56 protein-coding genes and 7 pseudogenes (1 of these 63 only partly in view) are annotated in these 54,468 nt (G+C 59.2%); 30 read left to right on the forward strand and 33 right to left on the reverse strand.

The genetic code is table 11. From position 1 onward, the window contains the following. Positions 1–276, forward strand: a pseudogene (locus A3C3_RS38665) (S-(hydroxymethyl)glutathione dehydrogenase); the annotation flags it as partial. Positions 277–368: 92 nt separating this feature from the next. On the opposite strand, the gene ampC reads toward A3C3_RS38665, so the two are convergent. From ampC to A3C3_RS0118240, 3 genes are all read right to left on the reverse strand, one after another. Next, the gene (gene ampC, locus A3C3_RS0118230; protein WP_022716017.1) at positions 369–1,568 is read right to left on the reverse strand and encodes a class C beta-lactamase; all 1,200 of its coding nucleotides are present in this window, start codon (positions 1,566–1,568) and stop codon (positions 369–371) included. 236 nt (positions 1,569–1,804) lie between these two features. Then, on the reverse strand, positions 1,805–2,209 hold the full coding sequence (locus tag A3C3_RS0118235) for a VOC family protein (RefSeq protein ID WP_022716018.1): 405 nt from the start codon (positions 2,207–2,209) through the stop codon (positions 1,805–1,807). A gap of 24 nt (positions 2,210–2,233) precedes the next feature. Beyond that, positions 2,234–2,569: a cupin domain-containing protein gene (locus tag A3C3_RS0118240; protein ID WP_022716019.1), complete on the reverse strand. Its 336-nt coding sequence runs from the start codon at positions 2,567–2,569 to the stop codon at positions 2,234–2,236. Between the two features lie 150 nt (positions 2,570–2,719). On the opposite strand from A3C3_RS0118240, the gene A3C3_RS0118245 reads away from it, so the two are divergent. Next, positions 2,720–3,277: a MarR family winged helix-turn-helix transcriptional regulator gene (locus tag A3C3_RS0118245; protein ID WP_022716020.1), complete on the forward strand. Its 558-nt coding sequence runs from the start codon at positions 2,720–2,722 to the stop codon at positions 3,275–3,277. Between the two features lie 187 nt (positions 3,278–3,464). On the opposite strand, the gene A3C3_RS0118255 is transcribed toward A3C3_RS0118245, so the two are convergent. Beyond that, entirely contained in the window at positions 3,465–4,475 is a 1,011-nt protein-coding gene (locus tag A3C3_RS0118255; protein WP_022716022.1) for a threonine ammonia-lyase, read from the reverse strand. Positions 4,476–4,574: 99 nt separating this feature from the next. Between A3C3_RS0118255 and A3C3_RS38670 the strand changes: the two genes are divergently transcribed. Continuing rightward, a complete protein-coding gene (locus tag A3C3_RS38670) occupies positions 4,575–5,180 on the forward strand; it encodes a helix-turn-helix domain-containing protein (RefSeq protein WP_022716023.1) in 606 nt (201 codons plus the stop codon). Positions 5,181–5,464: 284 nt separating this feature from the next. On the opposite strand, the gene A3C3_RS0118265 is transcribed toward A3C3_RS38670, so the two are convergent. The 3 genes from A3C3_RS0118265 to A3C3_RS38675 all read right to left on the reverse strand — a co-directional run bounded on the left by A3C3_RS0118265 (position 5,465) and on the right by A3C3_RS38675 (position 9,940). Further along, entirely contained in the window at positions 5,465–5,656 is a 192-nt protein-coding gene (locus A3C3_RS0118265) for a hypothetical protein (RefSeq protein ID WP_022716024.1), read from the reverse strand. Between the two features lie 78 nt (positions 5,657–5,734). Next, positions 5,735–9,442, reverse strand: a complete 3,708-nt coding sequence (gene putA / locus A3C3_RS0118270; RefSeq protein WP_022716025.1) for a trifunctional transcriptional regulator/proline dehydrogenase/L-glutamate gamma-semialdehyde dehydrogenase — start codon at positions 9,440–9,442, stop codon at positions 5,735–5,737. Between the two features lie 153 nt (positions 9,443–9,595). Next, entirely contained in the window at positions 9,596–9,940 is a 345-nt protein-coding gene (locus A3C3_RS38675) for a hypothetical protein (RefSeq protein WP_022716026.1), read from the reverse strand. Positions 9,941–10,129: 189 nt separating this feature from the next. Between A3C3_RS38675 and A3C3_RS0118280 the strand changes: the two genes are divergently transcribed. Both A3C3_RS0118280 and A3C3_RS0118290 read left to right on the forward strand, forming a co-directional pair. Next, positions 10,130–10,621 (forward strand): Lrp/AsnC family transcriptional regulator, encoded by a 492-nt coding sequence (locus tag A3C3_RS0118280; protein ID WP_022716027.1) that lies wholly within the window; start codon positions 10,130–10,132, stop codon positions 10,619–10,621. A 605-nt stretch (positions 10,622–11,226) separates the two neighbouring features. Then, the gene (locus A3C3_RS0118290; RefSeq protein ID WP_022716029.1) at positions 11,227–11,601 is read left to right on the forward strand and encodes a hypothetical protein; all 375 of its coding nucleotides are present in this window, start codon (positions 11,227–11,229) and stop codon (positions 11,599–11,601) included. Between the two features lie 39 nt (positions 11,602–11,640). On the opposite strand, the pseudogene A3C3_RS43775 reads toward A3C3_RS0118290, so the two are convergent. Further along, positions 11,641–11,781: pseudogene (locus A3C3_RS43775) on the reverse strand (dihydrofolate reductase family protein); the annotation flags it as partial. A gap of 268 nt (positions 11,782–12,049) precedes the next feature. Here A3C3_RS43775 and A3C3_RS0118300 point away from each other — a divergent pair. Then, positions 12,050–12,820 carry an SDR family NAD(P)-dependent oxidoreductase gene (locus tag A3C3_RS0118300; RefSeq protein WP_028739763.1) on the forward strand — a complete coding sequence of 257 codons (771 nt, stop codon included), beginning with the start codon at positions 12,050–12,052 and terminating at the stop codon, positions 12,818–12,820. A 200-nt stretch (positions 12,821–13,020) separates the two neighbouring features. Here the strand turns inward: A3C3_RS0118300 and A3C3_RS0118305 are convergent, their stop codons facing one another. Beyond that, on the reverse strand, positions 13,021–14,682 hold the full coding sequence (locus A3C3_RS0118305; protein ID WP_022716032.1) for an alpha-amylase family protein: 1,662 nt from the start codon (positions 14,680–14,682) through the stop codon (positions 13,021–13,023). A gap of 424 nt (positions 14,683–15,106) precedes the next feature. Continuing rightward, complete coding sequence (locus A3C3_RS0118310; protein ID WP_022716033.1) at positions 15,107–16,102, reverse strand: aldo/keto reductase; 996 nt, start codon at positions 16,100–16,102, stop codon at positions 15,107–15,109. Positions 16,103–16,197: 95 nt separating this feature from the next. On the opposite strand from A3C3_RS0118310, the gene A3C3_RS0118315 reads away from it, so the two are divergent. Beyond that, a complete protein-coding gene (locus tag A3C3_RS0118315; protein WP_022716034.1) occupies positions 16,198–17,088 on the forward strand; it encodes a LysR family transcriptional regulator in 891 nt (296 codons plus the stop codon). A 199-nt stretch (positions 17,089–17,287) separates the two neighbouring features. Here the strand turns inward: A3C3_RS0118315 and A3C3_RS0118325 are convergent, their stop codons facing one another. The 4 genes from A3C3_RS0118325 to A3C3_RS41635 form a co-directional block, all read right to left on the reverse strand. Then, on the reverse strand, positions 17,288–17,746 hold the full coding sequence (locus A3C3_RS0118325; protein ID WP_028739764.1) for a DUF6130 family protein: 459 nt from the start codon (positions 17,744–17,746) through the stop codon (positions 17,288–17,290). A gap of 96 nt (positions 17,747–17,842) precedes the next feature. Then, positions 17,843–18,250, reverse strand: a complete 408-nt coding sequence (locus A3C3_RS0118330) for an organic hydroperoxide resistance protein (protein ID WP_022716037.1) — start codon at positions 18,248–18,250, stop codon at positions 17,843–17,845. 22 nt (positions 18,251–18,272) lie between these two features. Then, positions 18,273–19,067: an SDR family NAD(P)-dependent oxidoreductase gene (locus A3C3_RS0118335; protein WP_022716038.1), complete on the reverse strand. Its 795-nt coding sequence runs from the start codon at positions 19,065–19,067 to the stop codon at positions 18,273–18,275. 239 nt (positions 19,068–19,306) lie between these two features. Continuing rightward, the gene (locus A3C3_RS41635; protein WP_051154487.1) at positions 19,307–19,999 is read right to left on the reverse strand and encodes an SDR family NAD(P)-dependent oxidoreductase; all 693 of its coding nucleotides are present in this window, start codon (positions 19,997–19,999) and stop codon (positions 19,307–19,309) included. Positions 20,000–20,207: 208 nt separating this feature from the next. Here A3C3_RS41635 and A3C3_RS0118345 point away from each other — a divergent pair, with 208 nt between their 5' ends. Continuing rightward, a complete protein-coding gene (locus tag A3C3_RS0118345) occupies positions 20,208–20,429 on the forward strand; it encodes a DUF2798 domain-containing protein (protein ID WP_022716039.1) in 222 nt (73 codons plus the stop codon). A 409-nt stretch (positions 20,430–20,838) separates the two neighbouring features. Here A3C3_RS0118345 and A3C3_RS0118350 read toward each other — a convergent pair whose 3' ends face one another. Continuing rightward, a complete protein-coding gene (locus A3C3_RS0118350) occupies positions 20,839–21,492 on the reverse strand; it encodes a hydrolase (protein WP_028739765.1) in 654 nt (217 codons plus the stop codon). Between the two features lie 152 nt (positions 21,493–21,644). Between A3C3_RS0118350 and A3C3_RS0118355 the strand changes: the two genes are divergently transcribed. Next, complete coding sequence (locus A3C3_RS0118355; RefSeq protein WP_022716041.1) at positions 21,645–22,538, forward strand: LysR family transcriptional regulator; 894 nt, start codon at positions 21,645–21,647, stop codon at positions 22,536–22,538. 610 nt (positions 22,539–23,148) lie between these two features. On the opposite strand, the gene A3C3_RS0118365 is transcribed toward A3C3_RS0118355, so the two are convergent. The 4 genes from A3C3_RS0118365 to A3C3_RS0118385 all read right to left on the reverse strand — a co-directional run bounded on the left by A3C3_RS0118365 (position 23,149) and on the right by A3C3_RS0118385 (position 28,064). After that, positions 23,149–24,066, reverse strand: coding sequence for a LysR family transcriptional regulator (locus A3C3_RS0118365; protein WP_022716043.1), 918 nt, complete (start codon positions 24,064–24,066; stop codon positions 23,149–23,151). A gap of 180 nt (positions 24,067–24,246) precedes the next feature. Further along, positions 24,247–25,290, reverse strand: coding sequence for a glutathione synthetase (locus A3C3_RS0118375; RefSeq protein WP_022716045.1), 1,044 nt, complete (start codon positions 25,288–25,290; stop codon positions 24,247–24,249). Next, on the reverse strand, positions 25,291–27,177 hold the full coding sequence (locus A3C3_RS0118380) for a flavohemoglobin expression-modulating QEGLA motif protein (RefSeq protein ID WP_022716046.1): 1,887 nt from the start codon (positions 27,175–27,177) through the stop codon (positions 25,291–25,293). Continuing rightward, entirely contained in the window at positions 27,174–28,064 is an 891-nt protein-coding gene (locus A3C3_RS0118385; RefSeq protein ID WP_425337561.1) for an N-formylglutamate amidohydrolase, read from the reverse strand. Before A3C3_RS0118385 ends, A3C3_RS0118380 begins: the two co-directional genes overlap by 4 nt. Positions 28,065–28,786: 722 nt before the next feature. On the opposite strand from A3C3_RS0118385, the gene A3C3_RS47110 reads away from it, so the two are divergent. Continuing rightward, positions 28,787–28,990: a VOC family protein gene (locus tag A3C3_RS47110; protein ID WP_233450558.1), complete on the forward strand. Its 204-nt coding sequence runs from the start codon at positions 28,787–28,789 to the stop codon at positions 28,988–28,990. Between the two features lie 299 nt (positions 28,991–29,289). On the opposite strand, the gene A3C3_RS0118400 is transcribed toward A3C3_RS47110, so the two are convergent. From A3C3_RS0118400 to A3C3_RS47120, 3 genes and pseudogenes are all read right to left on the reverse strand, one after another. Then, positions 29,290–30,546: an MFS transporter gene (locus A3C3_RS0118400; RefSeq protein WP_022716049.1), complete on the reverse strand. Its 1,257-nt coding sequence runs from the start codon at positions 30,544–30,546 to the stop codon at positions 29,290–29,292. A gap of 395 nt (positions 30,547–30,941) precedes the next feature. Then, a pseudogene (locus tag A3C3_RS47115) lies at positions 30,942–31,103 on the reverse strand (ABC transporter substrate-binding protein); the annotation flags it as partial. After that, a pseudogene (locus A3C3_RS47120) lies at positions 31,096–31,173 on the reverse strand (class I SAM-dependent methyltransferase); the annotation flags it as partial. The pseudogenes A3C3_RS47115 and A3C3_RS47120, both read right to left, overlap by 8 nt. Before the next feature lie 23 nt (positions 31,174–31,196). Here A3C3_RS47120 and A3C3_RS0118410 point away from each other — a divergent pair. Further along, positions 31,197–31,472: a hypothetical protein gene (locus tag A3C3_RS0118410; RefSeq protein ID WP_022716051.1), complete on the forward strand. Its 276-nt coding sequence runs from the start codon at positions 31,197–31,199 to the stop codon at positions 31,470–31,472. On the opposite strand, the gene A3C3_RS0118415 is transcribed toward A3C3_RS0118410, so the two are convergent. Continuing rightward, complete coding sequence (locus A3C3_RS0118415) at positions 31,473–31,715, reverse strand: DUF1127 domain-containing protein (RefSeq protein WP_022716052.1); 243 nt, start codon at positions 31,713–31,715, stop codon at positions 31,473–31,475. Positions 31,716–31,891: 176 nt separating this feature from the next. Between A3C3_RS0118415 and A3C3_RS0118420 the strand changes: the two genes are divergently transcribed. From A3C3_RS0118420 to A3C3_RS48610, 4 genes are all read left to right on the forward strand, one after another. Further along, positions 31,892–33,904, forward strand: coding sequence for a BTAD domain-containing putative transcriptional regulator (locus A3C3_RS0118420; protein WP_022716053.1), 2,013 nt, complete (start codon positions 31,892–31,894; stop codon positions 33,902–33,904). 339 nt (positions 33,905–34,243) lie between these two features. Continuing rightward, positions 34,244–35,158 (forward strand): DnaJ C-terminal domain-containing protein, encoded by a 915-nt coding sequence (locus A3C3_RS0118425; protein ID WP_022716054.1) that lies wholly within the window; start codon positions 34,244–34,246, stop codon positions 35,156–35,158. A gap of 2 nt (positions 35,159–35,160) precedes the next feature. Further along, the gene (locus A3C3_RS0118430; RefSeq protein ID WP_022716055.1) at positions 35,161–35,490 is read left to right on the forward strand and encodes a chaperone modulator CbpM; all 330 of its coding nucleotides are present in this window, start codon (positions 35,161–35,163) and stop codon (positions 35,488–35,490) included. A 23-nt stretch (positions 35,491–35,513) separates the two neighbouring features. Next, the gene (locus A3C3_RS48610; RefSeq protein ID WP_022716056.1) at positions 35,514–35,669 is read left to right on the forward strand and encodes a hypothetical protein; all 156 of its coding nucleotides are present in this window, start codon (positions 35,514–35,516) and stop codon (positions 35,667–35,669) included. A gap of 109 nt (positions 35,670–35,778) precedes the next feature. Here the strand turns inward: A3C3_RS48610 and A3C3_RS48970 are convergent, their stop codons facing one another. Further along, positions 35,779–36,210, reverse strand: a complete 432-nt coding sequence (locus A3C3_RS48970; RefSeq protein ID WP_022716057.1) for a GFA family protein — start codon at positions 36,208–36,210, stop codon at positions 35,779–35,781. A 240-nt stretch (positions 36,211–36,450) separates the two neighbouring features. Here A3C3_RS48970 and A3C3_RS45330 point away from each other — a divergent pair, with 240 nt between their 5' ends. The 4 genes and pseudogenes from A3C3_RS45330 to A3C3_RS38690 form a co-directional block, all read left to right on the forward strand. Next, positions 36,451–36,624, forward strand: coding sequence for a hypothetical protein (locus A3C3_RS45330; protein ID WP_022716059.1), 174 nt, complete (start codon positions 36,451–36,453; stop codon positions 36,622–36,624). Then, positions 36,617–36,790, forward strand: coding sequence for a hypothetical protein (locus A3C3_RS45335; protein ID WP_022716060.1), 174 nt, complete (start codon positions 36,617–36,619; stop codon positions 36,788–36,790). Before A3C3_RS45330 ends, A3C3_RS45335 begins: the two co-directional genes overlap by 8 nt. A gap of 45 nt (positions 36,791–36,835) precedes the next feature. Further along, positions 36,836–37,530: pseudogene (locus tag A3C3_RS0118460) on the forward strand (contractile injection system protein, VgrG/Pvc8 family); the annotation flags it as partial. Positions 37,531–37,860: 330 nt separating this feature from the next. Beyond that, positions 37,861–38,910, forward strand: a pseudogene (locus A3C3_RS38690) (alpha/beta hydrolase family protein); the annotation flags it as partial. A 91-nt stretch (positions 38,911–39,001) separates the two neighbouring features. On the opposite strand, the gene A3C3_RS43790 reads toward A3C3_RS38690, so the two are convergent. Beyond that, on the reverse strand, positions 39,002–39,241 hold the full coding sequence (locus A3C3_RS43790; protein WP_084796987.1) for a hypothetical protein: 240 nt from the start codon (positions 39,239–39,241) through the stop codon (positions 39,002–39,004). Between the two features lie 414 nt (positions 39,242–39,655). Here A3C3_RS43790 and A3C3_RS38695 point away from each other — a divergent pair. From A3C3_RS38695 to A3C3_RS46140, 5 genes and pseudogenes are all read left to right on the forward strand, one after another. Further along, a pseudogene (locus A3C3_RS38695) lies at positions 39,656–40,051 on the forward strand (ABC transporter permease subunit); the annotation flags it as partial. A 32-nt stretch (positions 40,052–40,083) separates the two neighbouring features. Continuing rightward, positions 40,084–40,815, forward strand: coding sequence for a glycerophosphodiester phosphodiesterase family protein (locus tag A3C3_RS0118480; protein WP_022716065.1), 732 nt, complete (start codon positions 40,084–40,086; stop codon positions 40,813–40,815). Between the two features lie 3 nt (positions 40,816–40,818). Further along, the gene (locus tag A3C3_RS38700; RefSeq protein WP_022716066.1) at positions 40,819–41,556 is read left to right on the forward strand and encodes an HAD family hydrolase; all 738 of its coding nucleotides are present in this window, start codon (positions 40,819–40,821) and stop codon (positions 41,554–41,556) included. A gap of 289 nt (positions 41,557–41,845) precedes the next feature. Beyond that, the gene (locus A3C3_RS0118490; protein ID WP_022716067.1) at positions 41,846–42,265 is read left to right on the forward strand and encodes an organic hydroperoxide resistance protein; all 420 of its coding nucleotides are present in this window, start codon (positions 41,846–41,848) and stop codon (positions 42,263–42,265) included. A 100-nt stretch (positions 42,266–42,365) separates the two neighbouring features. Then, a complete protein-coding gene (locus A3C3_RS46140; protein ID WP_022716068.1) occupies positions 42,366–42,515 on the forward strand; it encodes a hypothetical protein in 150 nt (49 codons plus the stop codon). A gap of 168 nt (positions 42,516–42,683) precedes the next feature. On the opposite strand, the gene A3C3_RS38710 is transcribed toward A3C3_RS46140, so the two are convergent. From A3C3_RS38710 to A3C3_RS0118525, 6 genes are read right to left on the reverse strand one after another with little or no spacing between them, the layout of a single operon-like run. Continuing rightward, positions 42,684–43,307, reverse strand: coding sequence for a hypothetical protein (locus tag A3C3_RS38710; RefSeq protein ID WP_022716069.1), 624 nt, complete (start codon positions 43,305–43,307; stop codon positions 42,684–42,686). Beyond that, the gene (locus A3C3_RS0118505; RefSeq protein WP_022716070.1) at positions 43,304–44,173 is read right to left on the reverse strand and encodes an ABC transporter permease; all 870 of its coding nucleotides are present in this window, start codon (positions 44,171–44,173) and stop codon (positions 43,304–43,306) included. Before A3C3_RS0118505 ends, A3C3_RS38710 begins: the two co-directional genes overlap by 4 nt. Continuing rightward, entirely contained in the window at positions 44,170–44,976 is an 807-nt protein-coding gene (locus A3C3_RS38715) for an ABC transporter ATP-binding protein (RefSeq protein ID WP_022716071.1), read from the reverse strand. Before A3C3_RS38715 ends, A3C3_RS0118505 begins: the two co-directional genes overlap by 4 nt. 55 nt (positions 44,977–45,031) lie before the next feature. Beyond that, positions 45,032–45,493 (reverse strand): cupredoxin domain-containing protein, encoded by a 462-nt coding sequence (locus A3C3_RS0118515; RefSeq protein WP_022716072.1) that lies wholly within the window; start codon positions 45,491–45,493, stop codon positions 45,032–45,034. 31 nt (positions 45,494–45,524) lie between these two features. Continuing rightward, positions 45,525–46,499 carry a YVTN family beta-propeller repeat protein gene (locus A3C3_RS0118520; protein WP_022716073.1) on the reverse strand — a complete coding sequence of 325 codons (975 nt, stop codon included), beginning with the start codon at positions 46,497–46,499 and terminating at the stop codon, positions 45,525–45,527. A gap of 20 nt (positions 46,500–46,519) precedes the next feature. Then, entirely contained in the window at positions 46,520–47,668 is a 1,149-nt protein-coding gene (locus A3C3_RS0118525; RefSeq protein ID WP_167521929.1) for an ABC transporter substrate-binding protein, read from the reverse strand. Positions 47,669–47,900: 232 nt separating this feature from the next. Between A3C3_RS0118525 and A3C3_RS0118530 the strand changes: the two genes are divergently transcribed. The 5 genes from A3C3_RS0118530 to A3C3_RS0118550 are packed head-to-tail and all read left to right on the forward strand — an operon-like array spanning position 47,901 to position 52,206. Further along, positions 47,901–49,073, forward strand: coding sequence for a (5-formylfuran-3-yl)methyl phosphate synthase (locus tag A3C3_RS0118530; protein WP_022716075.1), 1,173 nt, complete (start codon positions 47,901–47,903; stop codon positions 49,071–49,073). Further along, a complete protein-coding gene (locus A3C3_RS38720) occupies positions 49,070–49,708 on the forward strand; it encodes an amino acid kinase family protein (RefSeq protein ID WP_022716076.1) in 639 nt (212 codons plus the stop codon). The genes A3C3_RS0118530 and A3C3_RS38720 overlap by 4 nt, the downstream gene beginning before the upstream one ends. Further along, on the forward strand, positions 49,705–50,256 hold the full coding sequence (locus A3C3_RS0118540; protein ID WP_022716077.1) for a flavoprotein: 552 nt from the start codon (positions 49,705–49,707) through the stop codon (positions 50,254–50,256). Before A3C3_RS38720 ends, A3C3_RS0118540 begins: the two co-directional genes overlap by 4 nt. Then, on the forward strand, positions 50,249–51,646 hold the full coding sequence (locus tag A3C3_RS0118545) for a DUF6513 domain-containing protein (protein ID WP_022716078.1): 1,398 nt from the start codon (positions 50,249–50,251) through the stop codon (positions 51,644–51,646). The genes A3C3_RS0118540 and A3C3_RS0118545 overlap by 8 nt, the downstream gene beginning before the upstream one ends. Then, on the forward strand, positions 51,643–52,206 hold the full coding sequence (locus A3C3_RS0118550; RefSeq protein WP_022716079.1) for a DUF447 domain-containing protein: 564 nt from the start codon (positions 51,643–51,645) through the stop codon (positions 52,204–52,206). The genes A3C3_RS0118545 and A3C3_RS0118550 overlap by 4 nt, the downstream gene beginning before the upstream one ends. Before the next feature lie 35 nt (positions 52,207–52,241). On the opposite strand, the gene A3C3_RS0118555 is transcribed toward A3C3_RS0118550, so the two are convergent. Continuing rightward, entirely contained in the window at positions 52,242–53,288 is a 1,047-nt protein-coding gene (locus tag A3C3_RS0118555; protein WP_022716080.1) for a hydantoinase/oxoprolinase family protein, read from the reverse strand. Positions 53,289–53,331: 43 nt separating this feature from the next. On the opposite strand from A3C3_RS0118555, the gene A3C3_RS0118560 reads away from it, so the two are divergent. Continuing rightward, positions 53,332–54,033 carry a HisA/HisF-related TIM barrel protein gene (locus tag A3C3_RS0118560; RefSeq protein WP_022716081.1) on the forward strand — a complete coding sequence of 234 codons (702 nt, stop codon included), beginning with the start codon at positions 53,332–53,334 and terminating at the stop codon, positions 54,031–54,033. 177 nt (positions 54,034–54,210) lie between these two features. On the opposite strand, the gene fae is transcribed toward A3C3_RS0118560, so the two are convergent. Next, positions 54,211–54,468 carry the 3' portion of a formaldehyde-activating enzyme gene (gene fae / locus A3C3_RS0118565; protein ID WP_022716082.1) on the reverse strand. 249 nt of this gene lie beyond the right edge of the window, so only the last 258 of its 507 coding nucleotides appear in the window; its start codon lies beyond the right edge, outside the window; it ends in the stop codon at positions 54,211–54,213.

The following is a 54,468-nucleotide window of genomic DNA, read 5'->3' on the forward strand; positions in this document are numbered from 1 at the left end:
CGCGGCTGGGGCAAGTCGGTGGTCATCGGGGTGGCCGGTGCCGGCCAGGAAATCTCCACCCGCCCGTTCCAGCTGGTCACCGGCCGCAGCTGGATGGGCACCGCCTTTGGCGGCGCGCGTGGCCGCACCGACGTGCCGAAGATCGTCGACTGGTACATGGAAGGAAGGATCCAGATCGATCCGATGATCACCCATACGATGCCGCTCGAAGACATCAACAAGGGATTCGAACTCATGCATTCCGGTCAAAGCATCCGCGGCGTGGTTGTCTACTAATCCTGGCGAAGGGATGGCGCCCTAACACCGGCATTCGGTTCGAAGCAGGCGGCCGCCCGCCACTCATTTCTCTTCGCGAGGCATCGGTCAACTCACCGATGCCTCTCGTCCTGCGATACGGCTTCGAGCATCCCGAGGATCGAATAGGCGGCCTTAATCCGCTCAGGGATGGGATAGTTACGGTTGGCAAGCAGGACTACGCCGATCCGGCGCGTTGGCACGAACGCGGCATAGGTTCCAAAGCCACCGGTGGAACCCGTCTTATTGAAAAACACGTCCTGGGCTGGCTTTTGTGGCGGCACCAGCGGGGCCACCGCGTGAGGCTTCATCGCCATGTCGGAAGAGTTGCCAGCGAGGAGTGTATCCAGTGCTGCCGGCCAGGCATAGAGCTCCCACCCCAGGGACTGGAACATATCGCCTGTCCGATAATAGCCGGTCTGGGTTGCGCCAATCGCTTTCTGCAGCGAAGGTTCGAGCCCAGAGGGATCTATATTCGCCTCGACGAAGCGCAACAGGTCGGCCGCAGTCGTCTTGACCCCGTAGGCCTGTGCATCGAGCGCTCCTGGGCTTACTCGCACGGGGTTGTTCGCCTTGTTGTAGCCGAAGGCGTAATCTCCCATTTCCGCCTCTGGGACGCGGATATAGCTGTTGGTGAGACCAAGTGCAGGAAAGAGGGTGCCCTCCATGAGCTCGGGGAAGGGCTTTTTCAGGCTCGCAGCTGCGAGGAATCCGAAGAGACCAATGCTGGGATTGGAGTAGACGCGATACGTGCCGGGTTCATAGCCAGGGCGCCATCCGCGGAAATAGCGCGTGAGCGTGCTGTTGTTAATGACCTCATCGGGAAACTGCAGCGGCAGACCTCCCGCCGTATAGGTACCCAGTTCGAGCACGGTGATATGATCGAAGGCGCTGCCTGCCACCTCCCGCCAATGCTCGCTCGCAGCATCGGAGAAGGCGAGCGCTCCTTTGGCCTCAGCATAGGCGCCGAGCGTGGCGGTCAAGGTTTTGCTGACGGAGCCGATCTCGAACAGCGTGTCAGCGGTGACGGGCGTTGCCTTTTCCTTGTCGGCGAGACCGTAGTTGAAAATAAACCGGCGGCCATCAACAGAGATGCCCACCGCCATGCCGGCTACGTCGTTTGCGGTCATCAACGCCTTGACGGTCCGGTCGACCAGGGGCCTGATCCTGCCTTCAACGACGTCTGCCTCTGCACGGCAGGCAAGAAAGGTGCCGAAAAGGGAAAAACAGGCACCGGCGCAAACCGCATATGTCCTGCTGGATATTGTACTCATAGCTCCTGGTATCCTCGCTTCAATGGGTCGCCCGCATTCCCGGAAGCGGGCTTGCGCAGTGTGAAAGGCCTGCAGCTGCGGTCACACGCGTTATCGCCAAGGCACACGCGGCCGCCCGCGGGCGCGACAACGGTATAGGCCGTCGTCAGCGCCCTGAACAACGAGGAAATCTCGCCTTAGGCATAAGAAAATCTAGGTCTGCCGATGGCTGTTGAAGCTCAGGTAACCCTCCGATTTTAACCGACGCTGCCCATATCCATGTAAGCCGGTTCGAAATCGTGTCCGTCCGGATCAGCAAAGCTGCGCAGGTACATGAATCCCAAATCCTGCGGCTCGCGGACATCCGCCTGGCCGCCTGATCTCGCGGCAGCCTCCACCATGGCATCGACCTCCTCGCGGCTGTCGCGAGACAGAGCGATCAGCATGCCGCTCGTCGCATGCGCGTCAGCAGTCGGCTTTGTTGTGAACGTCTGATAATAGCCATGTTGCAGAAGCTGGAACGTGATCGTTTCTGACCACACCATCGAGCTCGCATTTTCATTGGAGAACTGCTCGTTCTTGACGCAGCCGATGGCCTCGTAGAAAGCCGTCGCGGTTGCCAGGTCCTTCACCGGCAGGTTCAGAAAGATCATTTTGGTCATTATCTTGCTCCTCTCAGAGATGGCTTAAACAAAGGTCTGCTCGAACGTCTGGCTCGGATGGATGCAGACGATCTCCAGCCGGCCAGTGCCGACATTTTCGAAACGATGAGGAACGTTGGCGGGGCCAACAAGGATGTCGCCGGCAGAGCCGCGCGTCTTATCATTGCCAACCGTGAACTCGGCCTCCCCCTTTCGAACCACCCAGGTCTCGGCATAAGGATGAACATGCAGCTCCGGGCCGCGGCCCGGATCCGCGTCCACGACAAAAAGCGATACCTCGCTGCCGAAGTGACGACCTTCGAAGCGGACAGTACGGCCCGTGCCTGGTTCGGGTTGCTGATAGCGATAAACCGAAAACATCCTGATCTCCTTCAACCGTTCGCAGTTATCTTCTCAAGAAGACATATTGGAAAACTATCTTCTCGGCAAGATAAATATCTTCCCGCAAAGATATCTTTGCGACTGAGGCCCCATGGTGTATGGAACAGCACGACGAAGCAAACGAGGATCATGCGGGTGGCGCCAGACAACAACCGCGGGTCAAAGGAGGGCACTGTCGAAGACCATGTCGACCGGCTCCGCGCACAATGGGCCTGCGAATTGCCGGACATCGAAACCGAGCCGATGGCGATTCTTGGACGCGCGAAACGGCTAACAAACCTGGTGGCCCTCTCCATTGAGGAGACCTTTGCCAAGTTCGGCCTCGATCGCGGCGAGTTCGACGTCATCGCGACCCTGCGCAGATCTGGACCACCCTACCAGCTGACGCCGACGGCAATGTATACGACGCTTATGCTGTCTTCCGGCGGACTGACGCACCGCCTCGATCGGCTGGAAAAGGCTGGTCTGATTGTACGCGAAAAATCCGCCCGCGACGGGCGAAGTGTTGTCGTTTGTCTGACCGCAACGGGCATCACGCTAGCCGAAAAGGCGTTTCGCGCGGATATGGCCAGTGAACTCGTGTTCCTGGAAGGTTTGGATGTCGAAGAGCGCGCGGCCCTGGCCGCCCTGCTGCGCAAGCTGGTCATGAGTATAGAGGCAGGCCCGAGTGATGAAGCAACCTCATGATCTCGATGTCGCGCCGGCATAAGAAACTCACGCTCAGCATGGCAGCCGCCGATGAAATTAAAACCGAGGCCTTCGCGTTGGAAGTGATCTAAGCTGTGGTGATTGCGCGTAATGTCGGTCCGGACACCGGCGGCGCTCGAGCCGATCGTCGCCGCGATCCTTCACTGGAAGCGGTTGCGCTTATACCCTAATCCTGTGTCCACACCGAAAACGCCTCGGGCAGTATGTTCGACCCGCAGATCACCGTGACCACCCGCTTGCCGCGGTATCGCGAGGGATCTTCCAGGATTGCTGCAACGCCAAGCGCGGCCGATGGCTCGACCACGAGGCCGGCGTGCCGATGGAGCAGGCGCATGCCCGCCTTGATGCTTGCCTCCTCAACCAGCGGCACGTGATTGGCGACGGCGAGCAGGTCCTGAAGGACTGCCGCGATTGGGAATCGGCCGGCGACACCGTCGGCGATTGTATCGGCGCGGTCGGTGGTGACGACTGATCGCGCCCGCCAGGACAGGGCCATGGCGGGCGCCCCGCTCGGCTGGATGCACACCACCTCCGTTGCCGGCGACAGGCACTTGAAAACGTGGCCAACGCCGGTGGCGAGCGCACCGCCGCCGAGCGCGAGCAGGATCGTGTCTATGCGGCCGAAGCCTTCGACAAGCTCCAGCCCGATGGTGCCCGCGCCTTCGCAGGTGTCGAGGTTCTCGCTGTCCTCCACGAGTAAAGCGTTGCCGCTGGCCGCGATCTCGCGAGCGCGCTTTCGCGCGTCCTCGATGTCGCCCTCGACAAGTTCGACGGCGGCTCCGAGCCGGCGAATGTGATCGATCTTCGCGGCATTGGCGCTTGTGGCGGCGACCACTGTCACGCCAATACCGCGTTCCCGCCCACTATATGCGAGCGCCTGCCCGAGATTGCCGGCGCTGGCGCAGACCGAAGCCTGAGGTTCAGCGCTTCTTGCGAGGCGGGACATTGCGACCTCGGTCCCACGTCCCTTGAAGCATCGGATCGGGTTTGCGGTCTCAAGTTTGATGACGAGTTCGCAGCCCAGAAGATCGCCAAGAGACGGACAGCCGAATTGGGGCGTGTCGCGAAACGTCCGTGAGATTTGTTCCCTCGCCTCAAAGATGCGCCTAAGGTCCAGCCTGGTGTCTGGTTGCCTGGCTTCCCGGGATGCTGCGGGTGTTTCACTGACAGGCTGCATGTGACATCCTCCGACGCTGTTGCTGCAGTTGCGCATTTGTGCGTTATAGCGCACGTTGGAAGTATACGCTATAACGTACAAATGCGAGGACAGTCACAAATGAGGTCCATCAGTCCCGTTGACACGGGCAAGCTACTGAAATCGATCAGGCACGACCTTGGATGGAGCCTCGACAAGACTGCAGAGCGTACTGGAGTGAGCAAGGCTATGCTGGGCCAGATCGAGCGCGGCGAATCCACGCCGACGGTCGCGACGCTTTGGAAGATCGCGACGGGCTTGCGGGTTCCGATGACCACCCTGCTTGAGCCGGATCGCGAAGTAGGCGATGTGTTGCTTTTGCGTGACGCCAGTCGTCTCCGGGTGCGCCCGTCGGAGGAAGGGATGCAACGCGCATTGTTGTTCCCTTATGAGACCCGGTTCGGCTTTGAACTCTATGAACTGACCTTCGCGCCCGACTTCGAGAGTATCTCAGAGCCGCATGACATCGGGGTTGTGGAGCATGTGACCGTCCTGCGCGGGGAGATCGAATTGCTCGTGGAGGAAGAGTGGAGACGGGTCGAGCAAGGGCAGTCGCTGAGGTTCCCTGCCGACCGCCGCCATGGCTACCGCAATCGGACGCAAAGTGAGACTGTTGTCATGGATTTAATCCACTATCGGTTCATTCCGCAGAATATCGCGGGACGCAAAACGCAAGCGGGTTCTTGATCGAGGCGTCGCGACCTGCATCTTCACTCAGATAGCGGGGCCAAACGCCTGTGACGTGAGCGATCCATCCCTGGACGCCCAGCTCGGGCCGAAGCCTCCACAAAATCGGCTTAGACGTCTTCCCAGGGAACGGTATCGAGCCGATCGGCTCCCGCCGCCGTGATCAAGCGCGCGACTGCGAACCGGACCGGTAGCACAAGGCAAGTCGCCGCTAATGGCGCCTTTCGGACCGCGCAGGTCAGCGCAATTTGAGCCATTGCCTGACGAAAGCCGCGGGAAGACCCTCAGCTCTCGAGATCGTGCGGCATGTGAAAGCCTTCGGGTAGGGCCCCGAATGTTTCAAGATCTTGAACTGCCGCCGGCTTCTTGTGCTCGCCTTTGACCGCGCATGCTGCCAATACCGCCCTCAGTGCGATAGGGCGGTAATGCTCCAGAAGTTCGTCAGAACCTTCTTCGGATTTCGGTTCCGTGGACATGGTCGTTCTCAACTCCAAAATTGCGGTGGCGGAAGCGGTCGCGCGGTCTGATCCGGACACGCGCGGCAGTTCCCCGTGTCAGCCAATCGTCATGAGGCTTGCATTGCCGCCGGCCGCAGCCGTGTTGATCGAAATCGAAACCTCTTCCAGCAGCCAATTAAGGCAATATGCCTCGTGATCTTTTGCGAGTTCATCGGTCGTGGCCGACTGAACGAGGACAAGAGGACCCTTCAAGGCCGCAATCCTTTTGTTGATCGAGCCAGTGCGTTCCACATCCCCTTCGACAAGGGCGCCCGAGAATGGTCCGTCGGATTCCCAATTCGAACTCCAGGAGACCCTAGCCAAAACGGACGCTGGAAGCGCGGTGAGGGCGATCTCAAGGTTCAACGCACGATCGATTACGATCTGGTTTCCGGTGGCCAATGCCGCCGCAAGCTGACGGAAAAGGCCCGTTGCCGTTGCCGGCGCAAGGAGGATCCGGCCCCTTGGATGAAGGGCATAGAGGTTTCGTTCGCCCACAGGTCCCGCCAGTTCCTTTTCGAGCCCGAGCGCGGAAATCGCGGCAAGCTCGCGCGCTGCTTCCGCTTCGGCGTTGTGGCCTTTCCGGCCCAGCCAGGATGCAAAATCGCGAAGCGCAGGGTCAGTATGGACCGAACTGTGTTGCGGCGGGACGGGCGCGCGCTGTACGAGACGGCCGATGTAGAGTGGCCCGCCCGCCTTGGGCCCCGTGCCGGACAAACCCCGTCCGCCGAAGGGCTGGACGCCGACCACCGCGCCGATGATGTTGCGGTTGACGTAGAGATTGCCCGCCTTCACCCGTCCCGTGACGTGCTCGATTGTCTCGTCCAGTCGCGTATGGAGCCCGAAAGTGAGGCCGTAACCGGAATTGTTGATATCGTCGATCAAGCGATCGAGATCTTCACGGCGATAGCGGATGACATGCAGTACAGGTCCGAACACTTCGCGCGTCAGGTCCGACATCTGCTTCAGTTCGATGATCGTCGGCGGAACGAAGGTGCCAAGAGCCGCAGTGTCGGGAAGCGGCAATTGCTCCACCTTGCAGCCGATTGAGCGCATCCGTTCGATGTGTTGGTCGATCTCGGCCTTTGCCTGCTCGGAAATCACCGGTCCGACGTCGATGTTGAGCCGGTCGGTGCGCCCGATCCTGAGCTCCTTCAACGCCCCCTTCAACATCGCGAGCGTCCTGTCGGCGACATCATCCTGGAGGCAAAGTACGCGCAAAGCCGAGCAACGCTGGCCGGCGCTGTCGAAGGCGGAGGCAATCACGTCGGCAACAACCTGCTCGGCGAGCGCCGAAGAATCCACGATCATCCCATTCTGTCCGCCCGTTTCCGCAATCAGTGGTATTGGTTTTCCGGCCGGCGAGAGGCGCTCACTGAGCTGGGCCTGGATTTGACGGGCGACCTCGGTCGAGCCGGTGAACATGACCCCTGCCGTTTCTGGGGCCGCCACCAGTGCAGCTCCGAGGCGGCCGCTGCCGGGCACGAACTGCAGCGCGCCGCGCGGTACGCCGGCTTCATGCATGATTTTCACGCTTTCATAGGCGATGATCGGCGTGACGCCGGCGGGTTTTGCCATCACCGAATTGCCGGCGACGAGAGCGGCCGCCACCTGGCCCGTGAAAATCGCCAGCGGGAAATTCCAGGGGCTGATGCAGACGATCGCGCCGAGCGGTGCATGCGCTGGACCAAGCGTCTTGCGCGCCTGGTCGGCATAATAGCGCAGGAAGTCGATCGCTTCACGGACCTCGCCGACCGCGTTGGCGGCTGACTTGCCTGCTTCTCGCATGGCGATGGCCATCAGTATCTCGATGCGGGCCTGCATTATGTCGGCGGCTCTATCAAGGCAGGCTGCTCGCTCACGAGGCGACAACGCAGCCCATTCCGCGACACCATCGGCAGCCATACGTGCAACTCTGGGCGCATCGTCAACCCTGAGCTCCGTAACCTGACCCACGACATCGGAGTGATCGGCCGGATTGGCGATCGGTCGTGTCTCACCGTCCTGCGAGCCGTCGGCGAGTAACGGCATGGCATGGAAGTTTCGGGAAAGGGTGGCGGCGAGATGAGCGGAAAGCGCCGCCAAGGCTGCTTCATTCGATAGGTCAATCCCCTTCGAATTGAGCCGGTCCTTTCCGAAAAGCGCAGCCGGAAGTGCGATCTGGTCATGCGGCATGCCGACGACGGGCATGGCTTCGACGACGTCCACAGGGTCTGCAACAAGCTCATCGACCGACACGTTTGGATCAGAGATGCGGTTTACGAACGATGAGTTTGCGCCGTTTTCGAGAAGGCGGCGGACGAGATAGGCGAGCAAGGTCTCATGCGTGCCGACTGGCGCATAGATGCGGCACGGACGATTAAGCTTGGCCTTGCCTACGACCTCGTCATAGAGCGGTTCGCCCATGCCGTGCAGGCATTGGAACTCGTATTTTCCAACCTGAAACTCCGGACCGGCCAGATGATATATCGTCGCAAGCGTTTGCGCGTTGTGGGTGGCAAACTGCGGGAAGACTAAATCGACGGCAGCGAGCAGCTTGCGCGCACAGGCAATGTAGGAAACGTCGGTATGAACCTTGCGGGTGAAGACGGGAAAGTCTTCAAGGCCGTCGAGCTGCGCGCGTTTGATTTCGGCATCCCAGTAGGCGCCCTTGACCAGCCGCACCATTATCCGGCGACCGGAACGGCGGGCAAGATCAATGATGTAGTCGAGGACGAACGGGCAGCGCTTGCCATAGGCCTGCACCACGAAACCCAGGCCGTTCCAGCCGCTGAGGTCCTGGTCGAGGCTCAATTCTTCGAGCAGGTCGAGAGAGAGTTCGAGCCTGTCGGCCTCCTCGGCGTCGATGTTGAGACCGATGTCGTACTTCTTTGCCAGGAGCGCGAGCTGCTTTACCCGCGGCAGCAATTCGCCCATCACGCGGGCCGCCTGAGCGCGGACGTAACGTGGATGAAGAGCCGAGAGTTTGATGGATATTCCTGGCCCTTCATATATGCCGCGGCCATTGGAGGCCTTGCCGATCGCATGGATCGCTGCCTCGTAGTCGCGAAAATAGCGTTCTGCATCCACAGCAGTTGTGGCGGCTTCCCCAAGCATGTCATAGGAGTAGCGGAAGCCGCGGGCTTCGAGCGGCCGGGCGCGCTTCAGCGCCTCGTCGATCGTCTCGCCGGTGACGAACTGTTCGCCCATCATGCGCATCGCCATGTCGACGCCACGGCGGATCACAGGCTCGCCGGCACGCGCGATGAGCCGCGTAAGCGCTGCAGCCAGGCTGCGGTCGTTGACGGTGGACGTCAGTTTGCCGGTGACCACCAGGCCCCAGGTCGCGGCATTCACAAACATCGACTTCGTGCCGCCCAGATGCGACTTCCAGTCTCCCTCGGCGATCTTGTCGCGGATCAGTGCGTCGCGGGTTTCAGCGTCGGGGATGCGCAGCAGGGCTTCGGCAAGGCACATGAGGGCGACGCCCTCCTGGCTTGAGAGAGAATATTCATGAACAAGCCCCTCGACCCCGGTACCCTTGTGCTTGGCACGCAGGGCTTCGATGAGCCTGCGCGCGGTCTTAGCCGCATCGGCCTTCGCAGAGGAAGGCGACCGTGCCGCTTCTACGAGGGGAGGAAGGCATTCGGGCTCGGGACGACGATACGCCGCGGTGATCGCCTGCCGCAGGGGCGTCTGTGCTCTGATTGGTGGTGCAAACAGTGAAAAAGGCACCGGGTTCGGCAAAGTGTTGTCCTTGAGGATTTTGTTGGATTGGCTCGACATTTTGGTGCCTTTCAGTTCCCTGTGTTGGATGCCGATTGCGTTGTGAGCGTCAGTGATACGGTTAAAGGGGTATGATACGCGCCCGTTCGCAAGTCCTTGATCTCCGGAGAGGCGTGCAGCGGGACCGTGCGGTCGTAAGCGCCGCGCATAACGTCAACGGTGCGAAAGCGGAGCTGAACGATCTCGCTGCCGCCCTTCGGGAAGTCGTCGCGGATGGGGGACCTTCTTGTCCGTCATATCTTCGAGTGCCTGCGTGGTTTGAAGATTGCGGCGTTCCCGGCTGCGACGCTTCATGAGACCGAATGGAATATGCATCACGTTCATTACTTGCTCAAAATACGACAAAATAACCCCACTTGCATTCACGAAAGGATCGGGGCGGATCAAAATCCGCCCGCCTAGTCGCTTGCCGAAACGAGCCGTACACGTCGAATTGTACGCCTGGATGCGTTCAGGCAAACCTTCGGGCAGGGGAAGGCAGGCGAGCGCGCGGTCCATGTAAGTGTCGACACTCTCCAGAAACGACAATCTCTGTGATTGCGGATCCTGGATTCTAACGGGGATGGTCAGGGTGGCGTTTCTCCTCAGCAAGTAGCCCACTCTAGCACGCGTAGTCTAGGCATTCAGACTTGATTTTCCTGGTTTATAGTCTGTATGGATTTATTGTTGCGCGCGGAGCTGTATGAAATGACTAAAGATGAGCATGAATTTAGTGAACTTGACCTGTTCGACAGGAAAATTCTCGAAGCGCTCTCCGGCGACGGACGAATGTCGATCACTGATCTTGCGGCACGCGTCGGGCTTTCTAAAACGCCCTGCCAGCTGCGCTTTAAACGGCTTATCGCTGACGGCTATATTGAAGGGTTCAAAGCCGTCATCAACCCCTCGAAACTGAATCTGGAGCATATTGCCTTTGCGGAGGTCAAACTCTCAAACACGCAGGAAGATGCGCTTCGCGCCTTCAATGCGGCAGTCAAGAAGATCAAGGAAGTCGAGGAATGTCACATGATTGCCGGACGCTTTGATTATTTGCTCAAGATCAGGACGCGTGACATACGCCGCTATAGACATGTACTTGGCGAACGGATTTCAAACTTGCCGTTTGTGGCGAGCACATCGACGAATGTCGCTATGCAAACGGTGAAAGAAAACTGGAGCGGGTCCAGCTACGGAAGTTAGCCCCGGCTAAGGCTTCCGCGTCTTCTTTTGGCGTTATGAGATTGGCTGGACATAATCGAATCTTGCACGATTTTGCGTGTGGCCGGTGCGTTCTATGTCGACGTTGGTACGGATACCGTTGCCGGATTGCGTCATCGTGGGCGCCATCAGCTTGCCTGGTCGTCCTCGGACTTTTCTGGATTGGACAAATCCTCGCGACAGTCGAGGACGGCCACACCTGTGGCGATCTCTCGTCAAGGTTCAGTCCGCAGGACGTGTGCCGCCGCGATTTTGTCAGGCAGAGGACCGCTTCCCACCCAGCCGACGTTGATGGCGGCACCTGATGCCTGACTGTGCCTGTTTCGGGTTGAAGGCGGCTTATGGTTCTGTGCACGTCAGTACCGCAATCAACCTGCGCCTCCGATCGCCGCCGATGCATCTTTTTGGGGCCTGAAGCGTTCCCCACGCACAGCAAGCAGACGCACCATGGCTAGGCGGGAATTCACCGGTACCGGTACGGGCAAGCGCTCCGTGCCAAGCAACAAAAACCTCCGCTCCCTCGCCGCTAGTCGCCGCAAAGCCAAGGGAGAGGACGACGATAGCGATAACGCACTGAGGCAAAGGCAATGACGAACATCCGTTTCAAGGGCTTTGACAGTCCAACCCAGCTTCGTGAACACCTTGCGGACGTGGAGGAAGGCGCCCCGGCCGACGATCTGGCCGAAGACATACCCGGCGAGGATGAGCTGCAATCGGCCTTGCGGGAAGTTGCCTGGCTCCGGAAGGACGTTGCCGACCTGCGTGAGCAGCTGGCCCTGTTCCCGGGTCAGCTCAAAACCGTGGCGGGGAGCCGTGTCGGCGCCTATCCGTGGCTTCGCATGGGAGTAGCGGTACTTGCCGCGATTGTGCTCGGACGATGGGTGCTTCATCTCCGCCAGGATGCGCCAGGCAATCCCGCGGTATCGATGATTCCGGCCCGCATTAATCGCGATCGTTGGTAGCAAGGTCCGCTGCCGTGGATTTCATCCAGGCTGTGCCAACATGCGGCGACCGTACGCGCAGCCGGTCAGGCCGCGCGCTTCCTCGATGAAGTGGCAGAAGAGTGCAGGGCCTGACGCAAACCCCATATTGTCGACGTAGCCGTCTAACGACTGCATCATTCCGAAGACGAGCTTGGCCATGCGTTCTTTCTCCTCCTAAGCGCCCGCGCCACCGCAATTCTAATTGCGTTATGCAGTCAGTTTTAAAATAGCTGGACTGGTTTTGTATCGCGATTGGTTTTTTAGACTGCGCGTGAACGCGCAACGCTCGGGCTGGCCGATCAATCTGACTCTGGAGACGCTGTGGGATCGCCCATCGGTCAAAGGGACGCTCCTCAGCATGCACAGAACATCTGGTATCCGCACGCCGACGCTGCCATAAATGAGCTTCATCGAGGGAGGCATCATCATGCAGAAGAATGCGCCGAGCTTCAGCCTTGAGGGCAAGGTCACTTTGGTGACGGGAGCGAGCCGTGGCATCGGTCGAGCTTGCGCACTTGCCTGTGCCGCAGCAGGCTCCGATATTGTTTTGGGGGTCCGCGATGTCGCAGCGTCGGCGGGCCTGGTTGCCGAACTCGAGGGCGCGGGACGAAAGGTTCTCCCTGTTAAACTCGACATTGCCAATAAGGCCCATATCGCACAAGCCGTCGACGCGGCGCTTACGACGTTCGGTCGGATCGACGTCCTCGTCAACAACGTCGGCGTGGCTCCGGGCAATCTCGCGGAGCTCGTTGAGGAGAAGGACCTTGACGAGATACTCGACGTCAACATCAAGGGCACCTTTCTGATGACGCAGGCAGTCGGCCGTCACATGATCAAGCGCAATGGGGGCCGGATCATCAACATCAGCTCACAGGCCGGTACCGTGGCACTGCGCGGCGAGGCAATCTATTGCATGAGCAAGGCGGCAATTAATCACCTCACGCGCTGCCTTGCAGCCGAATGGGCACGCTATGATGTCACGGTAAATACCGTATCGCCGACGTTCATCCACACGGATGGTACAGCACCTTTTCTAGCCGATGCCGGCAATCGCAAAGTGACGCTCGCTCACATTCCACTCGGCCGGATCGGTGAAACCGATGATGTTGTGGGTGCCGTAGTCTTCCTTGCGTCACCGGCTGCGAGCCTAATCACCGGCGCGAACCTGCTGGTGGACGGTGGATGGTCCGTCGCCTGAGGCGAGAGGCGCTCCTGCAGCGCAAGTCTTATGCAGACGAGAACAACGATTTCCCCGCCGTGGCGCTGAAGCTTAAGCGGATGCTGCCCGGGGTTCGGCGGGCCTAGGGCGGTTAAGCGGGAGGATGACTCTCAAGGCGTGATTGGACCGAAGGCCTTATGGATCTTGAGGCGTAAAACAGGAGGAGGTGGCAAAATGCATCATGTGTCGCTCCGCTTCAATAAGTAATCCAGGCCGCCGGCGCGGTACCAACGATAGCCATAAGGTTCGAGCACCATATGGTGCTTACCCTTCTCGTCGGCGCGACTGTCACTGTCGTCGGCTATGTCGATCAATAGGTGGCCGGCGTCACCGAGGCCGGCGTCGAAGGTAATCTCCACCGGCTTGGCATGGAAATTATGGACGATGACAACGGCATTGTTCCGCCACTCGTAGCGGATGGCGAGCACGCCGCGATTGTTGCAATCAAGAAAGCTGAACTCGCCCCAACCGATCTCGGGCGCCTCCTTGCGCATGCGGATCATCCGCTCGGTCCAGTTAAGCATGGATTCTGGATCACGGCGCTGGAAGGCGACATTTACATGGTCGAAACCGTAAGGCCCCTTCGAGATGACCGGCAGGACCGGCCTGTCGCTCTTGGTGAAGCCACCCTGCGGCTCGTCCGACCATTGCATCGGCGTGCGGGCACAGTTTCGCTCCGGCAGCGACAGGTCGTCTCCCATCCCGATTTCGTCACCATATCGCAGAACTGGTGTTCCGGGCAGCGAGTACATCACACTGTAGGCAAGCCTCAGGCGGCGCATATCACCGCCGAGCATGGGGGCGAGGCGTCGACGGATACCGCGTTGGTAGAGCTGCATCTCTTTATCCGGGCCAAAGGCTGTAAACACCTGCTGGCGCTGCTTGTCCGTCAGACGACCCAGATCCAATTCGTCGTGATTGCGCAGGAAAATGCCCCATTGACCGGTCTGCGGGCGTTCCTGTGTGTCATACATCGCCTTGGCGAGCGGTCGGGTGTCTGCGCTGGCAAGCGCATAAAAAAGCGCTTGGTTGACGTGGAAGTTGAACATCATCTGCATGCGGTCACCGTCGTCACCGAAATATTGCAGGTTCTCCTTCGGCACGACATTAGCCTCAGCCAAGATGATGCTGTCGCCCTTCCGCCACTGCAGGAATTCGCGGAAGGTTCGCAGCATGTCGAACTGTTCCCTCGGCGCTTTCACGTTGGTGCCCTTTTCTGCGATGACGAACGGCACGGCATCCATGCGGAAGCCGGAAACGCCAAGCTGGATCCAGAAGCCCATGATCTTCAGGATTTCCGCCTGAACATGCGGGTTCGCGGTATTGAGGTCCGGCTGGAACTTATAGAAACGGTGAAAGTAGTATTCGCCGGATTTCTCATCACGCGTCCATGTCGTCTTCTGGACACCTGGAAACACCATTCCTTCATCGGCATTGGCGGGTTTTGTCTTCGACCAGACATACCAGTCGCGATAGCGCGAGTTCTTGTCCGAGCAGGCGGCTTTAAACCATGGATGTTCATCCGATGTGTGATTGACGACGAGATCGATGAGCACGCGAATCCCACGTTGCTTGGCTCCGTGAGTGAATTCGACGAAATCGCCGAGCGTTCCGTAACGGGGATCGACATTGTAGTAATCAGAAACGTCGTAGCCATCGTCGTGACCCGGAGAGGCCTGGAACGGCATCAGCCAGATCGCGGTGACGCCAAGCCCGGCCAGATAATCCAGTCGGCGCTGAAGTCCTTGGAAATCGCCGATGCCATCGCCATTCGCATCCATGAAAGTCTCAACGGAAAGGCAGTAGACGACGGCGTTCTTGTACCAGAGGTCGTTGATCACAAACATGCTCCTTGGGAAGTGGTGGTCCGGGGAACGAAGCGTGCGAGCAGGGGAAAGGTTCCCCGGTTAAGGTCGGTATGTATTGCTCAGTTGATACCTTCGGGTTCCATCGCCCCAACCGGTTTCCGCTTTTTGGCGAGCTTCAGCAGGCTTTCCCCGGATCGGATCAGTCGCTATCGCCGGGGACGAGTGCTTCATTCGCGTTAATGAGTTTTGACGCATCCTTGGGACGGACCACATCTCCGACCCTCCCGAGGCTCGAAGACGACCGCGCGCGCTCGACGCCCGATGACCAACCTGGACGTGAGCGGGTGCGGCAAGAGAACCAGGTGTATTCGGGGATCCTCGGGCCAACGCAGGCGGGCCCGAGGATATCAAGACATAGTGGAAGGAACGCCTTGTCGGTCGCTGAGGCGTAAAAAGTCTACCCGTTCACAAGCGCAAGCTCCTGCTCGCGGTAACGGCTGCCGGTGACCTTTGCCGGAGCGAGCGCCTCGCCGATCTGTTTAAGCTCATTGTCCGACAAGGTGATGTCGGCTGCCGCAGCATTTTCTTCCAAATGCTTAAGCTTGCGCGCGCCGGGGATCGGCACGATGAAGTCGCCCTGATGCAGCACCCAGGCCAGTGCAAGTTGCGCCGCCGTTACCCCCTTTGCCTGCGCCAGGTCCTTCAACGTTGCGACAAGGGCAGCGTTCGCGGCCATGGCATCAGCTTGAAAGCGTGGCAGGTTCTTGCGCCAGTCATCGGCGCCAAGTTCATCGGGCTTATTGATTGCGCCGGTCAAGAGACCACGACCGAGCGGACTATAAGGGACAAAGCCGATGCCAAGCTCGCGGCAGACCGCCAAGACCTCCTGCTCCGGATCCCGGCTCCACAGCGAGTATTCGCTCTGCACCGCCGCAATTGGGTGCACATTATGAGCACGCCTTATCGTGGCAGCGCTTGCCTCCGAAAGGCCAAGCGCTTTCACTTTGCCTTCCTTGACGAGGTCCGCCATGGCTCCGACAGTTTCCTCAATCGGCACGTTGGGGTCGACGCGGTGCTGGTAGAAGAGGTCGATCTGCTCGATTCCGAGCCGTCTGAGAGAGGCTTCGGCTACTGCCTTGACATGTTCGGGACGGCTGTCGACGCCGACCATGCGCGACGGCCCTTTGCCCTCATCGGTGATCTTGAAGCCGAACTTGGTTGCGATCACGACGCGATCCCGGTGCAGCTTCAAAGCCTTGCCCACTAGAATTTCATTATCGAAAGGACCGTAGACCTCTGCGGTATCGAAGAAGGTTACGCCGATCTCGACAGCGCGGTGCAGCGTGCGAATGGCGTCTGCCTCATCCTGACCGCCATAGGCGAAAGTCATGCCCATGCATCCGAGGCCTACCGCCGAGACGTTGAGTTCGTTTCCGAGCTTCCGGTTTTTCATCACTGATCTCCTTCTGTGATGAATGGAAGATAGGACAAGGAAGGCTGTTCGTTAATTCGACTGGAAATTCACACGCTGTTCTATAGAATGGAACAATGGACAGAAGTCGCCTACCTCAACTTGCAATCTTCGCTACCGTGGCCGCATGCGGGGGATTTCGGGGGGCGGCCAAGGAGCTGGGGATAGCGCCTTCTGCTGTAAGCCACGCCGTCTCGAGCCTGGAGGCTGCTCTGGGAGTTAGGCTCTTTTCTCGCACGACCCGAAGCATCGCGGTAACAGAAGAGGGCGCACTGCTTCTCAAACGGCTGGGACCGGCGCTGGGCGAGATCGACCTGGCGCTTGATGCGGTAAAGGAAATCAACAATCGTGTAGCCGGCAATCTTCGCCTCAGCGTGCCGCCCTTTGCGGCGCATTGGCTGCTGGCGCCACGCCTTGCGGCTTTCAGCAGGGCTTACCCGGGCGTCGTTCTGGAAGTCCGGGTCGAGGAGCCGTTCAATGACATCGTCGCTGCGGGCCTTGATGGCGGCATGCGCCTCGGAGAGAGCCTGGAGCCGGACATGATCGCCGTCAGAATGAGCGCGCCCATACGGGCAAGCGTCGTTGCTTCACCCTCCTATTTCGAGCAAAAGACCGTGCCGGTCCATCCGCGTCAGCTGATGGATCACGTTTGCATTCGGCGGCGATTTGCCAGCGGACAAGTCTATAGATGGGAATTCGAAAAAGATGGCGAAGAGCTGGTCCTTGATGTCGATGGCCCGCTTATTCTTGGCGACGACCGGCTGGTGATCGAGGCCGCGCTGGACGGCGCCGGTATCGCGTTCCTGCTAGAAAACATGGCGAACGCCGCCATTGAAGAAGGGCGGCTGCGGCGGGTTCTTGCCGATTGGTGCGCGCCGTTTCCGGGTGTCTATCTTTATTACCCAAGCCGGCGTCAGATGCGCCCAGCACTGCGCGCGTTCATCGAGTTCTTCAAGCATGCAGGCTGACAGCTCATGCAAGGTGCAAATGCGCAAGTTGCCCTGGACTGTTTTGCCTGCAAACCGGAGGAGCCTCCCAGCCTTGCGGGATGACGTTGGAGGTGTGGACACCGACCCATGGGCGCGATCTGACCGGCAACATTGATGAGGCACTGTTCCACAGAGCGTTGCGCGTTCACCTGATCCGAACTCAGGAGCGATGGCCTTTCTAATGATGCTGGCCATGGATCGCCGGAACCCTGAACGAGACAGCCTGGCCGCCAATCACACGATGTTCAGGCGTGACAATTTCGATCAACACTTTATGTTTGCCAGCCGGCAGCCCCGTCAGAACAATAGCACCTGTGCCGCCTGCATCCGCCCAGCGCCACGGCAGATCGTCGACGTTGACGTGCAGGTGGCCCACCCGGGGCGATACGTCGCTTGCGCCGGAACCGAAAATCGGCAGGATGCGAAAATTCTCCGTCCGATACGGAATAATGGCCACCCCTCGCGTGGTGAGTGGTTCTGAAAGAGGCTGATCGACAAGAAGTTTCGGCTCGGGCTCATCCTTGACAGGTAGGAACTGAGTCTGGACACTGCCTGGCGTTTGGGCTTGGGCAGTCGCGGTCGCTACAATCAGAAAGGCGGTTGTAGCAAGGCCGAGGGCTCTAATGGTCGTGATCATGACAAATATCATCCTGTGATAGCCGTGCCGGTCGAGACCGGGAGATTTCCGATCGCCGGCGCGATGTCTGGTTGAAGGAACTAGCCGAGATGCGGATCAAGCCACGCTGAGCTCGACTTCGATGTTGCCGCGGGTGGCCTTCGAGTAAGGGCAAAGCTGGTGCGCCCGTTCGACGAGGGTGGTCGCAACTTCAGGCGCGATGCCCGGCAGGCTCACACTCAGCCGCGCGCGCAGCAAATAGCCATCATCACCCAAGGCAAGGTCGACCTCGGTATTTATTGAGGCATCGGCGGGCAGGCGGAGGTGGCGCTCGGCGGCGGCCTTTCCGACCGCGCCGAGGAAACATGCGGACCAACCCGCCGCAAAGAGCTGCTCGGGATTGGTGCCTGCGCCCGTCGATCCAGGTGGCGACAGCTTGATATCAAGTCGCCCGTCTAAGCTGCGCGAGGCGCCGTCGCGCCCGCCGGTGGTGTGGGTTTTACCCGTGTAGACGACTTTCGACATTTCATTTGCTCCTGATCGGATGTCAGCCGGCCCGATAGCGGGCTGCTGGATTGTTGGTAGACAGATTTCCCGCCATGGCCTGCCGGGCGCCCTCGAAGGCATCCCATTGGCCGGCATCGTGAAGGCTCGGGATGGTGACGAACTCCTTGCGCGAAAGCCCCAGTAGGGCAGCGTCGACCAAGGCTTGAGCCGGCATGACCATTTCTTGCGGCAAGTGCTGAACCGGAAGCCCTGCGACATCCCAGAAGTCAGTCGCGGTGGCACCTGGGAGAACGACCTGTACGTGGACGTTGCTGTCGACCAGTTCCTGGCGCAGGCTCTGGCTGAAGGCGAGAACAAAGGCCTTCGTGCCGCCGTAGACGCCGTTCAATCTTTCCGGCGCGACCGCCACGATCGAAGCAATGTTGATGATCGTACCCTCGTCCCGCTCGACAAACCCAGGGACGGCGGCATAAGTGAGCCGCATCAGCGCATCGACATTGAGCGCAATCATCGCGCTCATGGCGTTCACATCGGACTGGACGAGCGGCGCGGTCGCCCCGACACCGGCATTGTTGACCAGCATCGTGATCCGCGGGTCGTCAGTGATCAGAGTTGCGACCCGTGCTACATCGTCCGTTGTCGTGAGGTCGGCAGTGACGGTCTCGACGGTGCGGCCTGTCTGTTCGCGGATAGCGGCCGCCACTCGTTGCAGCCGGTCGCCGTTTCGTGCAACGAGCATCAAGTCATAGCCCTGTCGGGCAAGTCGATCTGCATAAAGGGCGCCGATGCCGCCCGATGCGCCGGTAATGACGGCGATTCCTAACTTTTCCGGCATGGCATTTCCTTTCGGGTTGTCGTGGACACAGCCAAGCGTCCGTTGCGACTTGGGGACTGCGATGGGTAAGAGTATGAGCTCGGTAAAGTTGGCCCGGTAGCGAGCAAAAATGAGAGCCAGCCTCTCGTTTGACCGACTTGATCAGCTTTGGCGCAGATACCGAGGTGCCGGCTCACTGTTCATGAGGTCGTCAAGTAGCGCCTTGCGCTCGTGCTCATAACTCGCCCAGCGGCCGGTCTTTACCAGCGAGGGATGGTGATGGCCTCGCGACGGTCGAAACCTACCATCGCGGCATTGACGAGATCGGCAGCCGTCATCATTCCCGGTATTGCTTCAGGCGCGCAGGCGGGGAACGGCCAGACATCGGTACGCACCGCGCCGGTCAGAACGAGCTGAACATAAACGTTTTGATGCGTCAGTTCGGCCTGCATCGTGCGCGTCAGGGCGACAAGGAAGGCTTTGCTCGCGCCGTAGACACCCGTCGCAACTTCTGGCGCGAAGGCGATCGCGGATGCTACGTTTATGATGGCACCCTGACGTCGCCGGGCCATGCTATGTGCGGCCACTGCTGCGAGGCGTGCATATGCCTTAACGTTCATTCCGATCAGGCGGTCGAGGTTGAGCGCCTGGTCTTCCAGAAGCGGTTTGCCGGCTGGCAAGTCGAGATTGTTGACGACAAGGTCAAAGCCCTTCTCCTCCACGAACCTAGCCTCCACGTCTTGGAGGCCTTGGTCCGTCGAAAGGTCGACAGCAACAACCTCGACCGCCACATCGGTCTCAGCTTGCAAAATGCGTGTAAGGGCAATTGGCCGGTCAGGGTTATTTGCGAGCAACACGAGATCATATCCGCGGCGTGCAAGGCGGTCGGCATATAGCAAGCCGATCGCGCAGGACGCGTAGGTGACGAGAGCCTTGGGGTGAGTTCGCGACATGACGTTTCGGTCCTTTCGCGACAGATGTAGTCCGTTACCCACCGTTTGGGACTTGCCGGATTCAAGAGGCAGCCTCTCGCATTCTTGCTCTACCGCCCCGGGTGGCCATGCTCGATTCTCGGCGCCGATCATCAACCAGATCGTGCCCACCCGGTTCGCTCAGTGCAAAGCGGTCATATCGAGGGTTTGAACCTTCATTGGAGAAAACATGAACACGCAATTGAAACGGAAGATCGCCTTCGCCCTGTCGATGGGCATCATCACAACCGGAATTATCTCCTTCGTCCTTCTTGCGCTCAACCTCGGCTTCTCAAAGGGATTTATCCTGACATGGCTGCGCTCGTGGAGCATCGGGTATCTGATCGTCATTCCCGCCATCCTGTTGATCGGACCGCGACTTCAGGTGCACGTCGATCGACTGGTCCGATGATCCGGTCGAGGGGACAGGATCACCGCAACCGGTGTTCTGCCCCCACGTTGTCCTGTCCGCCTTGATCTGTGATCTGCTTTCCATGGACGAGCGAAGGGAGTTTCTCCATGGAGACTACGTTGGAGGTATTCATGACCGGGAAGAACGGGCGTGAGGTTCATCGGCAGTGGCCGGATGAGGTCAAAGTGCAAAGCCGCGAAAGCCAAGCGTCTTTCCGTTGTTGCCAATGCGGCTTGCGCGCCCATGCCGATCACAATGCTGCAAACAACATCCTGCGTCGGAACACGGCGTCTATGATCGTGGAGGAAGGGCAGCTGCTCTCCGTTGAAGCGATGACTATCGGCGGAGCTTCGTGCCCCCTCGGAAATCCCCCGCTTGCAAGCAGGGGAAGATGTTAACCCCGCTCAAATCAGCCTGCGTTGCTCGGCACCGGCGTGTTGAGCAGCTGCTGCTCCCACAGATAGGCGATGCCGCTGCCGCCGGCGTGCTGCTTGAGAACTTCCGTCAACTCTCCGGCGTGCTCCGGTCTGGCCCAGTCACGTTGCCACTCCGAGGCCACCGCCAACCAAGTCATCATGTTCGCGCCCGCGCGGATCATGCGCTGGATCGCGACCTCGTGGGCCTCAACCGAAGTGCCGCCCGACGCATCCGTTACCACCGTCACATCCCAGCCCTCGCCCAGCGCCTGGATCGTCGGCATCGCGACACAGATCTCGGTCCACAGGCCGGCAATGATCAGCTGCTTGCGGCCCGTCGCCTTGACCGCATCGACGACCTTCCGGTCCTCCCAGGTGTTAATGAAGGTCCGGTCGATCACTTCCTGGCCGGGGAACACGTCAGTAATGTGCGGGAAGATCAGACCGCCTCGCGCCGCGATCACGCTGGTCAGGATGGTGGGGACGCCGAAGGCCTTGGCGGACTTCGCCAGTGCGGTCGTGTTGTTCACCACGGCCTGCGGGTCGTGACTGTTCAGATTGGCGAGCTGGTAGGGCTGATGGTCGATAAGAACGAGTACCGAATCTTCGGGACGAAGAAGCGAAGCAAGGCCATTACGAAAGGTCATTATTACATCCTTTGCTGCCGTTGTGAGCGGCATTGGTTTTGCGGGAGACATGCGCCAGTGGCGACGTTGCCTGAAACCAGTATTGCCGTTCCTATTCGAGATGCGGTAGCGTCCTTTTATGGCAAGCTGTGTCGCGGAAAGGGGAACGCTAAATGGACATCGAAGAGCTGCAGACCTTCGTAGAAGTGGCTGATGCTGGGGGAGTTTCGCCTGCTGCGCTCCGGCTCGGCGTCTCCAAGTCAATCGTCAGTCGACGGCTCTTCCGGCTTGAAGCCGAACTTGGTGTCCAGCTTCTTGCACGGACCACCCGGGGCGCCGCTCTCACGGAAGCAGGGGCCACCTTCCGAGATTATGCAGCTAGAGTCTGCGCCGAGATCGACGTGGCGAGGGAAACGATCCTACCCGCCGGTGACCTTCGCGGCCGCTTGCGAGTTGCCGTGCCGCTTTCTTTCGGCCCGACCCACTTCGCTCCCATCCTCGCGGAAATGGCGCGCCGCCACCCCCAGCTCCAAATCCACACGTGCTACAGTGATCGCTTCGTCGATCTCATCACAGAGGGCTATGATTGTGCGATACGGGTTGGCTATCTTCAGGACTCCAACTTGATCGCAAGACGCGTCGGACCAATCCATGGGAAGTTCGTCGCGAGCCCGGACTACATCAAGGCGCATGGGTCGCCCGAGACGCCGGAGGAACTCGTCGCTCATGAGGCTCTCATGCAGGGCACCGAAGCCTGGCAACTCATGGATGGCGACAAGATCATCACGGTTCGTCCGCAGGGGCGCTTCAAGGCCGACAACGGCACAGCTCTAGTCGCCGCCGCAACAGCAGGACTCGGGATCGCCTATCTCCCCGACGGCCTCACCGATGAATATGTAGCCTCCGGAGCGCTCGTGCCGGTCATGACAAATTATCCCCCACCTCCGGCGGGTGCATATGTCATCCGCCCGCCAGGCCAGCATCCCGCACGGAAGATACGAGTCCTCACCGAATTGCTGATTGAGTATTGCGAACCAGCTCCCCACCTCGCGGGTGTCGATCGCTAAAGCACGAACGGCGCGAAGCCCCGGCCGGTCTCACCGGTGCCAGGGTGCGAGGGTGACCACTTTTGGCGCACGGTTGCCATTTTGCTCGGCGGTCGATGGCATTTGATACCGAGGAGCGGAATTATCCGAGCAATGTGCGAGGAGCACATCGCTTACGGATCACCGACATGACAATGGTATCTTTGAGAAAACTCATTACGGGCGCTGCGGCTCTTCCATCGCGCCGGGATACGCTCAAGATCATCCCAAACAGGATCAGGGCGCGGATATCGGTTTCTTCGAAATCGAAAACGATATCACGCTGAGATGCTATATGTACGAGAGCCTTCAGAAGCTGAAGGTGAAGGGGTCTGCCGACCAGGCCCGTGCCCAGCTGAACAAAACTCGCGCGGATGTCCTGGAAAACGCCTTTCGGAGAGGACCGGTTAGGCAAGCTCAATTCGAGGTTTCCCGGGAGTTCAAACAAGACATGTCCCGCGGATGGTCTGGGGTGAGAAAAACCATTATATCAAGAAAGAAACGGGAATCGAGCTTGCCGAAAGGGTCTCGCTCCTTCCCGGCGTCGGGCACTACTCAAGACCCGGAGCGGACAATCGACGAGGTCCGCGCGTCATTGCGGTGAGTGCGCAATGCCACCATAGTTGGTGCACGTCGCGCGGAACCGTGGCAAAGCCCAGTCGATGAACGTGCGCACCTTCACGGCAAGAAGCCCTTGGCGCGAATAGACGATATGGATCGGCCTCGGTTCGCTGCCGTAGCCTTTCAGGATCGGCACAAGCGCGCCAGAGGATAATTCGTCGGGAACCTGGTAGTCGAAGAGGCGGGCGATCCCGACTCCGCTTAACGCCGCGGCAACACAGTTGGCCGCGGTGTTGACCTCGATGCGGCTTCGCGGCACCGCTTCGATTGGCTCGCCCTCGACTTCGAATCCCCAGAGGAATGATCGGTTGTTGAACATGATGCCCTCATGGTTCGGCAAATCGGTGGGATGTTGAGGAACGCCATGCCGCTCCAGATAGGCTGGGCTGGCACATGTCAGCAGGCGAAATTCGCCGGCCTTGACCGCATAGAGGGAACTGTCGGCGAGTTCGCCAAGCCGAATAGCAACGTCCACCTGCTCATTCACAAGATGAACTGAACGGTCGAGCGACAGGAGGTTCAACGTCACCTCCGGGTGCTCTTTCATGAAGTCCAGCGCAATAGGCAACACGTACCGACTTCCGAACTCCACTGGCATTGTGATCGTGAGCATTCCACGCGGCGTTTGATATTCGCCGGAGGCTCGGCGTTCAACCTCTTCGAGGTCTGCCATAATCTTACGTGCGGCTTCGACATAGTCGCGCCCGGCGTCGGTAAGCTGCAGATTGCGACTTGTTCGGATGATGAGACTTGCGCCGAGGTGCCGTTCAAGATCGGCGACCTTGCGGCTGACGCTGGGCAGGGGAGCATTCAGCTTTCGGCTGCCAGCCGACAAGCTGCCGGCGTCGACGACCGCAAGCAGTACCCGCATCGCATCAAATCGATCCATGGGCCCCAACGACTGGAATGACCGTTCAAAGGTAGCCGAAATCACGTCCGGTGCCTAGATGGCGGCCTCGGCGGCAATCGTTGCCGCGGCAATTGTACCGGACTGGCTCAGGCAGGTCATTTATACGCTCTGGGGCCGACCGGTCTTGGCGTGAAATTTGACATTCGCATGATTGGCCGATCACAATGTCGCCAGGACTGCGTTCGATAACCGACTGCCGTAATTCGCACGCGTGCTCACCTTCTTTTCCAGCGCTTCGATCACCACGGAGGAGAAATCCACGCCGTAGAGCCGGTCAATGTTTTGGAGTCCTCCCGGCGTGAACACGTTGATCTCCAAGATCTTAGAGCCAATGATATCGAGACCGACCAAGAACATGCCATCGGCGACGAGCTTCGGTCTTACGATTTCGGCCACCTCAAGGATTTCTGGCGTGATCTTGACTGCGGTCGCAGTTCCAGCCGCGCTGATGTTGGAGCGGACCTCGCCCTTTGCCGGGACCCTGCGAAATGCCGCATAAGAACCATCCTTTTCCAGCGGCCTGCCGTTCATGAGAAACAATCGAATATCGCCTTCGACGGCATCGGGAAGATAGCCCTGGGCGATCAGGTATCCCTCGCCGCTGACTGCTTCGAATATCTGATTAAGATTGGATTCCTTGCTTGATTTGATCTTGAACACGTGCCGGCCGCCCGATCCTTGAAGCGGCTTGAGGACGACGCCACGCTTCTGGCTGTCGATGAAGGCCCTGATCTCGTCCAGGCTCTTGGAAATAAGAGTAGTCGGCCGTATGACCTCGGGGAAGTCTTGAAAATAGAGCTTGTTCTGCGCCTTCGCCAAGGCGTCGGGATCATTGACGACGATCACGCCGCGCTCGACCGCAAGGCGTCCGAACATTGCCCCGACATGCGCTGCCCAAGGCCGTTCATCGGCGTCCAGGGATGGGTCGTTGCGCAAGAAGAGAACATCGACATCCACCACGTCAATCGTTTCGGTCGAGGTTTTCGCATTAAGGTCCGCGATGAATGCTTCGGCGTTCTTGGGTTTGCCAACACCCGGAATGATCGCCCGCATGGAGAGACTGTCATCCGGTCGAAGCACAAAACCATCGGGCGTGACGTAGCAGATATCATGGCCACGGGCCATTGCCGCAATCGCCAGAGAGGTCGTCGTATAGTACGGAGCCTCGCCCTCGATGGAGTTCACGAAGAACACAATGCGCATCTAGCTTTCCTTTGATTGGACCATGTCGATAGGCCGCATTCCCTGTCTGGCCCTGTCGAGCCTTTCGCGCCCTTCACCGGTGGCGAGAAACAGTGGATAGACAGACGGTTGCTTCAGCAACCCGCGTGCTGCAAGCTCCTCCATGACGCCAAAATGAGAAGAGGCGATCTTTCCCATCCAGAAGGGTTCAAGCGCACCGCCGCGCTTGAGGTGATCCAGGAGCTCAAGCAGTCCTCTCAGGTAGATCGCATCTTTGGCGAGACCGCCGCCTCGGTAAACTCGCAGCGCAAGATTGAACGCCCCGAAGTGGGTGAATTTGTAATCCTGGACCAGACGATAGAACGTATGTTCAAAGGGCACGCCCGCAAGCATGTCGGCGCATGCGACGACGCGGGCAGCAATCAACTTCAGCCGTTCCACGGTCATACCGCCCGAGAGGTATTCGGCGAAAACCGCAAGGCCTTCCTGCATCCCTTCATAGCCAGAAAGGCCAGAGCGAAAGAGCCGCAGGCCTTGCGACGATCCGTTGAAGTAAGTGAGCAGGTGGACGCCGATCTCATGGGAAAGAAGTGGCTCCACGCGCCGTCGATCCATATTGGTCGTCTTTGATATCAGGAGGCGATGATTGGTCACCATCAACCCTGATGGAAGATCATCGCGAAGCTCGATATCGACTTTGAAGTCCGGCCACGCCCGCCGATACACAGCGATCATCGCCTGCGCCCGTCGCGAAACATAGTTGGCGTCCGCATTCGGCGCCTCGGAAACCCGGTCGTCAAAATCAGCCGGGCCGCCGTTCGAAAGCGTGCCGAGAATGCTTTCGGCTTCGGCAAGGAGAGACGGTTCGACAGGCCCGTATAGCGCTCTTCCGAACTCAATGAAGCCGGCTGCCTGGCGCGACGCGATCAAGGAAAGCTGCAAATCCACTTCGCGCTGCTTTTCCCGATAGAGATCGTAGAGAACCGGGTCTTCCATATGATCAAAGGAAACCGAAAAGAGGTGCTGCTTTGCGCTTTCGACCTGGATGGTCAAAGGGCGGTACAGGAAGGAGGGTTCGCCTTTGAAACTGTTCGACTTGAACTGTTGAAACGCCTGCTGAGCGTTGATGGGGGTAACCGCAAGGAGCACGTCAAAGGCCGACGCAATTTCATCGATGCCCCGGTCAACACGGCTCACGGCATCAACAAAGGCGCGTCGACCCAAGGATCGATGCGATGTCAGTTTCAGGATGCCACGAGAGCTTATGAATGCGGCACATGCCCGTAGCCCGGCATCGAACAGGGTTGCGATCAGCTGATCTCGAAGCTCTGGGTATATCTCTGCCGACTCGGGGGCGCGGTAAATCGGAGCAAACTCGGCCGATAGGACGGCGCAATCGGGTAAAACAGAAATTTCCTCGTCGATCACCGATGGCGGAGCGCCTCGTTCCTCGACCCTTGGCGTGCGAAACCGAGCCTCGCTCGCCATGACCGCCTGCGAGAATGTCTCCTTGGCTACAACGGCATTCTCGGTTGACCAGACCGAAACCTCGAATGGCGGCAGATAGGGCGCGTCATCGGTAAGGAACTTGTCGCGTCCGAGCTCTCCGCTTCTGATGACCAGGAATGATCCGAACCGTTCGACCGCGATGGCGCTAAGAGCCTGGATGACAGGCATGACCTGCTTTGGGGTCGATGTGAGAAGATACGAAGCGTTTGACTGTGTTACAGACCGGGCAACCTCTTCGGTCTTGCGGGTCTCAACGTAAATGAAGAGGAAGGGCAGCAGTCGATCAATATGAAGTCGTCCGCCTTCCGGCAGATCCTTGCGGATCGGCTTATCATCACGCAGACACTGTGTGACCTCCTCCAGCCAACTCTCCTGAACTGCCGACGTCTGGCGCATCATCGAGGCTGCCCCACAATGCGTTCCAGAAGTGGAACCGCTGCCGTTACCGCGTCGCGAAGCTTGCCGAGGACGGCGTTGTCCGGCTGCCCTGTCCACTCATCCATGAATATCTTCTTGAACTCGATGGCGATGGCACATCCCGTCTTGGGGAACTGCTCGTGGATAAACCGGGTTTGCTCTCCCTTGCCCTGGAAGGCGATATTCTCGCTCACAGCCAGCGGCTTGTCTCCGATCTTGAAGGCTCGGAAATGCTCCATCAACGGATCAACGACATGCGCCCAGCGATCGCGGTCCATCGAGAAGGTACCGATGTTGATATCTGGGGCTTGCTCGGGATCGGTCCGGATGTCGGGACCGGCGCGGCGATGGTTATAGCTGTGGACATCGAGAAGGACGAACTCACCGTGGTTTCGCTCGATACCCTTTAGAAAGAAGCCAAGCATCTCATAATAGTCATCGTGAACCGCCAGGGAGGCCAAGTGTTCGGAGGCGGGAAGGCCATTTTTCCAGACGGTTAGCCCCCAAGCCTGCTCAGGACGGAAATAAACCGCCTGTTCGCGACTCCGGTTGAGATCGATCTCGAACCGAGAACGATGAAAGACCACCTGGTTCGGCACGCCACTGATCAGGGAGGCTGTGAAGGGGTCTTCCTCACGAAGACGCTCGGATTCGCTCAAAGCACAAAGCGGCAGCAAGTCCTGCCGCATAAGCCGACCGTCATGGATTGCCGTGGCGATGACCGGAGATTGGCCTCTCCTGACGCTCCATAAAGAACCGGTGTCGGAACACACGCTGTTTGGAACCTCGATCTGGTTTGTCAGTGATCGACCTTTCTGAACCAAGCCCTGCCTAAAGTTGTCGGGACTGCTTTTCCGCCAGCCGGACACGCCGGCGCTCCTTCGTTGCCTCTGCCTTTTCGCGATCTCAAAGAGAGTGGATCACAATCACGACCAACGATGGCGGGACGATCCTTCAATGGAGGGACGACCGGTCGATGGTTGCAGGAGATTTCCGGACGCATATTATCTACCGATTGCAGGGCTCTCGCCTCTTAGAGAAGAAGGTAGATCGGCGTTCACCTTGATCAAGGTGGAGGCATCGAGGCATTTGCAGGCCGGGCACGAACACTTCGACGGGCGGGCATTGATGTCGAGGTTACAAAGCCTGCCTGACCACCGACGGAATGATCATCCTGAAAACTTGAGTTTCGCCGCCTTGGCTGCGAAATTTATAAAACAGCCAAGCCCGGTCAGGTTTTGATGTGAGGAGATGCGTTTTGGGCCGGCTCAGGAGCTGGATGGACAGCGCATGTTGAGCGAGGGCGCATTGGCTATGCGCCCCGGCAGGTGGAATATGCTCGCTATCCCATCGTCGGTAGTTGCTCCGGCACGCGGGCACCGCATTCGGCCGTCACTGATCTTAGCGGTCATTTGGCGCTGGTGTCGGAAAAAGGAGGAAGAATGCTCAAGATAGGTTCGATTGTCTGGGGTGTAAGGGATGTCCCGCGTGCCATTGAATTCTGGTGCGCTGCTTTGGATTATAAGCCCGCGAGGGAGCCGTCGTCGGCGGATTGGCGATCCTCTTTCCGTCAGAGGGCGAGGGCCAACAGATGGCGATCACGATCGTCTCATCTGATCCTGAAACCCATCAGCGCCATCATCTCGATCTTTTCGTTTCCAATCAAAAAACCGAAGTCGAGCGGTTGTTGTCGATCGGCGCGCAACGCGTCAATTGGCGCGATCGCGAGGAAGCCGACGACATCGTCTTGGCCGATCCAGACGGCAACACATTCTGCGTCATTCAAAAGGAATGAGTTCTGCATGATCTCGATTTTCCCACCGAAGCCCTATGAAAGAGCTTGTGCGGGATAGTGAGCCCGAAGTTGAAGGGGCTTGGCGGTTTTCGGCGGCGAGCATGCGAACAAAAAGGCAATGCGGTGCCGGGGCGGCGTTGCATGGCCAGATCGCCAGATTCCGGACGGAATGCGCGTCTTGTTGGCCGACCAGGGCTCGAGTGAGAGTGCGCGCTAGCCAGAAGACCAGCATGTTTTTCCCGAGAAGAACGTCAAGGCTTAAGTGGACTGAGCAAGGTTTGATAGAAATCGGCCACTCCCTAGGAAACCATCTTGGAGGCACGCCAATCGACAAAAGCGGCCAAAAATGCTGCCAGCAATGCGAGTGATGCCGATATCAGCATCATACCGAACAGTACGTGGGTTGCACCTGACTTCACAAGGAACAAGCCGGCGATTGAGGCTATGAGTGCTCCGCCAGCGGTTGTCATTGCAGCGGCCAGCCCGGCCGCGGTACCGGCGAGATCGGCGCGCACCGACAGCACGCCTGTGTTGGCGGCGGGCATGGTCAGTCCATTGCCGATGCCGATGAACATGCAAGGCCCAAAGAACGCAACAACGTGGGATGTCGCCAACATCGATAGGATCAGGCCAACCAACAACCCCATGCACGTTATGAGCCGCCCGACAATGAGGATAGCGCCCAGCGCGTGCTTGGAGGCGTAGCGGCCAGCCAAATAGCTACCCAGGATGAAGCCCGCCGGGACCAACCCCATGTAGAAGCCCAGTTTCGCACTTGAGCCGCCGAGCGTCTGACCGATGGCCAATGGTGCTCCGCCCAGGAAGATGTAAAGCGTCCCTATGGACCAGGCCATACACAGGGTGTAGGCCCAGAACCGCGCCGAACTCAGGAGCTGTCCATAGGTGGCGAGATAGTTCCCATGAGGTCTCTGTGAGCGCGCGGGCGTTTCCCTTAAATCACAAAGGGCCAAAGCGAGCATAGCTGCACCAAGTACCGCAAAGACAACAAAGCTCGCCCGCCATCCGAACAACTCGTCCAACGTCCCGCCAAACATCGGACCGAGCATCGGCGCAAGTGCCCATCCCACGGCGGCGTAACCGATTTTGCTTGCGGCTTCGCGTTCGCCCGATGTCTCCTTAATCAGGACGAGGGCGACCGAAAAACACGCAGCAATGGACGCCTGCATTGCTCGAAACAGAAGGAAAAAGCCGATATTGGTCGCCAGTGCACAGCCAACGGACGCGACAATGAAGATGGAGACAGCCATTAGTACGACCGGCCTGCGCCCATATCGATCCGTCATCGCCCCTGCGATGACCGCTGTCAGCGCCGTTACGGTTGCATAGCCCGCAACCGAAAGATTGACGAGCGTGAAATCGGCTTGGAACGTGGCCGCAATGTTCGGAAGCGACGGTAAGATCATGTTCACCGGCAGCACCGCAAGCGCCGAAAGCAAGATGAGGGTCACTAGCCGGGGTGGGGCATTCGTCCGGGTGATGTCCATTTTGCCGGTCACTTGGGTGCACGACGTCTGAATGGGATTTTCGCTCGTCATGGTTTTGTCCGTCTTGTCAGTAGGGATTGCGGAAGTAGGCGCGGCCTAATCTCCAGGCATAAAAAAAGGCCCCGTCAGGAGCCTGCTTACCGCGCATGGGTGCTTTCGCCGGATGGCTATACCATCCTGCCCATGCGCCCTATCACCACGACGAGAACCATTGCGATCTTCATCAGGATACAGCTAGACAGGAATTTGCACGTCGTCAATGCATAACCCTTTCAGTGCAGGCAACGCGAAGGCCACGTCGGCGATGATCACTTGGGCCACGCGCTTACGCCCGCGATAGGGTCGGACCGCATAGAGGAACCAGAATTATGTGCTGATCTCGCCGAGCTCCCGCTCCCGGAAAAACAATTTACTGCCACCCCGCGCATCGCATCAAAGTGGATTGCAGTATCCTCTTTAGCGGCTAAAGCGATGTCGGGCTTAGCCTCCGACAAAAGCTCGAGATTGGGCTTGGCGCGCTGGCCGATCTGCTTCATACCCGCAGTCATGCCAAGAAGAAAGTCAGGTTCGCGGCCAGCTGTCGTGTGGGTGCTGGCAACGGACAAGATGTCGCCAGATTGGGGCGTGCCCATCCGCCATCCTGTCCTCGGCGTCAGGATGGACATACCAGGTGGCGATGGATTTAGGGGCCTTTTTGGCTCATGCTTGGTTTCTCCGATGGGATTCATCCGACGCCGTCTCATAAGATGGCGAGCATGATGTGGATAGGTCTTGAAATCGCAAAAACGGAACTTCGTGGATTGAGCCGCTCCGCTTCTGAGGCCCCGAGCAGCCATTTTTTGTCGCAGCGCAAGGTCGGCAATTCAGGCGACAAGCAGCCGCTTGAGCAGGAACGCGCATCAGCGCCGCACCGGTTGTTTGGGATCCTCTCATTGTTGATCAGCAGCTGGCGCTTCCGCGTGGTTGAATTTTGCTAACTACCGCATCGACATTAAGTTCGTGATCAGACCTGCTTTAATTACGAGCACGGGCCGATTGACCTCCGGATGACCTATGTCTCTCAGCTGATCGGGCGTCAAGTCTGCCAGCGCCGTCCGTCTAGCGATGGTCCGCCGCCACTGCTGCAAGGCAGCGATTATAGTTGCTGCGCACTTCAGCGTGGATCCAAACAACTGTGTTTTCGACGCGCTGCCGCCCGCGCGAGTGTCTGTATGAGCCATCTTCACTCTCCCATTTTTAGGTTTGCAGGTGGGAGCGTGCCACGCGGGTGTTTTCGAGCTGTTCGGTTGTCCGTGAAGAAAGAGCAAAAGTTCGACAAGCCGGCGCTAAATCGATGTTAAATCTATCTGCCGAAATGCTATTCTGCGGCACAGCGGTCAAAATCTGGAGACGATCGGTGCGCATCAGGTTGCTAGGTGGCCTTGAAGTTACTTCTCCGGAACACCGGCAAGTCCGCTTCACCACGCGCAAGACGTCGCTCCTTTTTGCTGCCTTGGTCCTCGGAGGCAGCCGCGGCTTTCGTCGAGAACAGCTTTCTGAAGCCTTTTGGCCGGGACGAAGCAATGGGCAGGCCCGCAATAGTTTGCGGCAGGCGCTGGTCGACATCAGGCGGTCGTTCCCGGCTGGCAAGGATGCCACCGTCTACATCGATGGGGACCAGGAGGCCGTCGCGCTGGTTACCGGACCGGATGACGCGGACATTTCGATCTTCGACCTGAAACTGGAAGGCGACCGGACCACTGATCTCGCGTTTGCTGCGGATCTCTACCGCGGTGAGGTGCTCGCTGGCGACACCATTCCGGACGGATTGGATGAATGGTTCAGACCTCATCAGAGTAAATATCAACGCAAGGCGCTACAGCTGGTGGAGCGGCTGAGCCTGGCGCTCTCTGGGCCGGGCTCAGCAGAAGAAACGGCCTGCGAAGGGCTCGCGGAGAGGCTGCTTGCTTCGGACCCGACTATGGAGGCAGCCCATCGAGCGTTGATGCGGATCCACGCTCTGAGGGGGCACGACAACGCGGTCTTGCGCCAGTTCGAGTCCTGTCGAGCTCTCTTGAAGAAGCATCTGCGCGCGGAGCCCGAGGCACAGACGGCCTTCCTGGCGGCTTCGCTGCAATCGCGGGAGGAAACCGAATATCAGCGGACCGCACCGGGCCTTGACGTCGTGTCGCAGCCGCAGGCCCTCTCAGTCCCAACGAAACATCACGATCGGGCATCGGTCGCGGTGTTGCCATTTCAGAATCTAAGCGGCGATACGGAGCAGGAATATTTTGCCGACGGCATAGTGGAGGACATCATCATCGCCCTGGCTCACTTCCGTCACCTGTACGTCATCGCGCGGAATTCGAGCTTTACCTACAAGGGTCAGGCCGTGGACATAAAGCAGGTCGGACGCGAATTGGACGTACGCTATGTGGTCGAGGGAAGCGTGCGCCGGACGGGCGACCGTCTGCGCATTGCCGGGCAGCTCATCGACACTTCGACGGGTGCCCATCTCTGGGCAGATCGCTTTGACGGAACTCTGGCGGATGTATTCGATCTTCAAGATCAGGTCGCCTCAAGCATCGTGGGCGCGATAACACCGAAAGTGGAGGAGGCGGAGATCGAGCGCGCCAAACGCAAGCCGACGGAGAGCCTCGACGCTTACGACTACTATCTCCGCGGGCTGGCGGTCTTTGACCGGACGATCACCGTTAGATCCACCATCGACGATGCCTTGGGGCTGTTCATGAAGGCGATCGACCGTGACCCGGAGTTTGCTATGGCCCATGCTCGGGCGGCGCGATGTTACGCGACCCGAAAGAGCAACGGTTGGATGATCGACCGTGCGCAAGAGATCGCCGAAGCTACCCGACTGGCCAGGAGAGCGGTCGAGCTTGGAAGGGACGATGCGATTGCGCTCTCCTACGGCGGATACGTCCTCGGCTACGTTGGTGGCGACCTCGATGACAGTGCGGCTTGCATCGATCGCGCGCTTGCTCTCAACCCGAATCTGGCCGCTGCTTTGGGCGTCAGCAGCTGGGTGAAAGCTTGCTTGGGCGAGCCGGACAAGGCCGTCGAACACGCCGCGCTTGCCATGCGCCTGAGCCCATTTGATCCGCGCCTGTTTGCTTGGCAGTTCAACACCGGGCTCGCTCATTTTTGTGCTGGCCGCTACGATGACGCCGTTACTTGGGCGGGAAAGTCGTTGCGCCACCAGCCGAACTACCCGAGTGCGATGCGTGTCGTGGCGGCCGGTCATGCCCTGGCGGGGCGGTTTGCGGAAGCTCAGGAAATGATCGCTCGCCTATGCGACTTCGACCCTGCGCTGCGCCTTTCAAATCTTGCCGATATACTCCCACCGTTCCGACGACTGGACGATCGTACTCGCTACATAGAGGCTCTTCGGAAAGCGGGACTGCCGGAGTAACGCCGATCTGCGTAAAGCCGGTCGGACGTAGAAGGCAAAAGCTAACAAGAAAGGGATTATCCACGTCGCTCTCCTCGATGGCGTCGCGGCGCTTTCGGGCACCATCTTTGAAGACGCGAGCGTCTGGCAGCCACGGTCGCAGTTGAGAACACAGCCGGCGTAAGGTCGGTGAAGGACCAGCTCGTCCGCATCGATCCTTATTATGGAGTCGTGCTGCAGCCCGTGAAACAACCACTCTTTAAGCTGAATGCTCCGCTCACCTCTCCTTTAGCAGACGGCGACAACCTATATCAGCGGTGAATTCACTTTGCAGTATTCGTGCCTCGATAGGAGACATGTATGAACCAGAACCCATATGAGCTTTTGGGCGTGAAGCCGGATGCGGACCAAAAGGAAATTCAAAGCGCTTTCCGCAAGCTCGCCAAGAAGTTCCATCCCGACCTCAATCCGGGTGACAAGAGAGCCGAGACGCGGTTCAAGGATATCTCCGCTGCCTATGAACTTCTGAGCGATGAGGAAAAGCGTGCTCGCTTCGATCGCGGCGAGATCGATATGACAGGCGCCGAGCAGGCGCCGCGCAACTATTATCGCGACTACGCCTCGGCGAGCGGTCCTGGCGGCCCCTATCATAATACCTCCGGTTTCGCCGATTTCGGCGACGCCGACGATCCTTTTGCCAGTTTCTTTTCGCGCCGCAGAGGTGGCGCGCAATTCCGCGCCAAGGGCATGGATCGGCAGTTCTCGATGGAGGTCGACTTCCTCGATGCGGTCAACGGCGCCAAAAAGCAGGTCAGATTGCCCGATGGCCCGCCCCTCGACGTGCAGATTCCGGCAGGCACCCGAGACGGACAGATGTTGCGACTGCGCGGCAAGGGCGAGCCGGGAATTGGCGGCGGACCGGCGGGCGATGCGCTGATCGATATCCGCGTTCGTCCGCATCGCTTTTTCACCCGCGATGGTGACGATATTCGCCTGGAACTGCCGGTGTCGCTTAGCGAGGCCGTGCTCGGCGGCAAGGTGCGCGTGCCGACACCCTCGGGTCCCGTCAATCTGACGCTGCCGCCGCATTCGAATACAGGCAAGGTGCTGCGCCTCAAGGGCAAAGGCGTTGTAAGGCGCGGCGGTGAACAGGGCGATGTCTATGTCACTCTCAAGATCGTCCTGCCCGACAAGCCGGATGACCGGTTGACCGCATTCGTCAAGGATTGGGCCGAAACAAGCGCGCAGGATCCAAGAAGGAGCATGGAGGTCTGAGCATGGATGATGTTGAATTCCGGCGGTTCCTGAGGATCGACGTCACCGAGTTGAATTTTTGGATCGAGGAGGGATGGCTCGTGCCTGATGCCGTGGAGGAACGGCTGCAGTTCCACGATAGCGACGTCGCCCGCGCGCAATTGATCCTCGATCTTAGCCGGAAGATGGGACTTAACGAGGCTGGCGTCGATGTCGTTATGGACCTGGTAGACCAGCTTCACGGGCTGCGCGGAACCATGGGCCGGCTATTGACCGCGATTAGTCAACAGGAGCAGGAGGTGCAGCAACGGCTGCTGAGCGCTCTTGCCGATCTCGAACGCTATCGCGACTAGGCCGCTGCCGGAACAGCAAGGTCATGTCGGCCTCCGTTAGTTCCACGCGGGCGCTCGAAGGCAGTTTCAGGCTCGCCGAAGAGATGGCAGCCGGTGGCATTGATCCCGGTGACGACAGGCATATTGGCGCGAACCCGGGCCTTCCAAGGGGTCTTTCGGAATTTGGTTTTACACTCTGAAAAAAGCGACGCTTCCTGAGAGACAACCCGTGGCCCGCAGTTCAGGCGTCCATTCGCAGATCGTTCGGTGCTGCTGCACCAGTGAAAAGTTTGGGCGTCGGTTAGGTCTTCAGAACCAGACGTCAGCGACCGTGCGTCCGTCAAGCGGCAGGTCGTGAAAGCTGTGGAGGCCGTCAAAGCGGCGCAGTGGAACTTCCGCCACCTGCTGCGGATCGGCAAGGCGAAGATTGACAGCGATTCTTGTTCGGCCGTCGTCGTTTGGCCTCAAGCTGCGCCAGCTGATAAGGTTGCCGCAGAGTTTGCAGAAATTGAATGAGATCCTGCGAGACCCGCAAATATACGCTGCCATAGCATTCCCTGGGTCTTCCACGGCGATTTCCTGACTATCGTATCCGTAGGTCCAGAGCACTCCATAGCGGCGGCAGACCGTGCAATTGCAGATCGTGGCATCGGGTATATCTCCTCGATACTCCCAACGCACAGCGCCGCAATGACAAGTGCCACGCGTTATCTTAGGTACAATTCGTACCGGCCGTCCCATGGCGCGTTTCCATTTGCATCCGTACCTATTCGCCCGCCAGCTGATCGTGGCGCTCGTCGCGGGAGAACCCCCTTAGCGCCTCTTGGAGTTCCAAGCTGAACAGCGCGCCCGAGTCTTTGCCCGGCTCGGCGAAACCCGAGGGCTTCATATCATTGCAACCCAGAGGAGCGCAAGCTTCGTGGCCCGCGCCGTCCATAGCACACAAGGCCATGGCCCAAATGCGGCCATATGCGGTGAAAGGTGGCCCGAACGGCGATCGCCACCGTTGGCACGCAAACCCTGCCGAGCGTGAAACTCAAATCGCACCAGGATATGGACCCGATTGCCGAAACCGTGCCGGCCGCCATTGCCGCCTATGCACGCGCGGCAAGCCCAAAGATCCGCGAATTGCTCATCGCCGAGATGGATGGATGAATTCCTGCGGCGCTATCACAACCAGGCAGAAGAAGAATTCGCCAAGCGCTATGGCGGAGATTTTACCCCCGACGAAAATGGCCAGTCCGTCGGCGAATTCTTTGCGATGGTCGAGACGATCCTCAAGAACCCCGAGCGCGCAGCCGATTTCGAAACCGTCGAATGACCCCGGCTGTGATCGTGAAATGAAGCAATAGGCGAGAAGTCAGGTATGAACGATCAACCGTGCGCTGCCGATTTCATTCAGGCAAGCAGGAACCTGCGGGTGAACTCTCCGCTCGGGCAGGACCAGCTTTTGCCAGAGCGGGTTTCGATCGAGGAGGGGGTATCTTCACTCTTCGAGATTCACCTCAGCCTTCGTGCCAAGCGCGAGGCCGTCAAGCCGGAGGAACTGATCGGCCGGCTGGTCGATGTGTCGATCGAAGTCGAGCAGGGGGAGGATGGCGACGGTGTCCGCCGCCCCTTCAACGGGCGGGTGACCGACATGAACGAGGGCTCGCCGATCACCCGGGGTTTGCGTTCCTACGCGCTGGTGCTGCGGCCGCAGATGTGGCTTCTTTCACGCCGCTCCGATTGCCGCATCCGGATGGACAAGACCTCACTGGAAATCGCCGAGACGCTGTTTTCCGAACACGGCATTCCGGCGCCCGATACGTCCGGCGTGACCACTCCACCTCCGCCGCAGCATTATTCGGTACAGTGGAACGAGCCGATCTCGAATTCCTGATCCGCCGCTTCGAGGAGGATGGTCTGTTTTACTGGTTCAGCCATGAGGAAGGCAGTCACCGGCTTCATATCGGCGACAGCGCAAGTTCCTGGGCCGGGCCGTGGCCGTCGGCGCAGGGCGAGGGCAGGGTGCGGGCCCAGGGCTCCTCCAGCGTTCTTCGCGTCGAGAGTGCCGCCCGTTTTTGGTGGCCTTCTCCCTAAGGAAGCCAGCGTGCCGCCGCGCAGGTATTAGGCGTCTCACCCGCCAGCGATTTCGCGCCTCTTGATCGTTTAGGTGCTGACGTCGCCGGCTGCGTTGCGGTTACAGCCGGAAAGCCTAGAACCCGAAGACGCTAAACCCACGGCAATCAGCAGGCCCACGCCGCTTGACGAGACGGGAATCCTTCGTGTGCTGGACGCTTTGAAAGGACCGCATCATGTTCGAGAAGGTCCTTGAACATGATTGAGGTCGAAAAGGCCGTCTCTTCCATCGAAGGTCAGTCATCCTTTCTCAAGCCGAACGAGGTTCTCATGCGACTGACCACAGCGTTTACAGCTTTTTTCTCTGTCTTCATTGCAACCGCATGCGTTTTCGCAAGTGAAGTCGGCCTGCAGGATATCCGCGTCTTCTCGATTGAACGCGGCAGCGCACTTGCGGTGACGATCTGGTATCCATCGAAGGGCGATGGCGAACCGGCACTGGTCGGCGAGAACAGGATTTTTGAAGGCACGCCTGCCTCAAAGAACGCCTCCATCAGAACGGGCCGTTTTCCGTTGGTGATGCTTTCGCATGGCTCCGGTTCGCGGGTGGAGGGCATGGCCTGGATCGCCAGGGTGTTGGCCGAGGCGGGGTTCATCGTGGCCGGCCCCAACCATCCCGGCACGACGAGCGGCGATTCCACGCCGGCTGCCACTCCGAAAATCTGGGAGCGCACCGAGGATATTTCGACCATCATCACGGCACTCGTCAGCGATGCGCGATGGCAGGCATCGATTAACAAGGACCGCATCGGCCTTCTCGGTTTTTCCCTCGGCGGCAGCACAGCAATGGAGCTTGCCGGCGCTCGCGCCGATCTCGATGCTTATGCGCGCTATTGCGACGACTATCCGGCCATGATGGATTGCCGCTGGTTCGAAGGCGGGCGCGGCTTCGTCAACAACAAGCAGGTTACGGTCGAAAAATTCGATCTACGCAGCATCGACCGGGGGCGCTTCGAACAATCGAACCGCGATCCGCGCATCGCCTCTGCGGTGCTGGTCGATCCCGGCCTGGCGACGGCCTTCAGTCCTGAAAGCGTGAAAAGCATTGATATCCCGCTGACCTTCATCAATCTCGGCAGCATCGGCAAAATCCCGGTTGCGGTGCTTTCTGATCGGTTGGCGAAACAGGTCCCGAATGCCGCTTATGCGCAGGTCGACGATTCCGACCATTTCAGTTTTCTCCCCATTTGCAAGCAAGGCGCAGCGAATTTCCTGAAGTCGGTAGGCGATCCCGATCCCATTTGCGAACAGGGTGCAAGAAGATCGCGGGCCGATATTCACGAAGAACTCGCCATCCTTATCAGGCAGGCCTTTGAACGGCACGCTGCTCAGCTCGATGCGAAAGCATGGAGCTCGGCGCTGCTCGAAGGGCACCTGCGTGACCAAGCCAGATATTCTGGATGCGTTGCCTCTAAGCAATGTTCAGATCGGCGATTTCGCCATGCCTTGCAAGCAAGCGGGGCGACGTCATGTCGCCGGTCTCGTCGTCGACCATCACGGCATAGGCAGCGACCCCGACGAAGCGAGCAGCCATCGAGGCAGCAATCTTCTCAGCCGATGGACCGTTTGAAGCCTGGCGCATCTCCCCCGGCACGAGATTTCCGCGGTTCTTCTTGTAGGGCAGGACGATGAACTTCTCGGCGCTTGACATGGCTTTGCCTTTCATTATGTTCTTTAAATGTTCCTATTGGGGAAGCGAGTCAAGCGATTCATTTGCCGTCTGACCGGAGCGAGCCAAACCTTCCGCCAAGCGCTCGCGGCTCTAGAGGTCGAACGTTACCGCGCTCCTTCTTTTCGGCGTGAGCGCAGCGCACAGCCAAGATCGCCGCTGCCCCATCAGCGTAGTTCAGGCGAAGCCCGCCGCATACTTTTTGTCTTGTCCGTTCAACGGCCGCTAATCGTGCTCGCAAAGAGACGAGTGAGCGTGGCGGTCAACGAGAAAGAGAACCAGCGTAGTCAATGCTTCGGCTCTGATCTTAGATAGGGGTAACTCGGATGAGCTGAGGGAGGAGGCGCTCCAGCATCCGGCTTGGGAAAGGCGCCTTGAGGCCTCCCGTCGCGCGCGCCTCTGATTGCCTCCGCCTCGGCGACATTTCTCTTCCGCCAGTTCTTCCTGACCGTGCCTGAGGAGCTGTACGAGGCGGCGAAACTCGATGGCGCCGGCCCCCTTAAATTCTTCAAGGATGTGCTGCTGCCGCTTTCCACCGCCAATATCGCGGCCCTTGCAATCATCCTCTTTCTCTATGGCTGGAACCAGTATCTCTGGCCGCTGCTCTTTACCACCGACAAGACGATGGCTACCGCAATTCTGGGTCTTAGGGAGCTGGTCCCGGTGTCGGATTCCGTGCCTGCATGGAACATTGCCATGAGCGCCGCTCTCTTCGTCATGTTGCCTCCGGCAGTCATCATTCTCCTCATGCAACGCTGGTTCACCAAGGGGCTGGTCGATTCCGGCAAGTAAGCCTTTGCCTCGTCAATAAGGACAATTTCGATATGGTTTACATCATCGGCCATCGCGGTGGCCGCAACCTCGGGCCCGAAAACAGCCTTTCTGGCTTCCGCAAACTGGCTGAAATGCCAGTCGAAGGCGTCGAATTCGATGTGCATTTGACCCGTTCGGGCGAACTGCTCGTCATTCACGACGCAACGCTTGATCGCACGACCGATCACTCCGGACCGGTCTTCGACCTTGCTCCAGGCGAGCACCGAAGCGTCAGGCTGAAAGACAGCGACGGAGAGGCGATACCGACGCTTGAAGAGGTTCTCGAGATATTCAAGGGCAGCGCCCTTGAGCTGCATATCGAACTGAAGGCAGATGCGAAAGGGGATGCTTATCCGGGCCTTGAGAGGAGGGCTGCAAACCTCGTCGATGGCCTCAAGCTTGCCGGCCGTTCGTTCCTGACGAGCTTTCACGCCAGCGTTCTTCAAACTGTCCGTGAGGTTGCGCCGCATATCCGGACGCTGTCGTCATTTGACCGCGCAGCCGCCGAGCGACTTGGGCTCAGATCCGGCCTTAAGAAAATGGAGGAGCTCGCCGACATCATTGCCGTCGAAAAGTCTCTGCTTGCGACGCATTGGGACGAAATCACGTCCTTCATACCATTTGATCGGCTCGGCGCATGGGTGCCAAATCATACTGCCGACCTTGCCTATTGGTTGGCCAAACCCGTCCGGCAGATCACGACCGACAGGCCGGATCTGGCCCTTAGCATACGGGGTTCGTGAACCGTGTCCTTATCTGCGACAGACCCCACGCGCGCCTCCAATCACTCCAACCCCGATCCCCTTCATAACATTGACCTGGTCATTTTCGACTGCGATGGCGTGCTCATCGACAGTGAGCCGATCGCAAGCCGCACACTTGCGGAAGCCCTGCAGGAGGCGGGCGTTGCAATCACCCCTTCCGAAGCCCACGAAAAATTCACGGGCAATTCCGAAACGGTGATCCGCGACATGTGCGTCCGCGACTACGGCTTGGGTGACGTTGCAAACGTCTTCCAAGCCTGGCATCGGCGGCTTTACGCCGAATTCGCACGGTCCTTGACGCCAATGACTGGCATCGGCGACATCGTCGCCAGCCTAACCCGGCCGAAATGTGTTGCGTCGAACAGTACGATGCATCGGCTTCGCGCGAGCCTCGGCGGGCTCGATCTCTGGCAGTGTTTCCACCCGGGGGTCTTCAGCGCCGAGGCCGTGGCGCGGCCAAAACCTGCCCCGGACCTTTTATTGCATTGCGCCGAGAAATTCGCGGCAAGACCGGCACGCTGTGTCATGGTCGACGACAGCCCGCACGGCGTTGCGGCAGCCGTCTCCGCCGGCATGATCGCCATAGGCTTCGTTGATCCTGCCGACCCGAGGCCGGCAAGGAAGGCATTGCTTGCCTCTTCGGGCGCCTTTGGCGTGGCAACCGGAGCCGGGGAATTAACCTCAATGCTGTTGGCAGCGAGCCAGTCGATCAGGGCCTAGGTTTTTATCCCTCCCGAGATGCGCGGGTCGACTTATCTCTTGAAACTCCGCCATCCCTCTGACGGCGGCTTTATGCGGCTCTGCTCGCGCCGGTTCGTGGAACTGGAAGCAAACGTTCTAACGCGCCGAGCCTCAGCCTACCTTAACTGTACAACAAGATGTCTGACCAGGGAACCGCTACGTTTCGTTACACTTCGGATCGTTTTGAACACATGACCGATACGTCAATCGGGCAAATGACACTTCCCGAAACGACGTCGCCAGCGACGCAGCAAAGGAGTGTTTGGAGATGACGAAGATCGATAAGGTTCTTTATACCGGCAAGACCCGGACCACCGGCGGCCGCGAGGGGGCGTCTCGCAGTGACGATAGTCAGTTGGACATAAAGCTCTCGCCTCCCGGCAGCAATCGGGACGGCACCAATCCCGAGCAGCTCTTTGCCGCCGGATGGTCGGCCTGCTTCATCGGCGCAATCGGCATTGCCGCGGGCAAGCGAAAGGTGAAGCTGCCTCAGGATCTTTCCGTTGATGCCGAGGTCGATCTTGGAATCAGCGACGGCGACTATTTTCTGCAGGCCCGCCTTAACGTTCGCCTGCCGGGTATCGAGCCGGCATTGGCAACAGCCCTCGTCGAGGAAGCGCATCAGACATGTCCGTATTCCAAGGCGACGCGCGACAACATCCATGTGGAACTGCAGATCGTCGAGTAATGCAAGCGGCCGCTACAGCCCAAGGGTCTGCGGCGGCCGGAAAAGGCGCAACGCGAACGGAAGAAGACATGGGTCCTCCCCCCATGTCTGCGGAGGACGAATGAGACTGCTGATCATCTCTATTCTGAGCGGAGTAATCTTCGCGACGCCCTGTCTCTACGATTTCGCCTCGCAGGAACCCTCGCCGCTGGATGGCCTGCGCACGGCGGCGTCTGCGCTCGCCGCTGAAGCGCCCCGGCAGTCGCGCTAGAAACCGCTTGCCCGTCAGCGTTGAGCATCATCCGTATACGCGAACGAACCTCGACGCGCCGAGGTCGCGCCGGCGGCTTGATCGCGACGGCGCGAGAGCTGGGCCATTCGCAGCCAATCTTCAGGACGTCAGGCACCTTTCCGAAGATGGTGCTGCCGGCGGGCAAGATCAGTCCCTTTGCATCATCTCGCTGATGATTTTCGAGAGGCTGTAAAGGCGCTGCTCGATCATTGTCGGAACCTCGCAGACGTAAGAAAGCGACTGGACACGCTCTTCGAAGATGCGCGTCTCCCATGTCAGTTGCGCCGTCTGCCTGGCAAGCTCGGTCTGGTCGGCATCAGATGCCGTGCGCATCTTGTCGACCTCCGCGGCCTTTTTTCTGAGATCGGCCGCAAGCTGCCTTTGACTTTCGGCATAGCGCGAAATGCCGGATATGATCAGGCCGCGTTCTATGTTGATCTTGTCGAATACGCCCATGAAAAGCTGCTCCAGCTTTTCATGGGCCTGATCCTTGGGCAGCGATGCGATGTAATCCGAAATTTGCTTGCGGGCATCATCGATCGGATTGCTGCGTTTGACGAGTTCGGCGGCGAGGTCGGACAATCGAGGGTCCTTATCCCATTGCTTGGCCGTTTCGGGAAGCTCGCCGGCGTTCCACACCTGGCCGATCGAAAGTTCAGGCACCTTGCGTTGAACGCAAGGCCAGTCGGGATCGGTGTTTGCTGCGGGGTGTGCCGCCGGTGCCGCAGACAGCGCGGCAAGGATTGCGATCACGAAGAAGCGTCGGCTCACTGGCTTGCTCCCATCTCCTGCTTGCGGACGGTCAGGCCACGTGCGGGATTATAGGCCAGGATGGCTCCCCCCAACAGGGCAAGCGTGACCGCCAGAACGACGGCAAGCGATGTCCATTCGATGCGCGCGTAAAAGGCGAAGCGGATGAGTTCGACCGCATAGGTGAACGGGTTGAGGAGGCATATCTTGTGAAGCAGGGGGCTTGCTTCTTGAACCCGCCAGAGCGGGTAAAGTGCCGAGGAGGCGAAATACATGGGAAAGATCACGAAATTCATGATCCCTGCAAAATTCTCCAATTGCTTGACAAGCGATGACAAGAGCATCCCGAGCGCTCCAAGCATCAGCCCTGAGAAAAACAGCGCAGGCAGGATGATGAAATAGCCGGCGATTGGCGCCTTGACGTCCCAAAACCAGGCAATCGCCAGGAATGCATAGACCTGGAGAAGCGAGACGGCAACGCCGGCCAAAAGCTTGGAGACGAGAAGGTACCAGCGCGGAAATGGACTGACGAGCAGGATACGCATATTGCCCATCTCCCGGTCATAGACCATCGACAGGGAGGACTGCATGCCGCTGAAGAGGAGGATCATCCCGCACAATCCAGGCGTGATGTAGACCTCGTAGAGAACATAGGTCTCATACGGCGGTATGATCGAAACGCCCAGCACCTGCCGGAAACCGGCTGCGAATATGAAGAGCCAGAGCAGGGGCCGCACCAGCGAGGAGACGAAGCGTTCCTTCTGCGAGAGGTAGCGCAACCATTCGCGCAACAGAATACCCTTCAGGCAGACGAGGTACTGGATTGGTGTGAAGCCTTTCCATTTCCCGGCGGTCGCACCGCCCAACGTTCCGATCGCGCCGGTCATGGCTTTCCTCCCCGGATATTCATGTCTGTGATACCGGTAAGCTTCGAGAATGCCTGATTGATGGTCTCGGTGCCGGTGTGGGAAAGAATGGTCGAAACCTGGCCATCGGCGACGAGCTTTCCCTGGTCCAGGACCAGGATCTGATCCGCCTGGCCAACCTCGTCGATCAGGTGGGTTGCCCACAGCACGCTGATGCCTGCGCTCTCCACGAGAGCACGAATATCCCTCAGAATGGTCGCACGCGACTTGATATCGAGCCCGACCGTCGCCTCGTCGAGCAGCAGCAGGGAAGGCCGGTGCAGCAAGGCCCGAACGATCTCGACACGCCTGATCTGTCCGCCGGACAGACCGCGGACCTTTTCCTCGATGCGGTCGCTCATGTCGATTGATTGAAGAAGCTCGTCGATGCGTTGCCGTGCCACACGCGATCCGATGCCGTGCAAGGAGGCGTGATAGAGGAGATTTTGTCGGACACTCAAATCGAGATCGAGGGTACGGGCCTGAAACACGATGCCGAGGTGTCTGAGTGCGGGGCCGGGATTGCGATCGATGTCCTGGCCGAAAACGCGAATGCGGCCCGCCGGCGGCGAAAAAAGATGGCTGACGAGTGAAAAGAGCGTCGTCTTGCCGGCACCGTTAAGCCCCAGAAGAACGGTGAAGCGCGAGGGTTCTATGGAAAACGACACATTGTCGAGCGCCTTTCGCTGCCCATAGCTATAGCTGACGGAGGCAAGTTCGAGTGCGGCGACCGCCGCACTCTCTTGCCTATTGGATGTCTCGTCCAAGCGGGATTCAAGCTTCATTGGTTATGCCTTTCACAAGCGGCGTTGCCGCAGGCGAGCAAGACGCCCGGGATGCCTACTTGATGATGATCTTGCCTGTCATGCCCTTGTCGGCAAGGTCGGGAACCGACCAAGTGTATTCTCCCGGCCGCACTGTCGAAAACTGCACGTTGATCGTTCCTTCTGAATCGAATTCGAGCCATGCCGGGGCTCCATTCATGTGAACCTCGAGATCGTTGATGACGATCTGGTTCATCCACACGTTGCGAAACAGATCGGTCACGAACTTGTATTCAAGGCCGGCCGCCGACGTGATCTTCCACCGGTAGCCCTGTCCTGAAACGAGTTCGAAGTCCTTCCGGTTCACTGCGTAGCTGTTGTCCTTCGATCCGAGGATCAATTCCGGCACGTTTTGGCTTGCGCGCGTAACCTTGGGCGCGGGATCGCCGTCGTCGTCATCAGCGGACTGGGCAAGGGCCGGTTGTTGCGTAGAAAGAGCGCCAATAAGAATTGCAGAAGCAATAACTGCAAGTTTCATGTTGTCCTCCTTTTGGAAATCGGAACGCCTATCAGTTGGGTGCTACGGTCACTCCCCACGGCATGGCGCCGACGGTGACGGATTTGACCGGCTCGTCGCTCGCCGTGTCGATGAAGGTGATATCGTTGGAAAGACCGTTCGTGCTGATCAGGTGCTGGCCGTCGGGCGTGAAAGCCAACTGCCAGACGCGCTGACCGACAAGGATATATTTCTCGACCTCATAGGTTTGCGTGTCTACGACCGCCACGCGGTTGGCCGGGCCGAGGGCGACATAGGCTTTCTTGCCGTCCGCCGAAATCCGCACGCCAACGGGCTGAATCGCCTCCGAGCGCAAACCCTGGATCTCAAACGTGATCTTTTTGACGATTTGTCTGGAGGCATTGTCTATGACGGAGACGGTTCCGCCGATCTCCGAAGAGACCCAGACCTGTGAACCGTCCGGCTTGAATTCGGCAAAGCGCGGGCGCGAGTCGACGAGCACGTTGGCGACGATCTCATGGGTCGAGGTATCGATAAAATGCGCCATGTTCGTCGTTTCGGAGGTGTTCACCATCGTCTTTCCGTCGGGGCTGACGCCCATGCCTTCTGGCTCCACGCCGACCGGTATCTCGGTGATCACGGATTTCTTGTCGACGTCGATGACGGTGACCAGATTGTCATCCTCATTTGCGACGTAGAGCGTCTTGCCGTCAGGCGAGAGCACGAAGAGCTCCGGATCCGGACCGGAAGGCAGTGTCCCGATGATCTGATGCGTTGCCGTATCGATGATCTCGACGGTGTCGTCGTCGCTCGCGCAGACATAAAGGTGCTTTCCGTCATGGGAAATCGTAATGCCGCGCGGCCTTTGTCCAACATTGATTGTCTGGGTAGCTTCCATCGTCTTGGAGTCGACGACGGTGACGGTGTTGTCCTTCTCGTTCGAAACATAGACGGTGTTGGCCAGAGACGGCCCCACATACAAGACGGCGGCGATCATTCCCGCAAGCAGGTAAACATGTCTGCGCATTCTCTCCTCCCATTACGTATTCAGTTCAGTTTGCAGGCTGTCTCCGGTTGGTCGATCCCCAATGTGTCGAGTTCGGAAAACTGGTGAAGAAAACCCTCCTGCGGCGAGGTGGAGATCACACCGCGCCCATCGCCGAGGAGAATTGGCTGGCGGAGCTGCCAGTTCCAGCGACGGAAGCTCACCTTCTGTCCCTTGAAGGCCGCAAGTGAGAAATTCTCGTCTTTAATGAAGGCTTCGATCTGAGCAGGATCGTTGCCGTTGGTCCGCGTCGCGGCCTCGCCGAGGATGCGGGCTGCCGTCCATGCCTGCATGTCCTTGCCGAGCATGCGCCGTCCGGTCGCCTTAACGAAGCGGTTCTGGATCTGAGAGCCGCCCCATTGTTCGCTGGCCGGATGCCAGGACGAGGCAATGAGGCCCGCCGTGCCGGCGACGGGCCGCGGGTCCCAGGTCCGGAAAGGAACGTAGCTTCCAAAGACCTCGCTCTCGTCGGCAACAATGACGACATCATGGTCGGGCAGGCCCTGGGTGAAGACCGGCATCTGTCGCTGCACCTGAACGACGCCGCTGTCGGTTCTGCGGGCCGTGCCCGTATCCTTGTAGAGCCGCTCCTCGACGATCGTCGCGCCGAAACGCTTGGCAGAGCGCCGGATCGCATCCGCAAAAAGCTGGTCCGGTTCGTGGGAACCGTAAAGCAGCACCCATTTGCGCCACTGCTTCCAGATCAGATACTGCGCCAGGCCATCGGCAAGCATGGTGCGCGTCGGCGCGGTGTGGAAGACGTTGGAGCGGCATTCCTGCTCGCGCAAAATGTCATCCGTCGAGCCGACATTGAAGAGAATCACGCCGTTCTCCTTGGCGAGATCGGCGATGGAGAGCAACTGCTTGGCCGATATGTCGGTCAGCACATATTTCTCGCCGCGCGCCAGCATCTGCCTGAAAACCGGGACGACATCCTCCTCCCGTTTCGTCTCTACTACGTCCAGGCTGTACGACTGGCCGAGAAATCTGCCGGTCGTGTTGTTGTCGTTGATGGCGATGTTGGCTCCGGCAACGCCTTCATCGCGCGGGGGAACATCCAGGACCGACAGCGCAAGTTGCGGCTCATAGGCGCGCAGATATCCTATGCGGATTTCCGTTGCAGGCTCGGCGGCGGGATTTTGCTGCGCCATCAGATGCGGCGCATTGACGAGCAGCGAAAAACAAGCGAATAAAAAGATAAGAGTATTCGGCACCATACTCTTCATGGTCATACCACGCTCCGCGCCGGCTTCAACGAAGGCGGACGCGCTGTCTCGATAAGGTGCCCACTATGTTTGTAGTCCAATCCCCGATAAACTCAATACTTGCACTCAACTTTTCCCGCCACGGTTGGGAAAAATGCGGCGCCTGCGGAGACATGCCATGACATTGATGTTGGCCAGTGTTCAAAATCGCAAGGAGGCGGAGATCGTTCTGCAGGCAGGTGCGGACATTATCGATCTCAAGGACCCTTTGCGCGGCGCGCTCGGGGCGGCAGACATCCCGCAAATCATCGACGTTGTCGATTTCGTGTCCGGCAGACGGCCCGTCAGTGCCGCCTGCGGCGAACTTGGCGGCGATCTGCAGGCCCTCAGGGCAAGGGTCGAAGAGGTGGCTGCGACAGGCGTTGATTTTGTCAAGATCGGGTTTCTACCGTCGTCCCGCATCGGGGCGGATGCGCAAGCCTTGGCCGATATTGCCGGCCGCAAGAGGTTGATCGCCGTTGTTTTTGCCGACCATCGATACGAGGAGAACGTCATGACATCGTTTGCAAAAGCAGGCTTTTACGGCGTCATGCTGGATACGGATGACAAATCGAAGGGACGGTTGCTGGATCAAATTCCTCCAGATCGCATTTCGGATTTTGTCGCGCAGGGACAGCGGCACGGATTGATGACGGGCCTTGCCGGCTCACTGGAAGCACCCGACATCCCACGCTTGCTGCCGGGCAAGCCGGATTTTTTGGGCTTCCGGGGATCGCTGTGCAAGGGCCTGTCCAGGAACGCCGATCTGGACGCTGAAGCCACGGCAAAGATCCGTGCTCTAATTCCCGGGGAGCGGCCAGCTGAAAAAACGCCGAGCGTTGACCTCGAACTCCTGGCGGCACGGGGATATTTCCCCGATCCGGCTGAGGACAATCTCGGCACCGACCAGATCTTCGTGCGGGATTTCGTCCTGCCGGTCGACATCGGCGCTTACAGCTTTGAACATGGCAAAAAGCAGAAGGTCAGGTTCGATGTGACGGCGGATGTCCTTCGTCTCACCCGCGATCCGAAGGACATGCATCATATCGTTTCTTATGATCTCATCATGGACGGCATCCGCGCGATCGTCGGCCGCGGTCATGTCGATCTGGTTGAAACGCTTGCCGAGCAGGCTGCAGCGTTCATCCTTGAGAACCCGCGTGTGGCTCGTGTCGTCGTGCGAGTAGAAAAACTGGAACTCGGTCCGGGCGGTGTCGGCGTGCAGATCGAGCGCAAGAGGGAAAGCGCCCGATTGTCAAAGCCGCTTCGCGTGATAGCGGCAAAGGCCGATGGAGGAAGGAAAGTGGTATGAAGCCGCTGGTCGTCAAGCTTGGAGGAAGCACGGCCGGTCGCATCGAGATGGACCAATGGATTGCGGTGCTGGCATCGGCGCGCTTGCCATTGGTGATCGTTCCCGGCGGCGGACCGTTTGCCGACCAGGTGCGCGTTTCGCAAAATAACATGCACTTCTCAAATGCCGCGGCACATGAGATGGCCATTCTCGCGATGGATCAGTTCGGCATTGTGATCGCCGAGCGGCATGCGCGTTTTCAACCGGCCCGGTCGCTGCGCGAGCTCGACGCAATTCTTGCCGAAGACGGGATACCGGTATGGCTGCCGTCCCAGATGACCCGCAACGCCGACATCGCACAGTCGTGGGATGTAACGTCGGATGCTCTTGCGGCCTGGCTGTGCAGACAGATCGGAAGCCGCCACTTGCTGTTGTGCAAGCAGGTCGATCCGGAATCCCTTCCGAACGATCTGGAAGCGCTCGTTGACAATGGCGTCGTCGATGCCATGCTGCCACAATTGCTCGGGAAGGAGACAGTCTTGTACGTTGCCGGACCATCGTCGCTGCGTTCGCAGCTGCGCGCGCTGCCCATGACCCGCATACCCGGGCGCCGCGTGGGGTTGCCCGATAACGCCCGCAGAGAGACGTGCCCATGACGCGGCTTCGAACGCCGCGATGGGCCTGGGTGCTGACCGGGTCAGGCCATTTCTTCGTCGAATGCTTCGAATTGATCCGCTCACTCGACCATTGCGACGTCTTCGTGACGAAGGCCGCAGACGAAGTTCTCAGGATGTATGGGCTGAAGCTCGATTTTTCGGACACGACACGCGTGCTTCACGACAAGACGGCAAGCGCAGTCCCTGTCGGCGAATTCTATCACGGCGTCTATCATAGCGTCGTGATTGCGCCTGCCACGTCCAATACCGTTGCCAAATGCGTGGCGGGAATCTCCGACACGATCGCCACGAATGTCTACGCACAAGCCGGCAAATGCCGCCTTCCATCAATCGTCTTTGCTTGCGACACCGCGCCCGAGCTGGAGACAATGGCCCCCCACGGAATGGTGAAGGTCTATCCGCGGCCGATCGATCTTGAGAACACCGCCCGTCTTAAGACCTTTGAACGCACGCAGGTCGTGGAATCCTTTGCTGATCTGGCGCTGGCGGTGGCGCGGCGGAAAGGAGAGATCGACGGTCGTGACTGAGCATCTCGTCTTCCTGACCGGGCACCTGGCAAAGGCCAGGCTTGAAAACATTCTCACCGGACTGGGAACAACGCCCTTCACCTACGAGATCATCGACATCGGTGTGAAGGTTGCCGCCCTGATGACGGAAGAAATCGTCAGCCGTCGCTTGCCTCGGCCGTTGAAGGCGGACCGAGTTGTCTTGCCCGGTCGGTTCAGAGGCCATCTGGAACGGTTAAGCGACGAATTCGGCATGCCTTTCGTGCGCGGACCTGACGAGGTGGCGGATCTGCCCGTCTATCTTGGCCGGGCGGGAAAGCCGCCGGATCTGTCGCGCCACGAGATGCGCATCTTCGCCGAAGTCGTCGACGCATCGACCCTGTCGCTGGAGGCGCTGCTAAAAAGAGCGCGAGCGCTCGCAAACGGCGGCGCTGATGTGATCGACCTGGGCTGCCTTCCAGATACGCCCTTCGTCCATCTGGAAGAAGCCATCGGGCGGATCAAGGCCGAGGGGCTTTGCGTCAGCGTGGACTCAGCAAACGCCGACGAACTGGAACGCGCGGCCCGCTCCGGCGCCGATTATCTTCTGAGCCTCAACGAAAAGACCATCGGAATTGCTGTGCGCCACAAGGTCAAACCGGTTCTCATTCCAGCTGTGCCGGGCGACCTCTTCTCTCTCGGCCGTGCCATCGAGGCGGCGCAGAATGCCGGGATATCCTTCATCGCTGATCCGGTCCTCGACCCAATCCACTTCGGCTTCGCCGCCTCGCTTGGACGCTTCATCGAGGCTCGCCGCCGCTGGCCGGACGTCGAGATGATGATGGGCACCGGCAACCTGACCGAACTGACCGACGCCGACACGTCGGGAATAACAGCCATCCTCGCGGGCCTGTGCTCGGAGCTTTCCATCAAAAACGTGCTGGTCGTCAACGTCAGTCCGCATACCGTGCGCACGGTGGAAGAACATGACCGGGTACGACGCATCATGTATGCCGCCAAGCACGATCATGCGCTGCCCCGCGGCTATGACTCAGCCCTCCTGCAAATACACGACCGCGCGCCCTTTGCGAGCTCCATTGCCGATATCGAGGCGCTTGCGCAAGACGTGCGCGACGCCAATTTTCGCATCATGACTGCTCCTGACGGCATCCATGTCTTCAGCAAAGCCGGCCACTGGAAGAGCGACAACGCCTTCGACCTCTTTCCTGTGCTCAATGTCGAACAGGATGGCCCGCATGCCTTTTATCTGGGAGCGGAATTGATGAAGGCGGAAATCGCCTGGAAGCTCGGCAAACGCTATTCGCAGGATGAGCCGCTTACCTGGGGCGTGGCGAGCCCGGGCGCAGGCGAGGACCGCACCCGGCTTGCCGGGGCAGGGCATACGCTGCGCGCAAAGAAGGACGGCCCATGAGCTTCATTCGCGAAACGATCGTAACGACGGTGAATGCCACGGGCCGGGTGCATATCGCGCCCCTCGGTATCATCGCTCAGGATGACGGATGGGTCATTGCGCCGTTCCGCCCCTCCACAACCCTCGAAAATCTTACCGCCGTGCCGTTTGCCATTGCCAATTATACGGACGACATGCGGATTTTCGCGGGCTGCCTCACCGGACGGCGGGAATGGCCGCTGGTTGCGGTGCAAGATTGCCCTGTCTCGCGTCTGGAGGCAGCGCTCAGTCATTCCGTTTTGCAGGTCGTTTCCGTCACGCAGGACGAGATCCGCCCCCGCTATTTCTGCCGGATCGTCGCTGAGGCCACGCATGCCCCGTTCACAGGCATGAACCGGGCCAAGGCGGCCGTTCTCGAGCTCGCGATCCTGGTGAGCAGACTGCATATGCTGCCCAAGCAAAAGGTCGATTCCGAGATTGCATATCTGTCGATTGCCATCGAGAAGACGGCCGGTGCTGACGAGCGGCAGGCCTGGGATTGGCTGATGGAGCGCGTGAACGCCCATTCCGCCGGAGATTGACGGGATCCCGTTCGGCATTTCGTCCGTAGGGCGACTTACGATTTCGACCACAGTAGCGCGACGGCAGCGGCCGGCGCGGCCTTGCTTGCTTGATCGCGGATTTCGTTCGATGCTGCTGGAATGATCATGCCGAAGTCGACGTAGGGCCGCTCCAGGCGTTTGGCGAGCTGCATGATCTGGGGGCGACCGATCCCCGCGCCCACCACCGGGGCGACCGGGCTGAGTGCGGCATTGCCGGAAACCCTGAACGCACCGTCGTGGATCATGCGCAATTGATGCTCGGCGAACCAGCGGGCGACATCGATCCATTCGCCTTCGCTAAGATCGGTGCCGTCACGTCCGACCATGCGAGCGATACGGCCGATCGACCCACCGCGCGACTTGGCTCTTCGGTCGGCGGCGGGGTATTGGTCGTCGGCCTCGTCCAATGTTCCGAGAATGCGCCCGAGATCGGCGGTATTGGCAAAATACTCATTCATCAGCGGCGTCATCGTGCCGCGCACCGGAACTCTTTCGGCAATTCCGATCAGCGCCGAGCGCGTAAAGCCCGTGTAGACGAGTTCGCCGGTCAACAGACGCTCCGCATCGGAATAGCCATTGTTGCAGAGCCGTCCGTTCTGAAACGCGAGGATGTCGGTGGTCGTCGAACCCATATCGACGAAGAGACCTTCCCCTTTGATGCTGGCGCTCAACGCAGCCGTGGCATGCCAATTGGCCGAGGCGATATCGGGGCCGAGATCGTAGGCGTCTGAAAGATCGACGAAGCCGGCACGGCCACCATAAACCTGCAGGTCGTCGCCGCCGAATTCCGCTTTGATGAAATCCAGGATATGGCGAACACCGGCGCCTCGTGACGGGAAGCCATCCGACAGCTCTCCCGTCATCGTGAAGACATGGATGGGATTGCCTTGAAAAAGCGGGCGGAACTGATCCAGCGCAGCGCGCACCTGATCGAGCCCGAGCCACATCGGCGCCTTGACGGTCCTGGCATGGGTAATTTGGCCATTCTCGGTCCGCGCCATCTTCAAATGCGCGCCACCGATGTCCCAGCCGATAACTGTTTGCTTTTCTTCTGCTACCATTCCGGCTTTCATGTGAGTGATCGTTTCTGCCGAGGTTTGACCATTGCTTATCATTCCCGTTCTCGACGTCAAAGACGGCCAGGTGGTGCGCGCGCAGATGGGCATGCGCGATACCTATAGACCCATCGAGACGCCGCTCAGCGCCATACCGACGATCGTGAGTGTCGCCGACGGCTTGCGCCGAATCCATCCGTTTTCGATCTTTTATGTGGCCGACCTCGATGCCATCGAGAGCGGTTCGAGCCATTTTTCTGCCACCGGACCTCTATCTCTTTTGCAGCCGAGGCCGGACGTCTGGCTCGATGCAGGGTTTCGAAGCGCGACGGACGTCGGGCAGGCGCTTGCCAATGCGCAGATCTTTGCCGTCCTGGGATCCGAAAGCCAGGCCGGTACCGACGTTCTCAGCGCGTTCGGTGCGCATCAGAGACTGATCCTTTCCCTTGACTTTCGCGGTGATGCCTTCCTCGGGCCGCCCGCCATCATGTCAACGCCTGACCTGTGGCCGAAACGGGTGATCGTGATGACACTCGACAAAGTGGGTGCGCGCTGCGGACCCGACTTCGATCGCTTGCGATCAATCAAAGACATCGCCGGAAACCGCGACATCATCGCCGCAGGCGGGATCCGCAACGTCAATGACCTGGAACGGCTGAGCGACATGGGCATTGCTGGTGCACTGGTCGCAACATCGCTGCATAGCGGCGAACTTACCGGAACCGACGTCTCCGCCTTTTCTGGGAGCTAGGGGAATTTGAGAGAAGAGGCGCTTTGCCTCTTCTCTCAATCCCGAAGCCGAAGCACTGCCATTTCAACCATTGGCGCTTGAAGATGGCGTACCGCTGAAGCCTAAGAACTTCGACAACCGGCGCAACAGGCCGCCTGTTTCTACGGCGGGCTCGCTCTGTGCGGGGTTGTTTCGTGTCTAGGCGCTGAAAGGATGCTTGACGGTGTCCCGCTGAGCAGTTGCCTCCGCCGCGGTCGGCTTGCCGGAGACTGCGCGCTCAATCGCTTCCTTCGTTGCCCTGTAGTTGTAATCTTGGATCTTGGCGTCGTCCTCTGCTTCCCAGTGGATGAAGACGCCGACGCAGATGAAGACGTCATCGGCTTCGTCGGCGGGAATGATGCCTTCGGCTACGCTGTCTTGGACTGCTTTTGCCACCGCATGCTGTGCCGGGCCGAA

Source organism: Rhizobium mongolense USDA 1844 (assembly GCF_000419765.1).
GTDB classification, from domain to species: Bacteria; Pseudomonadota; Alphaproteobacteria; order Rhizobiales; family Rhizobiaceae; genus Rhizobium; species Rhizobium mongolense.

Excerpts from the sequence above, each read along its gene's own strand:
- ampC (WP_022716017.1), bottom strand. The coding sequence starts at position 1,568 with ATGAGTACAATATCCAGCAGGACATATGCGGTTTGCGCCGGTGCCTGT.
- A3C3_RS0118235 (WP_022716018.1), bottom strand. The coding sequence starts at position 2,209 with ATGACCAAAATGATCTTTCTGAACCTGCCGGTGAAGGACCTGGCAACC.
- A3C3_RS0118240 (WP_022716019.1), bottom strand. The coding sequence starts at position 2,569 with ATGTTTTCGGTTTATCGCTATCAGCAACCCGAACCAGGCACGGGCCGT.
- A3C3_RS0118245 (WP_022716020.1), top strand. The coding sequence starts at position 2,720 with ATGCGGGTGGCGCCAGACAACAACCGCGGGTCAAAGGAGGGCACTGTC.
- A3C3_RS0118255 (WP_022716022.1), bottom strand. The coding sequence starts at position 4,475 with ATGCAGCCTGTCAGTGAAACACCCGCAGCATCCCGGGAAGCCAGGCAA.
- A3C3_RS38670 (WP_022716023.1), top strand. The coding sequence starts at position 4,575 with ATGAGGTCCATCAGTCCCGTTGACACGGGCAAGCTACTGAAATCGATC.
- A3C3_RS0118265 (WP_022716024.1), bottom strand. The coding sequence starts at position 5,656 with ATGTCCACGGAACCGAAATCCGAAGAAGGTTCTGACGAACTTCTGGAG.
- putA (WP_022716025.1), bottom strand. The coding sequence starts at position 9,442 with ATGTCGAGCCAATCCAACAAAATCCTCAAGGACAACACTTTGCCGAAC.
- A3C3_RS38675 (WP_022716026.1), bottom strand. The coding sequence starts at position 9,940 with ATGGACCGCGCGCTCGCCTGCCTTCCCCTGCCCGAAGGTTTGCCTGAA.
- A3C3_RS0118280 (WP_022716027.1), top strand. The coding sequence starts at position 10,130 with ATGACTAAAGATGAGCATGAATTTAGTGAACTTGACCTGTTCGACAGG.
- A3C3_RS0118290 (WP_022716029.1), top strand. The coding sequence starts at position 11,227 with ATGACGAACATCCGTTTCAAGGGCTTTGACAGTCCAACCCAGCTTCGT.
- A3C3_RS0118300 (WP_028739763.1), top strand. The coding sequence starts at position 12,050 with ATGCAGAAGAATGCGCCGAGCTTCAGCCTTGAGGGCAAGGTCACTTTG.
- A3C3_RS0118310 (WP_022716033.1), bottom strand. The coding sequence starts at position 16,102 with ATGAAAAACCGGAAGCTCGGAAACGAACTCAACGTCTCGGCGGTAGGC.
- A3C3_RS0118315 (WP_022716034.1), top strand. The coding sequence starts at position 16,198 with ATGGACAGAAGTCGCCTACCTCAACTTGCAATCTTCGCTACCGTGGCC.
- A3C3_RS0118325 (WP_028739764.1), bottom strand. The coding sequence starts at position 17,746 with ATGATCACGACCATTAGAGCCCTCGGCCTTGCTACAACCGCCTTTCTG.
- A3C3_RS0118330 (WP_022716037.1), bottom strand. The coding sequence starts at position 18,250 with ATGTCGAAAGTCGTCTACACGGGTAAAACCCACACCACCGGCGGGCGC.
- A3C3_RS0118335 (WP_022716038.1), bottom strand. The coding sequence starts at position 19,067 with ATGCCGGAAAAGTTAGGAATCGCCGTCATTACCGGCGCATCGGGCGGC.
- A3C3_RS41635 (WP_051154487.1), bottom strand. The coding sequence starts at position 19,999 with ATGTCGCGAACTCACCCCAAGGCTCTCGTCACCTACGCGTCCTGCGCG.
- A3C3_RS0118345 (WP_022716039.1), top strand. The coding sequence starts at position 20,208 with ATGAACACGCAATTGAAACGGAAGATCGCCTTCGCCCTGTCGATGGGC.
- A3C3_RS0118350 (WP_028739765.1), bottom strand. The coding sequence starts at position 21,492 with ATGACCTTTCGTAATGGCCTTGCTTCGCTTCTTCGTCCCGAAGATTCG.
- A3C3_RS0118355 (WP_022716041.1), top strand. The coding sequence starts at position 21,645 with ATGGACATCGAAGAGCTGCAGACCTTCGTAGAAGTGGCTGATGCTGGG.
- A3C3_RS0118365 (WP_022716043.1), bottom strand. The coding sequence starts at position 24,066 with ATGGATCGATTTGATGCGATGCGGGTACTGCTTGCGGTCGTCGACGCC.
- A3C3_RS0118375 (WP_022716045.1), bottom strand. The coding sequence starts at position 25,290 with ATGCGCATTGTGTTCTTCGTGAACTCCATCGAGGGCGAGGCTCCGTAC.
- A3C3_RS0118380 (WP_022716046.1), bottom strand. The coding sequence starts at position 27,177 with ATGATGCGCCAGACGTCGGCAGTTCAGGAGAGTTGGCTGGAGGAGGTC.
- A3C3_RS47110 (WP_233450558.1), top strand. The coding sequence starts at position 28,787 with ATGGCGATCACGATCGTCTCATCTGATCCTGAAACCCATCAGCGCCAT.
- A3C3_RS0118400 (WP_022716049.1), bottom strand. The coding sequence starts at position 30,546 with ATGACGAGCGAAAATCCCATTCAGACGTCGTGCACCCAAGTGACCGGC.
- A3C3_RS0118410 (WP_022716051.1), top strand. The coding sequence starts at position 31,197 with ATGCTTGGTTTCTCCGATGGGATTCATCCGACGCCGTCTCATAAGATG.
- A3C3_RS0118415 (WP_022716052.1), bottom strand. The coding sequence starts at position 31,715 with ATGGCTCATACAGACACTCGCGCGGGCGGCAGCGCGTCGAAAACACAG.
- A3C3_RS0118425 (WP_022716054.1), top strand. The coding sequence starts at position 34,244 with ATGAACCAGAACCCATATGAGCTTTTGGGCGTGAAGCCGGATGCGGAC.
- A3C3_RS0118430 (WP_022716055.1), top strand. The coding sequence starts at position 35,161 with ATGGATGATGTTGAATTCCGGCGGTTCCTGAGGATCGACGTCACCGAG.
- A3C3_RS48610 (WP_022716056.1), top strand. The coding sequence starts at position 35,514 with ATGTCGGCCTCCGTTAGTTCCACGCGGGCGCTCGAAGGCAGTTTCAGG.
- A3C3_RS48970 (WP_022716057.1), bottom strand. The coding sequence starts at position 36,210 with ATGGGACGGCCGGTACGAATTGTACCTAAGATAACGCGTGGCACTTGT.
- A3C3_RS45335 (WP_022716060.1), top strand. The coding sequence starts at position 36,617 with ATGGATGAATTCCTGCGGCGCTATCACAACCAGGCAGAAGAAGAATTC.
- A3C3_RS43790 (WP_084796987.1), bottom strand. The coding sequence starts at position 39,241 with ATGTCAAGCGCCGAGAAGTTCATCGTCCTGCCCTACAAGAAGAACCGC.
- A3C3_RS0118480 (WP_022716065.1), top strand. The coding sequence starts at position 40,084 with ATGGTTTACATCATCGGCCATCGCGGTGGCCGCAACCTCGGGCCCGAA.
- A3C3_RS0118490 (WP_022716067.1), top strand. The coding sequence starts at position 41,846 with ATGACGAAGATCGATAAGGTTCTTTATACCGGCAAGACCCGGACCACC.
- A3C3_RS46140 (WP_022716068.1), top strand. The coding sequence starts at position 42,366 with ATGAGACTGCTGATCATCTCTATTCTGAGCGGAGTAATCTTCGCGACG.
- A3C3_RS0118505 (WP_022716070.1), bottom strand. The coding sequence starts at position 44,173 with ATGACCGGCGCGATCGGAACGTTGGGCGGTGCGACCGCCGGGAAATGG.
- A3C3_RS38715 (WP_022716071.1), bottom strand. The coding sequence starts at position 44,976 with ATGAAGCTTGAATCCCGCTTGGACGAGACATCCAATAGGCAAGAGAGT.
- A3C3_RS0118515 (WP_022716072.1), bottom strand. The coding sequence starts at position 45,493 with ATGAAACTTGCAGTTATTGCTTCTGCAATTCTTATTGGCGCTCTTTCT.
- A3C3_RS0118520 (WP_022716073.1), bottom strand. The coding sequence starts at position 46,499 with ATGCGCAGACATGTTTACCTGCTTGCGGGAATGATCGCCGCCGTCTTG.
- A3C3_RS0118525 (WP_167521929.1), bottom strand. The coding sequence starts at position 47,668 with ATGGCGCAGCAAAATCCCGCCGCCGAGCCTGCAACGGAAATCCGCATA.
- A3C3_RS0118530 (WP_022716075.1), top strand. The coding sequence starts at position 47,901 with ATGACATTGATGTTGGCCAGTGTTCAAAATCGCAAGGAGGCGGAGATC.
- A3C3_RS38720 (WP_022716076.1), top strand. The coding sequence starts at position 49,070 with ATGAAGCCGCTGGTCGTCAAGCTTGGAGGAAGCACGGCCGGTCGCATC.
- A3C3_RS0118540 (WP_022716077.1), top strand. The coding sequence starts at position 49,705 with ATGACGCGGCTTCGAACGCCGCGATGGGCCTGGGTGCTGACCGGGTCA.
- A3C3_RS0118550 (WP_022716079.1), top strand. The coding sequence starts at position 51,643 with ATGAGCTTCATTCGCGAAACGATCGTAACGACGGTGAATGCCACGGGC.
- A3C3_RS0118555 (WP_022716080.1), bottom strand. The coding sequence starts at position 53,288 with ATGGTAGCAGAAGAAAAGCAAACAGTTATCGGCTGGGACATCGGTGGC.